Source organism: Peptacetobacter sp., assembly GCF_029264495.1.
Lineage (GTDB): Bacteria > Bacillota > Clostridia > Peptostreptococcales > Peptostreptococcaceae > Peptacetobacter.
Map to the genome: position 1 here is coordinate 1 of NZ_JARIBH010000076.1, position 57671 is coordinate 57671.

The following is a 57671-nucleotide window of genomic DNA, read 5'->3' on the forward strand; positions in this document are numbered from 1 at the left end:
TAAAAATCAGTTCAAAATATAATTATTTTTTATAAAAAAGCACTCTATCTTAAAATAGAGTGCTTTTAATCGTATATTATATAATAATATCGCCATTATCTTCTTTTTCTTCGATATCAAATCCATATCTAATTATTTTTGTAAATTTTCCAAACTGATAAATATTTATCTTATCTTCACTATCATATAACTTTTTAAGTCCTTTTTTTAATTCTTTTGTTCTTTTCTTGTCTAATAACATTTCAAATGCTGATTTTTGAACTCTAATTCCGAATCCATTTAAATATTTTACTAACTCTCTACGTCTTTTATCATCTACAACATCATAGATTACAAGGGTTCTTATTCCTTTATCTTTTTTGCTTATTTTATTTTTATTTAAATTATATGATATGTAATCAAAATTATCTTTTATTTTTAATATAGAGTTATTTTTATTATTTTTTGATTTAAATTTTATTTTCATAATAGTCCTGCCTTTATCTTATATTTGAAATTTTATAAAGTTCTGTATCTTCATTTTTTAAAACATCTATAAAACTATCCACTTGTCTAGAAATTGCTTCCCTATAATTCATCTTTTTATCAAAATATGTTATATCACTATTCATTTTTCGTGATATATGTTCAATCAGTATCTTTCTTCCATTTTGATTGAGATACACACTTCCATCATCATTAAAATTAAAAGAATCTTTTTTTATCCAATTTTTATTTATTATAGATATTACAGTGCTATCACATATAATAGGTCTCCATTCTTCCATAAAGTCACTTATTAAAGCTGCATGACCTTTTTTATCAGAATGCATAAATCCTGCATATATATACAAACCTTTAGATGATGCAATTGATTTTATTTCAGAAAATAATAGCGTGTATGCCATACTAATCATTGCATTAAACATATCTTTAGGCGGTCTTTTACTTCTACCTTCAAAAATAAATTCTTCTTTTATTATTTTTGAAATACCATCAAAATATTCTTTTGCTGCAAAACCTTCATATCCCATAACTTCAGAAATATCGTTACAAATATCTAATTTTTTCTTCATATTTTTCATTTGTGTTAAATTATATCTTATATCTTCATTCAAATTTATTTTTCTATTTAATAATACAATTTGATTATTTATTTTTGAGTTAATAATTTTTTTAGACATTTTCAATCTAAAATTTTCATTATCAGTCAACTTAATTTGCTTCCTAACTATATCTACTCTATCATTATCATTACAAGAAATTCTTCCTAAGTATTTTCCGTTATTTTTAAAAAAATTAATTTCTATATTATTTTCAATTGTATATTGTATTAAATTGGTACTTACTTTTATTCCTCCAAACATATTTATTTTATCTACCTTATGTACAGGAATTTCTTTTATTATTTCACCTTTTTCATCAATATAAATTTTATTTTCTCTTATTCCTATAGAAACTCCTTCTTTTGTTATATATAAATCAGACATAATATTTTTCACCTTTCTATAAAAAAGACGATATATAATATATCGCCTTTTACTTTGTTTTATATTTTTTTAAAATCTATTTCTATTTTTCCCATTTCATAAATACCACTTCTCGAAGTACTTCCATATTCTGCGACCTTTATTTTTCTTGGAGAAACATTATATCTTTCACCATCTTTTAAGTGATTATGTTTTCTAAATGAATTATGTAGTATTTGCTCAATAAAACCAAGTCCATCACTTTGTAAAAGAGGATATACTATTGTTTTTGATGGAAAACCAGAATAACCTCCTAAAAATAGAGTATTTATATTGCATTGTTCAGTATCATTAAAATAACTTATAAAATCACTATCTATTCTTTCAGAGTAAGTTTTTATCGATTTTTTTATTTTTTCTATGTTTATATCGTCAGTTATACTTGTGTCTATTGTTATAGTTGTCTTTATATCTACACCAGGTTTTATACATTCATAATATATTGGTAATTGTGTTATATTTCCATCTACATCCATATCCATTCTTTGGCACAATGTCATATATTCATTTGGAATAATTTGACTATCACTAACTTTGATACATGACATAATATCGTTCACAGCATCTTTTTTATCTGTATTTTTTCTTCCTATTGTTCTTAAAATTCTGTTTTCTATTTCATTTATATTTATTCCAACTTTTTTAGAATTTTTTGATTCAGATAAAATTTTATCTCCTATTTTTATAAAATCTTTATAATTATTGACAATTCCATCAACAATTAATGCCGTTCTAATAGCCCCTTTTAAACTAGAGCCTGGTATATAATTTTTATTTCCAGATTCTTTTATAAAGGTATTTATTCCTTTGAATTTGAATTCTTTTAAATTATATATATTACTTGCATCTATAGAATATTCAGACCAGTTTTTTATATCCATAATACCTATTCCATTTTTTTTAAAAAATTCACCTAAATCCATTTTAGCTTTTGCATTAAACATATATTCTTGGTATTTTTTATCTAGGTTTTTGTTTATTATCCCTTTAAACATTTTTTCAAAATTAAATAAATAGACTTTATTATTATTTTCGTCAAAATAATATTCTTTTTTACCTATATTTTTCCCACTTCCTATATATATAGGTCCTTTAGTTCTTATTGTGACTTCATATTTTTTTAAATAATCCTGCATTAAATCACCTCCATAAATAAAGGTTTTGCATATCTATATACAGGATGAGCTCCATTTATAGATACATCTACTATTTCACCTTCAAAGATTTTTTCAAAGCATCCACCAGCTTGTATTACATATAAATCTTTTTTTCTCATAAGTGTATCTGAGTAAGTTGTTGAATAAACGAATCCACTCCTTTTTTCTATTCTATAATATGCATTTTCTAATGCATCATCTATTTTATCATTTTCTGGTATACAAAGAGATAGAGACATCTTTATTTTTGAATTATCGATATTATCTAATCTTTTTTCTAATTTGTTAGGTATCTTTTCTTCCTCAAATGTAAACTTACCAAGACCTGAACTTACTTTTCCACCAATACCAGTATATGATAATGATTTTAATAATTCTTCAAATTCATTTTTATAATTTTCTTCTTCAAATTCTACAATTATATATAGACCTCCTTTTTCAGAAAATCTATATATTCCTAAATAATATGGTTCTGCATCTTCTTCTCTTCTTACAGCTGCTATATTTCTTTCATCATATTTTCCTAATTCTTTTATTTCTTTATTTGTTTTTAAAACATCTAAATCTCCTTTTAGATATGAATCTATTTTATCTACAGGAATATACTTTAATTTTTTATATGCCTTTTTTTCTTTTGAATCACTTTTTCTATCTTCTTTTATATCAAGAGGCATAAATGGTTTTGGTATAAAAAGAGTTTTATCGATATAAGGAAATGAATCTGAAATTTTAAATTTTCCTTTTTTTGCATATTCTATAAATTTATTTAACTTTTCTTCTCCACCAATATTTAGTGCTTCAATGCATAATGCTGAGAAAAGTGTATCTGCTTGAAAATTATTGTTCGATTCTGATAAAGATCCATTTCCAAAGTGTACACCTGTTTTAAATTTTAATTTATAAATTATTCTTTTCATTATGCTATCCCTCTAATATTTTTTTACAATCTTCTTTTATCTTATTATCGATTTTCCCTACCACTACATCTAAATTTAAATCTTCTATTTTTACTCTTCCATAACCTCTTGAACCATGCCCACCTATATAGTCATATTCAAGGAATTTTAATCCTTCTTTTAGTAACTCTATATCTTCTTTTATTTCTTTTTCTTCTTCAGCGTTATATATTATACTAAAATCAAATATTGATCCTCTAACAGCTCTTTCTATTTGTCTTGGATTTGCTATTGCTGTTATTCTATTTATAGTATTTTCTGTTTTTATTTCTGTAGAAGAAACTCCTATATCCTTTAAATCATCATCATTTGATAATATAGAATCAGAAAATATAAGTCTACTTGATTTTATTTCTCCTTTTTTTGAACTACCAAATAATCTTTTTATTTTCTGGTCATCATTATCTGGTTCGACTAATTTAGTATTGTATTTTTTAGCAAGTAATGTACGTAATTTACCTTTAAAACTACTTCCAGGAATCATTGGTAAATCAGTAAAAGAATCTCTTATTACAGGAGAATCTATTGCACCTATAGCCGCAAACTGTGTAGATCCACCTATATGCATTCCTGTTTCTAGTTTTATTTTTCCTTTTATTTCTATTTTAGCAAACATAATTTTTCTCCTTTTTATATAATTTATATATCTATATAACAAATTTAATATCTTATTTTTCTTTCCCACCATAGTATTTATGATAAGCAACTAATGCTTCCATATAGTTACAGAATAATATTAAAGATTCTCTTTTATTTCCAATTGAATCTATTATTTCTAATAGATGTCCATTTTTTGCAAATTTTTCAACTCCAGACTTTCCATTATCTGCGATATCTCTACCAATTTCATATACCAATCTCATTTTCATATATTTAACTCTGCTGACAATATTTTCATCTAATATATCATCTCTATTTCTCAGAGCTGAATTATATAATTCTGTTACCATCATTAATATATTTCTTATTTTTGATGTAGTTAATTTTATTTCTTTATCCCCTCTTTTATTTGTCTCTACTAAACTTTTTATTACTTTTTCAGCTTCATCAACATAATTTAATTTAGTTATATATTTCATTTTTACCCTCCATATCCTTTCTATTATTATATACATATAAAAGAATAGCTGTCTTCATTTGTTTACTATCTTCTTCATTTTTTATCCATTTATATACTTTCTTAGAAAATTCCATATAATTTTCTTTTTCTTTTTCAAAAATTTTTAAAGATTCATCATCCTTTTTATTTGGTTTTTGAGGTTCTAATCTAGCAAGAACATATGCTAATCTTGCTATATTAATTTTATCTTCTTTATTATTAAATAATTCTAATATTCTATATACAAAGGTATTTCCTCTTTCTCTCTGATTTTTAAAGAAATTCTCAATAGTAAAGTACTTTTCTCCTATTACTTTTTCATTAAACTCATTCCATTTATAAGTATTTTCTGATCTAGCTATTGTTATGGCATTTTTCCCATCTACAGATTTTGATATTTCTTCAAGTTCTCCAGTTTTTCTCGCCATTACTGCTATTGGATATTTTTTTGGATAAATATCTATTCCAGCTGATAGTGTTAATGTATTTTGAGTAAATTTTTTAAATTTTTCAGTTAAATCTATTGAAAATTCTATTACATCATCCCAACTACCTATTATAAATAGATCATCTCCACCAGAATAAACTATAATAGCATTTCTTTTACCACGCTCTTTTTCTGAAGACATAGTAAAATCACCATCTTCTAAGATATTATTTATATGTAATTTGAAGAACATTGATAATTTTCTTGAGAATGTGGCTGTTCTAGAAAGAGTTATATATTGTTCTGGATTTTTTAATTTGCTATTTTCAAATCCTGATACAAAACTTTGTCCTAAATTATCTACATCTGCTCTCATAATGGCTAATCTTTTTATACCTGTTGAATTATTTGCAAGTGTAGAAAAATCATCTCCATTATTGTAATCTCCTACCCATATTTTAGAATATGTATTATCTATTTCTAAATTATTTTTAGAATAAACTCTTTTTATTTTTCCTTCTTTTTCTAATTTAATAATATTTTCTTTGTTTAATGCTATTAAATTATATCCAAATGGCAACGGTAAACTAGGTTGATAAGAATTATCTTTAATCACTACAAATGAATCCTTGTTTAATATATCCTTTGATATATCTTCTATATTGCTGCATATTTCACATTTATCATCTTTTCTTAATTTATCTACTCTATGGCATACACTACATTCTCTTTTTCCATCAGAAAGATTTTCTGAATTTAATTTTTTTATAATATTAGAAGAATATCTTTTCATTTTCTTTTCAGATATTTTTTTACTAACTTCTGCAAATAATTTTTTATAACTTCCAACAGGTTCATTACAAAAGCTATTGGCAGAACATTCAGAGTATCCAGATGCTATATATAAATCTGTTTTATAATACTCCATAAACCAATTATTTATATCTATTTCATAATTTTTTAATATTTCTTTTATTTCATCAGTATTAGGCAACACAATATAAGCATGCCCTCCTCCAGAATATATAAGGTTCGCTCTAGTAAATCCTGTTTTTTCTAATAAAATATCTATACAATGTTCTATAAGCATTTCAAGATAAAAAGATCTTGTTCTCAATCCTTTTAAAGCCTTTTGTGATGATATAGTATATATAAAATCTTGTATTCCAGATACATCCATACTATACAATAAGAACATTTTTTCATTCATAAATTCTAGTTCATTATCATTCAAAGATTTAAAATCACTTATATTATTTTCATCAAAATATCTTCTTACAGAAGATGCTATTGTTGCAGTTATCTTTGAATGATCATACAATGAAATATCTTTAATTTTTTCTTCTGTTAAGGTTGCTGGTACAAAACTTAAATATTTTTCTTCTACAGTAAGTAATTTTGCAGCCAATGCTTCTATAGAATTACTATTTTTTAATATATTTTTTATACTTTTATTAGCCTCTTCTAGTATTTTATTATTTTCTTTTGCTGATTTTACAGGATAGTTTGGAATTCCTTTTCTATCTATTTTTTCAACTCTATATACTAATTTTTCGTTATTTCCATTTAAAATATTAAAAATACTATCCAATTCTTTTATTTTATTTTGAATTAATTTCCCATCATCTTTTTTTCTGCCTTCCATTTTTGACGATATATTATCTGCAAAATTTACAATATACGCATAATCCGATATATTTTTATTTTCAGATATTTGTTTTTTATGATGATATTTTATTGAATCTAAAATATCTTTATCTAAAAATTGCATATTATCTTCAACAAATTTTGCACCACTTTCACTATGATGGATTTTTTTATCATTTAAAATTTTTCCAACATCATGTAGTAATGCCCCTGTTGTTGCTTTTAATTGAGCATTATTCATTTTTAATTACCTCCATTTTCAAATTTTATAGCTCCCATACCTATAGATGTCTTGATACCTATTCCAGAATATTCAGCATATCCAAACATAAAGTTGACTAGATTTACTAACATTTGCGGACCTTTTATTTTTATTGTTATTCTACCTTTAAACGACGGAATTTTTACACCTTCTAATTGGAATGCTGTACTTTTTAAATTATATGAAACTATTTCAGAATAATTTACTAAATCTTCTAAGACACTTTCATTAAAAACTACTATCTCATCTGACAATTTATCATGTTTTTTTATTATACTTTGATATATCCATCTTAAATTTGGATACATCTGATATTTTCCATCACTTTTAAAAGATGTCGGTGTTATAAAATTAATTTTTATAAATCGTTTTGAATATTCAAAGTAATATTTATCCATCAATTCATTTTCAGTTATAGTTATTATTTTTTTATCTAAAATTTTTAATCTTAAATCTTTATATTTTATTTCTATTTCTTTGAAATCATTACTATATAATTTATCTATTATTTTTTCTTTTGCTTCGTCTGTCAATGCCGTAATATTCCATTGTATAAAATTATTTTCCACAGAGATATATTGAGTATACGGATTTATAGGCATAGTATGTAAAATATCACCATATTCTCTATCAATTTTCTCCATTAAAACTCCTTGAAATAAAGACATTGTATTAAGATTAATTTCATCATTTTTTTCTATTTTTATTTCTAATTTTGTTAACATATCTTTACCTTTTTATACTTTTATATTAAAGATTTTATGTATTTATTCATTTTTTCATATGAATTCCATTCATCTTCATTTGATATTTCTGCTTCTTGAGCAATAAATTTAATCATATCTATTATATCTTTAGAGCTTTTACCCTTTTTTATTAATTTACCATTTTGTATAGTTATTGAATCAGAAGTACCTTCTTTTATTTTTTCATCATTTATAGATACTACTTGATGTGCCGCTATATTCCTTACATTTTCTTCCACTTGTCTTAATGTTATTATTGTATTTTTTACTTTTTCATTTGTTTCAACACCTTTTATAATAGCTGATAGATTTGATGCTGCTAATAGAGAATCTCTAAACTTACCAAATTCTTCATTTAAAGAATTTAATATTATTTGTGCTTCTTTATTATTCTTACTTATTTCATTTTTTAATTTTGAGTCTTTTATTTTTAGTTTAGAGTCTGAACCACTGCAATATTTTAAGATATTTATTTCTAGTTTTCGTTCTAGATACAATTTAAAAATATCAGATAGTATAGGACTTATTCCTCTTATAAAATCTGCATACTCTTCTCTCTTAACTTTTATTTCTAAAGATAATATATATTCATATAATTTTATATCCTCATTATTATTTTTATATTTTTTTAATTTGAAATATTCTATATCTGCTCCAGATTTTTTCAATAATTTTGCATAACTCATATAATTTAATGAGAGTCTTTCTTTTGCTGCCTCTATTGCATATAAAGCTTCTTTTGATAAACTTCTTTTAATATCTTTTGCTAATTCAAGTGCAGCATGATAATCATATTGATCTATATGTTTTTTTATAATTTCCTTTTTGAACTTTGTGATAAGTTGGAGATGTGTAGAAACTTCTGTTCTGTCTTTATATCCATCAAAATTATCTTTATTTTCTCTCCATAATTTTTCAAATGGTATTTCGGGTGGTTCATGATTTATTTTATTTGGAGCTGGTACTTGTATTGCTTTGTAATTTCCATCCCCTAATGCAGCAATCACTTGCAATGCTGATTTCATAGCTGGAGTTCCTGAAGATGTATTTAGAAAAATTTCTGAATCAGGATATTTTTCTCTTATTTTTTTTAAATTTGATTCAAATTCTTCATAATATGAATCAAATTTATATACAGCCTCAATCTTACTTCCATCTATTATTTCTATTTTTGTATTTTTCCCTATTTTTTTATCTAAAAGTTCTATGACTTTTGTATATCTCTGATCTTTATTTTGTTTTTCTCTCATTTCTTCAGAAAAATATAAATATACAACTTCTGGACTGTATACCCTTGTTATATGTAACATAGCACCATCGTGCATTTTAGATATAGGATCCGTTAAACCTATTGGCGAAAATAATATTCTCATAAAATATCTCTCCTTATTTATTTGCTATAAATTAATCTTATCACAAAGAAATTCTATAAACAATATTTACTAATTTATAAATAGATTAAATTTTATTTTTATATGTTTATTTTTTTATTTAATCTATGAATTTTAAATTTATATTTTAATATTTTAATTAAATATATAAATAATATAGATTAATAAGAAAAAAACAGGATACTTTTACAGTATCCTGTTCATTTTATACATTTAAAATATCTAAAATATCTTTCTTAACCTTAAACGAATATTCAATATCATCTACTCTGTCTCTATCAACTTTTATTTCTACACTGACACTAGATGGTTTATTAGAAATAACATAAATTCTATCAGAAAGTAAAATCGCTTCTTCTATATCATGAGTTATAAGCAATATAGTCGATTTAACCTGTTTTCTAACATTTAATAACCATTTTTGCATAGAAGACTTTGTTATAGAATCTAAAGCTCCAAAAGGTTCATCTAGTAGCATAATATCATTTGAATTTATATAGGTTCTCATGAAATTTGCTCTTTGTTTCATTCCACCTGATAATTCTTTAGGATATTTTTCTTCATATCCTTCTAAACCAAAAACTTTAAAATATTCTTTGACTTTTTTTCTGGCTTCTATTTTCTTTTCTTTTCTAAGTATAAGTGGCAATGAAACATTATCTATTATTGTTTTGTAAGGTAGTAGTAAATCTTTTTGATACATATAGCTTAAATTTCCATTTATTTCAACACTACCAGTATCTTGAGTTAAAAGTCCTGCTATTATATTAAAAATAGTACTTTTCCCACAACCACTTGGTCCTAAAATAGATACTAATTCTCCTTCTCCTACATTAATAGATATATTTTCTATTATTTTTTCACTTCCAAATGATTTACTTATATTTTCTATTTTTATCTTATTGTGGTAAGAATTCATTTGTATATGCATCCTTTGCTTTCATATCTTTTTTGATAAGTCCATATTCTTTTAAGAATGCTGTATAATTATTCCAAACCTTATCTTGCATTTCACCCCATCTAGCTGCATCATCTTTATATTTTGTAGCTAAGAATTTTTGGCTTTCTATTGCTAATTTTTCATCTATCTCAGGTGCATTTTTTACAAGAATTTTAGCAGCATCTTCTGGTTTATCTATAGCGAACTGATAACCTTCTGTTGTCGCTTTCATGAATTTTTTTATTAATTCAGGATTATCTTTTATTAATGCTTCATTAGTTATTATTACAGGTGTATAATAGTCTAATCTTTCATCAAAGTCTTTTATAGGTATAAAGTTTAAATCAAATCCTTTTAATTTAGCTTGAACTACATCCCAACCTTCATAAATCCAAGCAAAATCTACATTATTAGTTGTAGCTGTAAAGAAATCATCTTGACCTATATCAGCTATTTTTACTTTATCAAAATCTGCTTTAGATTTTTTCATAACAGATTCTATTACAGCTGGTTCAGATTGAGAACCCCATCCACCATAAATTTTATTTTCAAAATCTTTTGGTGTTTTTATATTTTTTTCAGCAGGAGATGCAAATCCTGATGTATTGTGCTGTATTACAGTTGCTATTGCTTTTATTGGAAGAGGATCATCAGAAGTTTTTGCATATGTTACTTCTTCTTGATATGATATCCCAAAATCTGCTTTTCCTGATGCAACTAAACTAGCTGCTCCACCTTCAGGTGGCTGAACTATTTCTACATCAAGTCCTTGTTCTTTATAGTATCCGTTCTCTAATGCAGTATAAAGACCAGTGTGATTTGTATTTGGAGTCCAGTCTAGCACAACTGTAACTTTTTCTAAATCCTTATTTGCTGATTTTTCTTCTTTTTTAGAGCATCCCGAAAGTACTCCAGCTACTAAAACCCCAACTAATCCTACTGAGATAAGTTTTTTAAATTTCATATTGTATCTCCTTATTTTTTATAATTTATATATTTCTATTTTTTAATGCTTTTTTTCTAATCAATTGTATAACACCTACAAATATTAAACTAAATATTACTATAAGTATTGTAGATGCAAACACTTTATCCAGTGCATATGCCTTTTTAGACCTTACCATATACACTCCAAGACCTTCTGTCCCACCTAACCATTCAGCAACAGTTGCAGCCATTACTGCATAAGTTGCCGATATTTTTAATCCAGAGAAAAGTTTTTCTGTAGACATTGGAAATTTTAAATGAATGAATGTATTTAGTTTACTTGCATTCATTGTTTTGAATAGATTTATATAATCTTTATCTATATTTTCAAGACCATCTACAAAACTTACTAATATTGGGAAGAAACAAGTAAGTATTACCATTAATGTTTTTGGTAATATTCCAAATCCAAACCATATTACAAGTAGTGGTGCTATTGTTATAGTAGGTATCATTTGTGTTATAAGCATAAGAGGATATAAACACTTTCTCACAATATCTACAAAATCCATTAAAATCCCCATAATTAAAGCTATAAGTACAGCTAACATAAAACCTGACACAGACTCAAATATAGTTACTATACTATGTTTCATTAAATTTTGATAATCTGTAAAAAATACATCTATTATATCAGTTGGTGCTGGTAAAAGATATTGTGGTATATCAAATTTAATTACTATAAATTCCCATGCTGCTATTATAATTAAAAATGTTATTATAGGATAAGAAGCTTTTTTTAGATTATCTGTGATTTCTAAGTTTGTCCTCAATAGTTAATCCCCCAGCTTTTTCATCTACTCTAGCTACAGTTATTACTCTTTCACAATCTAATTCAAAAGGTAATTTGTGCATTCTTTTTATAAGTTCAAATACTTCATCAAATTCCCCTTCAAAAGTAGTACTCATAGCTCCTATTTCATATTTTAATCCACTTTTTTCTACTAATTCTATACATGCATCTACTACTTTATACATCTGATCTTCGTTTGCATAAGGGCGTAAAGGCATTACTGCTACATCTGCTATTACCATATTAAATCATTCCTTTCAAATCAAAAATTTTTACTATATCTATTATACTATTACTTATTTTTTTAATCAAATTATTATTTTTTTAATTATTGTTTTTCTTTAAGTATTATTCTATAAAAACCAACATTCCTTTTCTTTTAAACTTCTATTCTGATTTTTATTTTATAATTATTAAACAGTTTATTTTCTATTTATTATTAATTTATTTTTTAATAAACAATAGATTTCAAAATTTCACTTTCTCTTTATTCTACTTTTTAATATAATTGAATTATAAATTTAAAATTAGGAGATGTATTATGTTCGATAAGCAAAAAATTTTAGATAAATTAAAAAATCATAAACCTTATATAAATGGCTATGAATCAATGAGAAGGGCTTCTGTTTATATTCCCCTTGTTAGAAAAGATGGTGAAGTTTATATTTTATTTGAAGTTAGAGCAAAAACGCTCAAACATGGACCTTCAGAAATATCTTTTCCTGGTGGAGGAATAGAAAAAGGAGAAACTCCTTTAGAAGCTGCCATAAGAGAAACAGGTGAAGAAATTGGTTCTTATGTCAGTGATTTAAATGTTATAGGAGAACTTGATTTATTAATAACTCCTGTTAGATATATAATTCATCCTTTTGTTGGATATCTTGATAATATAGAGCATTTAAAATTAAATAAAGATGAAGTAGATCATGTTTTTATGGTTCCCATAAAATATTTTTTAGAAAATCCTCCACAGATATACTTCAATACTGTAAAAACTACTCCTGATAAAAAACTGCCTTTTGATATTATCCCAGGAAAAGAAAATTATAAATTTGAAGAAGGAAAATCTTCTGTATTCTTTTATAGATATAAAGATTATGTAATATGGGGTATAACAGCAAAAATTTTATATAATTTCTTAGAATTTTTTAAAGACTAAATTTTATATAATATCTACTAAATATAATATCCACTAAAATAAAAGTTTTATAGATAGAATATCAATTTATATAAATTATAAAAAGCAACTAATCTTATTTATTAGTTGCTTTTTATTGACTTATATATTTTTATTTATAGTATTTTTATTAATTATATTTTATTTAGTAGAATTTTGTATATTAAATTTTAAATATTTCATTACTATTTTTATAGTATAGAATGTTTTTTCACAGTATTTTCATAATTTATACCTGCTAAGAAAAATGATATAGCAGATAATGAAAGTGATAACCCTATAGCTGTGTATATTATCACAAGTGCTATTCCACTTATTAAATTAAATACTCTAAGTGATATTCCAAAAGTCATCATAAATGCCATTATAAGATATCCTTTTTTATCAAAGAAAGAAAATAAACAAGGAGATTCATTTTCCATATTTACAATTCTTTTAGAATGTTTTTTAAACATTTTATAAAATACTTTTGAAAAGAATAGTGCAAATCCCATAAGACCTAGAATAAGAGAAATAAATCTAAAATTATCCATTGATCCAAATTCGTCTACACCTATTTTTAACACATTATATCCTGCTATTGCCCAAACTAATCCTGCTAAAAAGAATAAGTTTCTTTTATTTGTTTTTGGTTTAAATTTTTCTATATTTTTCATAATCTTAAATCCTTTCACAACTATATAACTTTATATTCTTTATTTACCCCTATTTTTATCTTTTAATCATTAAATCATAAAATAATTTATTCTATTTAAATATTTTTATTATGATTTATTTGTTGCAAATAATTATTTGAATAAAGCTTAAAGTTTGTGAATAAAATTTAAAAAATGAAAATATTATAATATATCGTTTAAAATCTTTTGTATGTCTAGAGAATTTAAATCTTCTTTTTTAGTAAATATTACTACATTATTTCTTTCTGCAAGTAAAACTGTTTCTTCATCAATAGATAAAGCTTCTAGTTTTGTATAGTCTATTGTAGCAACTCTATCATCTTGAAGTATAGCATTTATTTTCATATCTCCATCTGAGGCTATGTATTCCAATATAGACATTGATATACCTGTTAATTGATTAAATGTCAATACATTTACCATATCATTAGAATTTATAGTTCGTATTATTTCCAATATTTGTTCTTTTTTGTCCATATTCTGAAATTCTAAATTATCCATTTTAATTCCTCCAATTAAATAAATATTATCTATTAAAAATACCCATTACATCAGATTATTTATCTAATACAATAGGTATTTATTCATCAATATATTAATTTTTAATTACATACTAAGAAGTTTTTCTTCTATATATTCATTGAAAGGTTTATCTCCTATTTTAACCGGTCCATCACCAAAGAAATCTACTACTATATTAAAGAAGTTTATAACTAATTTATTATCATCTATATAGCATTCATCTACATGTCCTGGTATAAATACTACTTCATATTCATCTTTAGTTAGTTTATCTTCTAAGTAATCAAGATTTAATTGTTTTACTGGTGCAACCATCATATTTGTGAATCCTAAATCTTCAAGCATCCACATATTTTTACTCCAAAATCTACTTTCTTTTTTAGTAGGTTTGTTTAATAACTCTCTGTTTGATATTGCAGAAAGCACTTTTCTTACAGATTCTTTTGTAAATTCATCATCATATAGATATTTCATGTCTGGATTTTCTGCTATTTCTAAGAAGAATGAATCCGCTATTTTTTCTTTTTGATGTACTGAGTCCCAAATATAAAGCATCATTTCTAAAATTTCATTTTTGATTATAATTTTAGCCATTTTAATTCCCTCTTTCTTTTTTGTGTTTTTAATACCTCACTGAGTAAAAATCATTAAGATTACCTTTTCCTATGATTCACATTAATATTATATCATAATTTTGCAATAAGTTTAAAAGATAATTAATTTAAATTTTATTTTAATTTTAAATTTTTAATTATATCTTTATGTATATTTTTAAGATAATAAAAATACCCCCTATATTTGAAAATTTATAACTTGAAAGTTAATATAATCAAATATAAGAGGTATATAATATTTTAGGATTTAATTTTCTAGATTTAAAATCTTGTTAACATATGAAAACTATTTTACTTCTCCATACATTTCTTTTAATTTAGATTGTATTTCTTTGTTTTCTATATATTCATCAAATTCCATTTTTCTATCCATAATTCCATTTGGAGTTATTTCTATTATTCTATTTGCTAATGTTTCTATCATCTGGTGGTCATGAGATGTAAATAATATAACTCCTGGGAATTTTTCAAGTCCCTGGTTGACAGATGTTATAGATTCTAGGTCAAGATGGTTAGTTGGATCATCTAAAACAAGTACATTAGCATTTGAAAGCATCATCTTAGAGAACATACATCTAACTTTTTCTCCCCCTGATAAAACTTTTGCTTCTTTTAAAGCTTCATCTCCAGAGAATAACATTCTTCCTAAGAATCCTCTTACAAAACTTTCACTTTTTTCTTCTGAGAACTGTCTTAACCAGTCAACTAAAGAGTATTCACATCCATCAAAATATTTGTTATGATTTTTTGGAAGATAATCTTGAGTAGTAGTTACTCCCCATTTATATGAACCACTATCTGGTTCCATTTCTCCCATTATTATATTGAATAAAGTTGTAGTTGCTATTTCATCTCCCATAAATACGATTTTTTCATCGTTTTCTAATCTGAAAGATACATCATCAAGTACTTTTACTCCATCAATAGTTTTAGTTAGGTTATGAACTTCTAAAACTTCATTTCCTATTTCTCTAGCTGGTGTAAATCCAACATATGGATATCTTCTGCTAGATGGTTTTATATCTTCAACTTGTAATTTATCAAGCTGTTTCTTTCTAGACGTAGCCTGTTTAGCTTTTGATGCGTTAGAACTAAATCTTGCTATGAATTCTTTTAATTGAGCTATTTTTTCTTCCATTTTTTTATTTTGGTCTTTTTGTAGTTGTAATGCTAGCTGACTTGATTCATACCAGAAGTCGTAGTTACCAACATACATTTGTATTTTACCAAAGTCTACATCTACTATATTAGTACATATCTGATTTAAGAAATGTCTATCATGCGATACAACTATAACTATAGAGTTTTCTAAGTCCATTATAAAATTATTTAACCAATTAATTGATTGGAAATCAAGGTGGTTTGTAGGTTCGTCAAGTAATAGTATTTCTGGCTCTCCAAATAATGCTTGAGCTAAAAGAACTTTGACTTTTTCTCCACCAGTTAATTCCTTCATTAATTTATGGTGCATATCTTTTTCTATACTAAGTCCCATAAGTATTTTTTCAGCATTTGTTTCAGCATCCCATCCATTTAATTCTGCAAATTCTGCTTCAAGATCTGCTGCTTTTATACCATCTTCTTCTGAAAAATCTTCTTTCATATATAAAGCATCTTTTTCCTGCATTATATTCCAAAGTCTTTCATGACCTCTTATTACAACATTTAATACTTCTTCTTCTTCATACTTGAAGTGGTCCTGTTTTAGTACAGACATTCTTTCTTTTTCTGTTATTGATACACTTCCAGTATTAGGCTCTATTTCACCTGATAATATTTTTAAAAATGTAGATTTACCAGCTCCATTAGCTCCTATTATTCCGTAGCAATTACCTTTTGTAAATTTAAGATTTACATCTTTGTATAATTCTTTATCGCCAAATCTAAGTCCAACATTCGTTACTTGTAGCATATTATTTTCCTTTCTTTCAATTAATTATTTATATTTTACGAATTTCCGATTAACACAATCCTCTCTATCATATATTAAATTTCTATTATAGTCAATATCATAGAGTTTTCTTATGAAATTTTTAGTTGAATAATACACATACTTTTACTTGTTCTGACTTTTCTTTAACTAAATTTGCAAATATTACTGAACTTTTATCTCCATTACATCTTTCTTCAAATTCCATCATTAATTCTGAAATGTATTCAAAAGTAACTCTTTCATCACCCTCTAATATTATGATACATTTTCTAGAAATAAACTCATCTCCTGTACTTTCTATATCTTCCATTATTTTTTCTACAGCTATTTTAGATTCAGTACCATAATTTATATTCGTGCATATATATTTTATATCTTTGTCAGTAATCATTATATCTCTTAAATCTGTTATGTCTAAATTAAGTATAGGTTCTTCTGTTATAGATTCTGCCATCATATCCATTAAATCAGCTATTTTTTCAATATTTTTTTCTTCTGTTTTTATATATCTATCTATTTCTTCTATTTTTTTAGATTTATCTGTTGAAAAATCAAACCCTATACATAGAGTTTTTCTTTCTGATGCCATAAACCCTATAGCTTTTACTATTTCTATTGCTCTTTTATCTGATGAGTCAAATATAAGATATAATATTTCTATATCATCTAATAAATTTCTTACAAAATCTTTATCTACATCTTTATCTTTATCTATTCTTTCTATATTAACATGACTTAATTCAAATTTAGATATCTCATTTACTATTTCAATTCCTTTTTCAGAAATTCCTATTGCTTTTGATATTTTACCCATCATATTTCATTCTCCTCCAAAATTGATTATTTAAATAAATTTTATTTTTCTATTGTAATCTTGATGATTTTATTGTTTATTGAATTTATTATACTATATTCTTTTATTTATTCTAGAGATTCTTTTATTTTTTGAGATTCTTTTTTTATATTTCTTAATTCATCTTCATCCATTTTATTCATGTAATAGTGTGAAATCCATGTACATATACCTGATAGTAATAGTATAAAATAATATACTAAAAAACTATACATAATAACAGCATATCCTATATATCTTTTTGGAAAAACTCTATTGAATATTCCAAAGAAAGTTATTTCGTTTGCTCCTACATTTCCTGGTGTTGGAATAGGAGATATAGTCATATACAATAAAACTTGTAATGAAAATAGCATATAAAAGCTAGTTCCAGATAATTTTGATGCTTTATATATACAAAAAACTATGCTGAAATATATGAATAACTGTAAAAAAGTTAAAAATATTGTAATTATTAAAGATTTAACATCTTTTATATACATTAATATTGATTTATTGAAATCATCAATATAATTATAACATCTTTCATTTTTATCTCTTAAAAACTTAAATATTCTAAATCTTCCTAAAGCACTAATTACAATATCTACAAATTTTTTCATTAACTTTGGATTTAATACTATCATCATACCACCTAATATTGTAACCATATTCATAGCCATACCGAATGTTAAAAGCATTATAATATGTCTATAATCTGATACAATCATAGATTTATTTAGTAGTATAACAGCTCCACATATAAAAGTTACTACAGTTTGAAATAATACTGTTTTATTTGTCACTATAGCAACAGCTTTACTAAGACTTATTCCATATCTATTCATTACATAAATTTGCATTGGTTGGCTACCTGATGCAAATGGTGTTACAAGATTATAATAAAGCCCCATTGTACCCATTTGTAATCCAATTGTTCGTTTTTTCTTATCTTTCTCTACAGAATTTATAATTAATTGAAAAACAAGTGTTTCTAAAATAATATATATTAAAACCAATAACATTCCAAAGAATAAAAATTTCTTATCTACAAAAGCTATTACATCAGGAATTCTCCTATAGTCTATTGTTGTAGAAACTATATATACAGTAAGTCCTATTAAAAATAATAGAAAAACATACTGCAATATATTCTTCTCTGTTTTTGTCAATTTTCTCATAACCTTTATTCCCCTTTGTTTTTATTCCACAATATATTAGTATACATTTTAAAAATGTTTTTGAAAATACATTATTAGTTTTTATCACTCTATTATTATAATAACTCATTTTTCTTAAGATTATATAAAAAAATTTATAAAGTTTTTAATATAATTTTCAAATTTGTACATTATTTTTATTTTTTTTCACAAAAAAGGACGAGATAAATCTCGTCCTTGATTTTTTATACTGATTTTTTATTACATGTATATTAATTTAAGTGCAAATAATATAGCTAGTATTATTATTACTACAGATATTTTCTTTCTATCTTCTTTTTTAGCTATTAAGTTATAAACTACATTTACTAAAACATAAGATAAAACACCTAAAGTTAATCCATCACCTATACTATATGTTAAAGGCATTCCTGCTATTGTTATGAATGCTGGTAAACCTTCTGTTATGTTGCTGAAATCTATTTCAACTATTGAAGATAACATTAAGTATCCAACATATATTAATGCAGGAGCTGTTGCACAACTTGGTATAGCTATGAATATTGGAGAGAAGAACATTGCTATAAAGAATAATATACCTACTGTTATAGCTGTCCATCCAGTTCTTCCGCCTTCCATAACACCAGTTGAACTTTCAACGAATGTAGTAACTGTTGATACACCCATTAAAGAACCTGCTGTTGTAGCTATTGAGTCTGCTAATAAAGCTCTTCCTGCGTTAGGAACATTTCCATCTTCATCTAACATTCCTGCTTTTGAAGATACACCTACTAATGTACCAACTGTATCAAAGAAGTCAACAAATAAGAATGTACATACTATTCCTATAAATCCTCTTATATTTTTAGGATCAAATATATATCCGAAATCTACTTTTCCTGCTATTGGTGCCATGCTTTCAAATTTGAATACTCCTGAAGGAAGGTATATTCCTAATTCCTGTGCATGAGCTGGATTTATCATAGCATATCCCCATGCTAAAAGTGAACTTACTACTATACCAATAAGTATAGCTCCTTTCATTCCTCTTTTATCAAGCACTGCTATTAAAACTAAACCTATGCAAGCTATTATAGCTGTTGGAGTAAATTCTCCTAAAGCAACTAATGTTGCATCATTAGAAACTACTATTCCACTTCCTACTAATCCTATTAAAGCTATGAATAAACCTATACCTCCTGTAACCGCTAATTTCATATTAACTGGTATAGAATTTACTACTGCTTCTCTAACTTTAAATAAAGTTAGTATTATAAATATGATACCTTCTGCAAATACTGCTGTTAAAGCCACTTCCCAAGGAACTTTCTGTCCGATAACTACAGTAAAAGCGAAAAATGCATTTAATCCCATTCCTGATGCTAAACCAAATGGTAAATCTGCTAAAAGCCCCATCATTAAACATCCAAATGCTGCTGATAAGCAAGTTGCTGTAACTAATGCCCCTGCTGGCATTCCTGTAGCTGATAATATATTAGGGTTAACAGCTATTATATACGCCATTGTTAAGAATGTAGTAATACCAGCTAATATCTCCTTTTTCATATCTACAGGTCTGTTACTGAAAAGTGGAAATAATTTTTGTAAAGAACTATTTCCTTGTCCCGTTGTCTTCATTATAAACAACACCTCCTATTAAATTTTTAAAACGATTCGCCTCTGCTTTTCGTTGTATAATCTGGAGTACTTAATTCAGTATCATAGGCAGCCATATTACGGTGGCTGGTAGAGACTTTTGACCCATATTGTCAAAATTATATGATTACAATGATTAATATATCCAATTTCATCTATTCTTCATTATGTTATTTTATTTTATTTTTTTATTTTTGTCAATATTATTCGTCCCTTTTAAAAATGTTTTTATTGATTTTATTAATTAATATTCACATTACTTAAAAAATAGTTCTTGTAAAGGAATATTTTAAGAGTTTTTTCACATTCATTTTTTACAATAATCTAAATTTTTATAATTATGTGTTTATTTATTTTGGAAAAACTTTGTTTAAAATTTATTTATTTTTGAAAAACAGTTTATCACTTTAAAAAAATATGTGTTATAATTGTCATTAGGGAAACTTTTTCTTAAGGAGGATTTTTATAATGAAAATATCAGAAAGAATAGCAGAACTTCGTGTTCTAATGAAAGAAAAAAATATTGATGCTTATGTTGTTCCTACAGCAGACTTCCATCAGAGTGAATATGTTGGAGAACATTTCAAAGCTAGAAAATTTATAACAGGATTCTCAGGTAGTGCTGGTACTGCTGTAATAACAGCTGATGAAGCTTATTTATGGACAGATGGTAGATACTTTATACAGGCAGCTCAGCAAATAGAAGGAACAGGTGTTGAACTAATGAAAATGGGTGAACCTGGAGTTCCTACAATAAATGAATACTTAGCTAATAAACTTCCTGAAAACGGTATTTTAGGATTTGATGGTAGAGTTATAGCTATGGGTGAAGGTGAAGGATACGAAAATATAGTTAAATCTAAAAATGGTTCTATAGTTTATGAATATGATTTAATAGATCAAATATGGAAAGATAGACCTTCACTTTCTGAAAAACCAGTTTTTGAACTAGGTGTTGAATATGCTGGAGAAACTGTTGAATCTAAATTAACAAGAATAAGAGAAGAAATGAAAAAATGTGGAGCTACTGTTCATATACTTACTACATTAGATGATATATGTTGGACTTTAAATATGCGTGGAGATGATATAGACTTCTTCCCACTTGTATTATCTTATGCTGTTATAACTATGGATAAAGTTATACTATATATAAATGAAATAAAATTATCTGAAGAAACTAAAGCTAATTTTGCTAAAGATGGTATAGAATTAAGACCTTATAACGATATATATGAAGATGTTAAATCTATAGATAAAAATGAAGTTTTATTAATAGACCCAACAAAATTAAATTACTCTTTATTCAATAATCTTCCTTCAGAAGCTAAAAAAGTAGCTGCTAGTAATCCAGAAATAATATTTAAAGCTATGAAAAATGAAACTGAAATAGAAAATATCAAAAAAGCTCAGATAAAAGATTCAGTTGCTCATGTTAGATTCATGAAATGGGTTAAAGAAAATGTAAATAAAGAAGTTATAACAGAAATGAGTGCATCTGATAAACTTGATGAATTCAGAAAAGAAATGGGTAACTTCATAAGACCAAGTTTTGAACCAATAAGTTCTTATGGACCACATGCTGCTATGTGTCACTATACTTCTTCTCCAGAAACTGATGTTCAGTTAAAAGAAGGAGATATATTCTTAACAGATACAGGTGCTGGATTCTGGGAAGGTTCAACTGATATAACTAGAACTTATGCTTTAGGTGAAATACCTGCAAAAACAAAAGAATATTTCACTTTAGTTGCAATAAGTAACCTTCATTTAGGAGAAGCTAGATTCCTTCATGGAACAACAGGAATGGTTCTTGATATATTAGCTAGAAAACCATTCTGGGATAGAGACCTTAACTTTAATCATGGTACTGGACATGGTGTTGGATACCTTCTTAACATACATGAAGGACCTGCTGGATTCAGATGGACTTTCAGACCTCATGAAACTCATACATTAGAAAAAGGTATGATAATAACTAATGAACCTGGTATATACTTTGAAGGTGAATTTGGTATAAGATTAGAAAATGAATTATTATGCTGTGAAGGTACTAAAAATGAATACGGACAGTTTATGCATTTTGAAGCAATAACATTTGTTCCATTTGACCTTGATGCTATAGATACTTCTATAATGACAGAACATGACAAAGAACTTCTTAATAATTATCATAAAGAAGTATTTGAAAAAGTTTCTCCATACCTTAATGATGAAGAAAAATCTTGGTTAGAAAAATATACTAGAGCTATATAATAGATAAATTCATTAATAGATTTGATAAAAATAACTTTAAAAAGCTGAACATTTTTCTGTTCAGCTTTTTTTTATATACTTATATCATATTTTTACTTCATGTTAAATTCACTTTAAATTCATTTTATATTTTTGTTAGGCATACCCTAAACACCTTTAAATCAAGCCATTTATTTTTAATTCGAAATTATCTTTATCCCTTATAATTACTATTTTATTTTTGATAATAATAATCAATAGAATTGTTGTATATATTGAAATTAAAGCATTTTGTCACTTTTTAAGTTTTGCCCAATTCATATTCTATTCACTCTTTCTTCGTTTGACTTTTATAGTCAATAATCATAACATATACTTATGTGTAATAATAACATTCATTTATATATTTTAAACTATAATGAATTAATAACAACTTAATACAAGGAGGATGATTACAGGTGTTTAAAGAAGAATGGAAATCAATCTTCAAAAACAAATTCCTAATAGTTGTACTTATAGCTATTGCTTTTATACCAGCTTTGTACAACATAATATTTTTAAGTTCGATGTGGGATCCATATGGTGCAGTGGATAAACTTCCAGTTGCCATTGTAAACCACGACAAACCGGTAAAATATGAAGGAAGAACTTTAAAAGTTGGTGACGAACTTGTAGATAATCTTAAAGAAGATAAAAGTATGGATTTTCACTTTGTATCTCAAGAAGATGCTGATAAAGGCATAAACGATGGTGAATACTACATGGTTGTCTCAATACCTGAAAATTTCTCTAAAAATGCATCTACTCTTATATCTGATAATCCAAAAAAAGTAACTATAGATTATCAAACAACAGAAGGAAGAAACTTTATAGCTTCTAAAATGTCTAAAACTGCTGTAACAGAGATGAAAGATCAGCTATCATCTCAAATAACAGATATGTACGTTACAGCTGCTCTTGAACAATTTGAAAAGGTTGGAGATGGAATGACTACAGCTTCTGATGGAAGTCAGAAATTAAAAGATGGTTCTATCAAAATTATAGAAGGTAATAAAACTATAAATACTAACCTAAATAAATTAGCTAAAAGTTCACTTACTTTTGCCAATGGTGCGGAAACATTATCAGTTGGACTTGATCAATATGTAGCTGGTGCTCTTGAATTAAATAACGGTGCTCATCAGCTTAACAATGGGATACAATCTTTAGCTGAAAAAGTGCCAGCTTTAGCCAATGGTGTAAAAGCTCTTTCTGAAGGAGCTACAAAATTAGGTAATGGTGTTATGCAGTTTGTATCTGGAATAACTCAAGTTGATAATGGTGCAAAACAGTTAAATTCTGGTTTGAATCAATTAGATGAAAAAACTACTGCTCTTCCTCAGCAAACTGAAGCTTTAAATCAAGGTGCTCAACAACTTGCATCAGGACTTCAAAATGCTGGTTCTTTAACAGAAAATAATAGAGTTGGTATGGTTAGTTATGTAAATAGTGTGCAAACTTATCTTGGAGAAGTTAGTTCCGCTTTAGATAAATTACCTTCAAATAAACCTAATGGTTCATCTAATAATATAGCTGAAATTAAAACTTCTTTAGAATCAATTGGAAAAGATTTAGCTATTATAAAAAATGGCCTTTCTAATTCTTCTGGTTCTTCATCTTCAGGAGCATCTTCTGAAGATATAAAATCTGCATATTATTCTGATACAGAGTCTCATGCAGAAGCTGCCATATCTGCTTTAGAAGGTAGTGGAGTTGAACTTACTGATTCTCAAAGATCTGCTGTTAGATCTGCTGTTAAAAATAGTGGTGGTGAAACAGTTTCTGAAGCAAGTAATATATCTTCTACTTCAGGTGGTGGAAGTGTTGATTCTTCAGTTGTAAGTGCACTTGAAGATGCTCAAAAAAACTTAAGTTCAGTTAGTAATGGTTTAACTGCTTTAAGTGGTGGTGCTACTGCTTTACCAGATTTATCAAAATTAAAAGAAGCTACTAAAAGTTTACAAGCTCGGAGTATTAAAGCCACTCCTGGAATAATTAATTCAGTAAACGGACTTTATGCTATAGGTTCTTCTGCTGCTCCTGGTTCTGCTGCTCTTGCATCTGGAACTAAACAGCTTTCAGATAATATGCCTATGCTTTCTCAGTCTATAAAAGCTTTAGCAGATGGAAGTAACAAATTATCTGCTGGTACTTCTCAATTAGCCGCAAGTGCTCCTATTTTAAATGCGGGTGCACAGCAAGTTGCCGCTGGTGGAGAAAAACTTTCTGAAAATGTTCCTGTTTTAACTGCTGGTATTTCAAGACTTTCTAGTGGTTCTGCTGCTTTAGCGGGAGGTACTTCTCAGTTAGCTGCAAACGGACCTAAACTTACTGGTGGTGCTGGAAAACTTAAAGAAGGTGCTTTATTAATATCTTCTGGTAGTGGTAAATTAGCTGCTGGAAGTAATAAACTTTCTGATGCACTTAATCAAGTTAGAGATGGATTAACAACTCTTACAGATTCATTAAAATCAGGTGCAGAAAAAATAAAAGATACTAATACTAGTGATACTGCTGCAAATGCAATTGCTAGACCTGTAAAAACTAGTCATGTAGATAAAGATAAAGTTCCTAATAATGGTACTGCTATGGCTCCATATATGCTTTCAGTTGCATTATTCATAGCCCCTATAACTCTTAATATGCTTTACGATGCCTTTAATCCAAAGAAAAGACCATCTTCTGGTATAGCTTGGTGGGCAAGTAAAATGTCTGTTATGGGTCTTGTTGCTATAGTAGCAGCTTCAATAGTGTTCTTTGCTCTTACAGGATTACTTGGATTAAAACCTCTTTATCCTGCAAAAACATTAGCATTCTTAATGCTAATTTCATTGACATTTATGTCATTTGTAACGCTATTCAATTTATTATTAGGAAAAATCGGAGCATTCTTAATGTTAATATTCATGATATTACAGCTAGGAGGTTCTGCTGGTACTTATGCAATACAACTTTCTAATAAGTTCTTTATTGCAATAAGTCCTTATTTACCTATGACTTATACTGTAAGTGGTTTAAGACAATTAATCTCTATTAGAGGTGATGTAACAACTCAAGTTGCAGTTTTAACAGGTGTATTAGTCGTTACAAACTTACTTATGATTTTATTCTTCCATATGAAGACTAAAACATATCCAGATAAAATATTTGATAAAAATATTATAGCTGACGAAAAATAAAATAAAATTAAATATAATAAGATAGATGATTTAGAGAAAAAAAGAGGCTAAAAATTTTAGCCTCTTTTTTATTTTATAATTTTTATAAATTTTAAACATTTTCTCTATTATCTCTGTTTATATAAGTTTTATACTATTTATTCTCTATTATATTTGTATTATTTTATAATTTTAAAGACTTTCCTATACCATACATTCTTTAAAATCCTATATACTTTCTTTTCTATTATATACAATATAAGAAATATTGTAAGATACTAAAATTATAATAAATGATATTAGAATCATACTAAAGCTAAAAGATTTTATATATGTTCCAGTAAAATTTACTATATCTTCAATTGCAGTTGAAACACTTATAGGAATCATAAATCCTATTAAAGAAATTATTCTGCTTTTTATACCGTCAAAAGCCAAATTAGCCGGTATTATTATCGCCATCGAAAAAACAGTACTTAAAATTCCTACACTCGCCAATTCTAGCATATATCTAAATTCAAAAAAATTTATTGAAAATCTACTTTTTATAAGATGAACTAAAAAATAAAGAGATACTCCTACAATAACACCTATAATTCCAAGTAAGTATCTTGATTTTACAAAATCTTTTTTATTTATAGGTATATATGAAATTAAAATATCAATGTCACTTAAATTTTCATAAGCCATTATCATATAAGTAAATATGTATCCCATTATATTTATTAACATAACAAAATATATAGATTCACTTTCTCCATCTGATAATAAGGCTGCGACTACTATAAAACCTATAGCCCATATCATCATTTTCTTAATAGAATTTAAATTGTACAAACTCATTTTAGTTAATTTCAATATATTTTTCATAAATTTACCTCCTGATATAGAATTTTAATAAGTCTTCTATTTTTGGTCTTGAATATGTAGCTTCCTCACCCATTAATTCAAATACTGATTCACAATCATTTGTTAAACCCTCAAAACCAAATTTATTTTCATCTATACTTATAAAATATTTTCTTGTTTCATTATCGAGAAGTTCTAGTCTTCCCTTTACGATCTTATGAGAATCTATGATATCATCTCTGTATCCTTTTAAAAATATTTTCCCATCTTCTATAAACGCTATACTATCACATACATTTTCTAAATCTGAAGTAATATGAGTTGAATAAAATACTGTCATTTCATATTTTTCCATAATATTCTGAATTATTTCTATAAATTCATCTCTCACAACAGGATCTAAATTTGATGTAGGTTCATCCATTATTAAAATTTCGGGTTTATGAGATAATGCCATAGTTATATCAAATTTTCTCTGCTGTCCTTTAGAACAATCTTTATATACTTTGGACTCATCTAATTCAAATTTTTTTATTAAGTTATTATAAAGTTCTTCGTCCCAATTTTTATAAAAAAGAGATATGCTATTTTTTATATCTTTCAATCTTGATTCCTTCATAAAACCAGACTTATCACCAATATATCCTATTTTTTCTTTTATATTTAGTTCTTTTCCAGTATACTCTTTTCCAAGTATTTTTATATTACCACTATCTCTTCTTAAAAAATTCATTATCAAATTTATTGTAGTACTCTTACCTGCTCCGTTTTTACCTACAAATCCAGTTATAATTCCTTTTTCTATTTCAAAATTATCTATATCTAATTTAAAATCACCTAACTTTTTTATCAATCCATTTATTTCTATAGCATTCATAAATCTACACCTCCTCATAAATACTCTTAAATATTTCTAAACTTTCATCAAAAGAAATTCCAATTGATTTCATTTGCCTTATCGTATCTTCTAATTTATTTTCTATATCATACATGGCAATTTCTTTCATTCTCTCTTTATTTTTATTAGATACAAAAGTTCCTTTTCCTTGTACTGTTTCTAAAAAGCCTTCTTTTTCTAATTCTTCATAAGCTCTTTTTGTTGTAATTATACTTACTTTTATCTCTTTTGCTAGATTTCTTATAGAAGGTAACATTTCTCCAGGCTTTATATCTCCAGCTAGAATTTGAGATTTTATTTGGCTTTGTATCTGCTCATACAAAGATAATTTTGATTTATCATCTATTATTATATTCAATATAATCCTCCTAACCGATAACAATTGTATATATACTGTATATATTGTTTATATACACATAATAACACCTTTTAATTTTACTGTCAACTGTATATATTGTATATTTACAGTTTGTGTTGAATTTAATTTTTAAATAATAATTTTCATAAAATTCTTAAGTACTAAAATATATTTAAAATTGCAATAATTTGAAATTTTATAAATAAAAAAAGCTATTATACTAATTTTATAGTAATAATAGCTTTATATATTATTGGGGGTAATTTATTTGCTAATTAATGCTTCTTTCCAAGCTTCTTCTTTAAAACCGATAAGTACTATTTTACCTGCATCAAATATAGGTCTTTTTATAAGCATACCATCTGATGAAAGTATATCAAGAAGTTTATCATCTGATTCGACTTTTACAACATCTTTTAAATTTAATTCTCTATATTTTTTTCCGCTACTATTAAAGAATTTTTTTATCTCAAGACCACTTCTTTTGTACATATCTTCTATTTCTTCTTTTGTAGGTGTTTCCTTAACAACATCTACTTCTTCAAATTCTATATTATTTTCTAATAGCCAAGCCTTGGCTTTTTTCACTGTAGATCATCTAGAATATCCATATAATTTCATAATAATTTTCCTCCACACAAATACTTTTTGTATAAAATATAAATGGTATTTATTTTAATATTTATATTTTATATCTACCCAAATGAATTATATATTAAACAGATAATTATTTTAATATATTTTCATTTCATCTATTGTTTCTTTTATATTATTACTTTTCATAATTAAAGACATAACTGCAAAATCATCAGCATATTTTAATACTTCTGAAACATTTTTTGAATCAATTCCTCCGAGAGCTACTCTCTTGACCTTTGTTAAATTTCCGCTATTTTTCAAAATATCAAGACCCTTTGGTTTTAATCCTTTTTTGCATTTTGTTTCATATATATGTGAAAGAGTAATATATGAAATTTTTATTCCTTTATTTTTACAAATTTCTTCCATCTCAACTACTTCTTCCGTACTGTGTAGAGAAAGTCCTATTTGCTTTTTTTCATCAAATTTATAACCTTCTTTTAATTTTTCCTTAAATAGCCAATATGGTAGATGTATTCCATCACAGTCTGTTTTTTCATAGGCCTTCATTTTACTATTTATCAAAATTGAAGTCCTTTTTCTAATATTTTTAGGTAGAGATTTTGATATTTTTTCATATATAATCTCTACTTCTTCATCTGATAAATCTTTTTCTCTTATTATTATATTTTCTACTCCACAAAGACAAGCTTCTTTTATTCTTTCAAAATACTCTTCTTTGTCGCATAGATTTCTATTCGTAATTAAATACAAATTATCACTACCTCAAATTTTTAATATATATCTTTATAAAACAAATATATTTTTTATAAATTGATTATTTTTGACTTCTTGCTGTATAGTCAAATCTTTCCCAATCTTTAAATACATGTTGGTATCCTATTTCTTTAAGCATTTTTGTTACTTCTTCAACTTCACAATCGTGATTTGGTTCAAATTGAGCTGTGTCATGTTCATCTTGAGAGTGTCCACCTACATCTGTTGATACACCTGCACTCAATTTTGTAACTCCAAATGGTATTATATGTCTTCTTGTTTCTAAACTTTCTCTAGTAGATACATTAAGCCCTGCATGAGGATCAAATAATCTCATAACTAACATGGCTTGAACCATATTTGTATCATTTACTTCCATTATACCTTCAAAACAACCTTTAAATGGTCTTATTCTAGGTGCAGAATAAGATAATTCAATATAAGGATAATTATTTTTTAGATACTCTCCATGAAGAATTGTAAAGAACGCATCACTTCTCCATTTATAAAGACCTAATAGTGCTCCTAATGTAAGAGTTCTCATACCAGCTTTTGCTCCTCTTTCAGGTGCATCAAGTCTGAATTTATAATTAGCTTTTGGACCTTTTATATGTACCTTTTTATACATTTCTTCATTATAAGTTTCTTGATATACAGTAAGACCTTCTGCACCATTTTTTACTAAATGCTTATACCCTTCAACATCCATAGGATATACTTCTATTCCTATTGAAGGGAAATATTTAGTAGCACATTTTACAGCTTCTCCTATATATTCAATACTTGATTTTGTCTCACTTTCACCAGTAAGAACTAATATATGTTTGAATCCTTGTTTAGCTATAGCTTGACATTCTTTATCTATTTCTTCTAAATTTAATTTTTTTCTTTTTATTCCACTGTGACAATTATATCCACAATATACGCAATGATTTTCACAATAATTAGCTATATACATAGGTGTATATAAAGTTAATGATCTCCCAAAGTTTTGTATACTTATTCTATGTGCTTTTTGTGCCATTGCTTCTAAATGTTTTTCTGCTGTTGGAGATAAAAGATTTAAAACATCTTTATGATCTAATTTATCTTTTTCTAAACTTCTTAATACATCATAATCAGTTACATTTTCCCAATATTTATCAAAATCAAAATCTCTATATTGTTCTATTACTTCATAGAAACTCATTATTATCGCCTGCTTTCTTTTTTGTTACTATTTATTTAAATTTCCTAAAAATCCTGTTAATGGTGAAGACGCATTTGCAAATTCAGATACTGCTCCTGTTTTAGCTAAGTAAGCAGCTCTACCACCTTCAACCGCTAATTTAAAAGCTCTAGCCATTTCAACTGGATCTCCTGCAGATGCTATAGCAGTATTTACTAAAACTGCTGCTGCTCCCATTTCCATAGCTTCCATAGCTTGAGATGGTTTTCCTATACCAGCGTCAACTATTATTGGTATATCTAATTCTTCTATCATTATTTTTATCATTTCTTTCATCTGTAATCCTCTATTTGAGCCTATTGGTGCTCCTAGTGGCATAACTGCTGCTGCTCCAGCTTCTATTAATCTTCTTCCTGCATAAAGATCTGGTGTCATATATGGTAAAACAACAAATCCTTCATCAGCTAAAACTTTTGTAGCTTTTATAGTTTCTTCATTATCTGGAAGTAAGTATCTCATATCTGATATTATTTCTATTTTAATAAAATCTCCACATCCCATTTTTCTTGAAATTCTAGCAATTCTAATAGCTTCTTCTGCATTTGTAGCACCTGAAGTATTTGGTAATATTGTCATATTTTTAGGTATGTATGTAAGTATATTTTCTTCTTTATTTCTTTCATCTAAATCTACTCTTCTTAGTGCCATTGTTATTATTTCACTTTTACTAGATTCTATAACTTTAGGTAATATATCATTTGAACCATATTTTCCTGTTCCTATTAATAGTCTGCTATCAAATTCATGTCCTTTTAGTACTAATTTATCCATTTTTTTCACCTCAATTGAAATTATTCACCATCTACTAGTATTTGTATCACTTTATTTGCCATATGATTTGCACAAATTGAAACTCTAGGAGCCATAAGACCATCTCCTTCTTTAGCTTCATTTATAAAATCTCCACAAATATAAAATTTATCTCTTAATTTTTTCGTTTGTATTATATTTGAATCATAATATCCTGCCATTCCAGAAGATGCAACTAAATATTTATCTTTCATATGAATAAGTACATAATTACTTATTTCAGCTTTGCATTTTGGATTATCAAATGCTTCCACAATAATATCCGCATCAGAAAATAAATTCATATTTTCTTTACTTATCCTATCATTTATTATTTTTATTTCAACAAAAGGATTTATCATTTTTATATTATCCGCTGTTGCTGACGTTTTCAATTTTCCTATGTCATTTATAAAATAATTCTGTCTATTTAAATTAGATGGTTCAACTACATCAAAATCTGCTAAGATAAGTTTTCCAACTCCAACTCTAGCAAGGGAACTTGCTATATTAGAGCCAAGTCCCCCCAAACCTAGAATTGCAACTGTTCCTTTTTTCAATCGTTCATGTACTTTAGGTGTATGTCTAGCTGTTAAAAGAGTTTCAAACTCATCAATAGTTGGTTTTCTACCTCTTTTTATAAGTACAACTCTATCATTTTCTTGCAAAATTTTATCTTCAATTTGAAATCCATTTACAATTATTACATCACTTTCACTGTCAAATTTATCTCTTAATTCTTTGGCAGTAATTTCTTTTATGACGGATATTTTCTTTTCGTTTAAAAAAATATCCATTCTTTTATCCGCCTCCAACAAAAGCTATAAGTTCAACCATTGCTTCTTTATCCGGTATATATGTGTCATACTCAGATTCATCTATTATATTCATATCTATCTCAACAACTACTTTATTTCTGTCTATTTTGTAATTTTCAAGTATTTGTGCAACAGTAGTACCTTCTTTAAATTCTACTTCTTTACCATTTACTTTCATAATGCACCTCCTAACTACTTTAAATTGATAAAACTTTAAATTATTTTCTTCAAATAATTGTTTTTACATTAATCATGTTCAATTTTATTTATAGTAATTAGTTTATTTTGACTTAAGATATAATTATTAATCAAATACTAAATCTACTTCTTCACCTGCAAATATTTTATTAACTGTTCTAAGTGCACACATTTTTCCACACATAGTACAACTATCTTCATGTTCTGGCTTAGATGAGTCTCTATATTTTCTTGGTTTTTCAGGGTCTAGTGCAAGTTCAAACATTGTAGGCCAATCTAAATCTGCTCTAGCTTTAGACATTGCATTATCCCATTCTCTAGCACCTTTTATACCTTTTGCAATATCACCTGCATGTGCTGCTATTTTTGTAGCAACAATTCCTTCTTTCATATCATTTAAATCTGGTAATCTTAAATGTTCTGCTGGTGTTACATAACATAAGAAATCTACTCCTTTTGATGCAGCTAAAGCTCCACCTATAGCACTAGTTATATGGTCATATCCTGGTGCAACATCTGTAACTAATGGCCCAAGTACATAAAATGGTGCTTCATGACATAGTTTTTTCTCTAACATAACATTAGCTTCTATTTCATTTATAGCCATATGTCCAGGACCTTCTATCATTACTTGTACGTTTCTTTCCCATGCTCTTTTTGTAAGTTCGCCAAGATTTATAAGTTCTTGTATTTGTGCATAATCTGTTGCATCAGCTATTGAACCTGGTCTACAAGCATCTCCTAGACTTAATGTAACATCGTATTTTTCACATATATCAAGTATTTTATCAAAATTAGTAAGCATTGGATTTTCCTTATTATTCATATACATCCAACCAAATAATAAAGAACCTCCTCTTGATACTATATGAGTTAATCTTTTATCTTTTGCTATTCTATCTCCTATTTCTTTAGTAAGACCAGCGTGTATTGTCATAAAGTCTACACCATCTTTTGCATGCTGTTCTATTACTTGTAAAAATTGTTCTTCTGTTATTTTTACTAAAGCTGTTTCAGTAAATCCAACAGCATCATACATAGGAACTGAACCTATCATTGCTGGAGACATTTCAACAACTTTTTCTCTAAATTCTCTAGTTTTTCCATAATTACTAAGATCCATTATCGCTTCTGCTTTCATTTCTATAGCAGTTTTGACTTTTTCTAATTCTTTATCTATATCTTTACAGTCTCTTGATATACCAAGATTTACATTTATTTTTGTTCTTAATCCTTTTCCTATACCTTCTGCACTAAGAGATTTATGATTTTTATTAGCTGGAATAACAACTTTTCCTTCTGCTATTAACTCTCTTAATTCTTCTACATCCATCATTTCTTTTGCAGCAACAGTTTCCATTTCTTTCGTTATTATGCCTTTTTTAGCTGCATCAAGCTGTGTAGTATAATTCATATAGATACCTCCATTTTCTAGAAAGACTTTTCTTTCATTTAATAAACTTAAATTTAAAAATTCCAATAAAAAAAGTGCAACCCCTGAAGGAAAGCACTTTCATATTCTCTCTATTAACTTAGTATCCTAATTAATTATTATAATATAGATTACTTTTGTTTTTAAAAATTATATATCAGCTTCCCTTCGCAAGCATTATCTTGATCAGGTGTTTAGGGTTTGTAAGTTTTTGGCTTTCTCTCTCAGCTGACCATATTTCAGCGCCCCTAGCATTTTATTTATTATTAAATCTTTTTTAGTTAATTTCAGTATAGCACATTAATTTAGTTTATACAAACTTTTTATATTTATACCTTTTATCTTTTATAGATTTTAAGATATTTTAAATATAATATGTAATCACTATTTTTCTTTATGCCAGTATTCTACATTTTCAAGTCCATCTATTCCATCTACAAAAAACTTAGGATCTTTAATTCCAGATTTTTTCTGTTTTGTATAATCCTCTAAAGCTATATATGCAAATTTACCTAATTTTGCTATAACAATCATATTTATAATCGCCATTAATGCCATAAATAAATCTGCTAAATCCCATACAACTTGAAGTTTTGCAATTGAACCAAAAAATACCATTGCACAAACTAATATTCTATATACATTTAAAGCTGATTTTTTTTCTGTTATAAATTGTATATTTGATTCGCCATAGTAGTAATTTCCTACAATTGAACTAAAAGCAAATAAGAATATACAAATAGCAAGGAAAATTCCACCGATTGGGCCTATATGAGCAGTAAGTGCTTCTTGTGCTAAAGCTATACCTTCATTAGCACTTGAACCATATCCATTGTAAAGTAATACCATAAATGCTGTGCAAGAACAAATAATTATAGTATCAGTAAATACACCTAATGTCTGTATTAGACCTTGTTTTACTGGATGAGAAACTTCTGCTGTGGCAGCTGCATTAGGAGCAGAACCCATACCCGCTTCATTTGAAAATAATCCTCTTTTTACTCCTGTTAAAAGAACAGTCATAAATCCTGCACTTGTACCCATTATCATTTGTCTAGGTTTAAATGCACTTGATACTATATCAGTTATAAGCGCTGGAAATTTATCTATATTTATTAAAGTTATACCAATTGCTACTAGTATATACATACCTGCAAAAACTGGCACTATAACTTCTGAAACTTTTGCAATTCTATGTACTCCTCCAAATATTACTAATCCTGTAAGTATAGCTAATATAATACCAATAACCATGTGTTTCGTATTAAATACATTACTTAAAGCTAATGATAAAGTATTAGATTGTACTGAATTAAATACAAATCCGTAAGTTATGCTTATTAATATTGTAAATATTACTCCTAGCCATCTAAGATTTAATCCTTGTTCAATATAGTAAGCTGGGCCTCCTTTATATGCAGTTCCATTTTTCACTTTGTATATCTGTGCTAGCGTACTTTCAACAAAGCTAGATGCTGAACCGATCAAAGCCATCACCCACATCCAAAATATTGCACCAGGACCTCCTCCTGCTATAGCAAGTGCTATCCCAGCTATATTTCCTGTACCAACTCTTGAAGATGTACTTATACAGAAAGCTTGGAAAGATGAAACTTTCCCTTCTTTTTTAGCATTTTTATTTGCATCTCCATCTGTTAATAACCTAAACATCTCTTTAAAATATCTAAACTGTACAAAATTTGTTTTAATTGTGAAGTAAATTCCTAAAACAACTAACATAACAATTAAGATATAAGACCATAAATAATTATTTAATAATGTAACTGTAGAATAAAATAAATTAAATATAGATTTCATCATTTTCCTCCTTATTATATATTTTCTTTTTTTTATTATTATTAAAATTATAAACTTTTTCCAAATTTTAAAATAATTGAAAGAATAATATTTTTCTAAATCATTTATACTGATTATAAATGATTTTTTTATTATTTTCAATATTTTTTTGAATATTAAGTGTCTATTTAATTCATTTGTGTTATTTTTAAATAAATTGCACAATAACTTGTAAAGTATTCAAATATCAAAACATTGTTTCCTTATTTATTAAAGTTTTAACAGGAAATTACTTTCTTTGTTTAAAAAATATTTATTAATAAAATCTATTGAATTATCCTTTAAAAAGTACTATTATAGACACTGTTCTGTGATGTGCACAGAATACAAAATAGTTACTCAAAATAACTAGAAATTTTAACTTAATCATTTATTAATAAAATTTTATACACAGGAGGATTTATAATATGAATTTTCAACAAATACTTGCAATCCTTATCTTTGTATGTGTAATGGCTGCTATAATATCAGAAAAGATAAATAGAACGGTAGTTGCTCTATCTGGTGCTATTTTAATGATATTAACAGGTATACTTACATTTGATGCAGGACTTAAACATGTTGACTTTAATACAATTGGTGTTCTTATTGGTATGATGCTTTTCGTATCAGTAATAAAAAACTCTGGACTATTTGAGTACATAGCAATATGGACAGCAAAAAAAACTAAGGGTGATCCTTGGAAAATAATGGTTTATTTCATGATTGTAACAGCAGTTCTTTCAGCTGTTTTAGACAATGTTACAACAGTATTACTTATTGGTCCGATGACTATAGTTGTAACTCAACTTCTTGGAGTAAATCCAATACCATTCTTAATGACACAGATATTAGCTTCTAATATAGGTGGTACTGCTACACTTGTTGGGGATCCACCAAACATAATGATTGGTAGTGCCGCTGGACTTAGTTTCTTAGATTTCGTTGTACATTTAGGACCTGTAGTTGTTGTTATATTATTTGTAACTATAGTATGTTTTAAATTTATATACGGTAAAAAACTTATTGTATCTGATGAAGCAAAACAGAGTATAATGGAACTTGATGAAAAAAAATCAATACAAGATAAAGCTCTTCTTAAAAAAAGTATAGTAATGATATTATTTACATTAGTAGGATTTGTTTTCCATTCTAATTTAGGAATAGAATCTTGTGTTGTTGCAATAACAAGTGCTGTTATAATGCTTTTAATCGGTAAACAAGATGTAGATGATATATTTGCAAGTGTAGAATGGTCTACTATATTCTTCTTCGTTGGATTATTTATAGTTGTTGGAGGATTAGTGGAATCAGGAGTTATAGGCTCACTTGCTGAATTAATAATAAATGCTACTGAAGGTCATCTTGTAGCAACTACAATGATAATATTATGGTTATCAGCTATAATTTCATCATTCCTTGATAATATACCTTTTGTTGCAACTCTTATACCTTTAATACTTACTATGCAAGCTAATGGTATAGATGTAACTCCTCTTTGGTGGGCAACTTCTTTAGGTGCTTGTCTTGGTGGTAATGGTTCACTTATAGGAGCTTCAGCAAATGTTGTTCTTGCTGGTGTTAGTGAAAAACATGGACATCCTATATCTTTTGGATATTTCTTAAAAATAGGATTCCCTTTAATGATATTATCAGTTTTAATATCTACAGTATATCTTCTAATAGTATTCTAATAAATTAAAATATATAAATTAAAATTTATTATTGTTAAAAGAATAATTATTGTTGTATAATATTATTAAAGGAGTAGTGATTTATATGGATTTAAATACTTTTGAAGCCGATTCAATCGAGCTTTTACTTAGACAACTTGGAGCAACAGAAATTAAAAAGGTTAGAGGTATATTATACTTTATAGAATTTGATATCGATGAAAATCTTCAAGTTTCTTATTGCTACAATATAAACAAAAAAGGTAAATATTTTCTTCAGAGAATAAACCCTTATCCAATTTCAGAAGGAGTTTTTGAAACTGAGATAGAAGTTGTTACATTTATTACTAAAGACTTAAAAAAATTCAAAAATGCAAGAAATAGTAGTAACTTCAATAAATTCTTAGAAATAACAAATAAAGTCAATAAAATGACAGATTGTATTGAATATCTATTCTTAAACTACAATGTTGAAGGAAGCGATATGGATACTTTAAATAGAGAGTTAGATGATATTAGCTCAACTGTTGATACAATAGAAAAAAATGCAAAAGAACTTTAAATTAATATAAAAAAAGTCCTCATTAATTATGAGGACTTTTTTATTTAGATATTATTAATGATGATGTAAACAAGTGTTATTTATATCAAATAATATTAATTTTTTATCTTTAATAAGTTTTAAGTTTTCTCCTACATTAAGAGTTGCATTTCCTTGATATACACTTATACCTGCATCTCCTAATTTACTCATAGCTCCTTTTCCTATTCCAGCAACTACAACAACATCAACTACTGCTCCATTAAGTGCTTTTATTGGATTACACCCACCTTCTGGATGTTTTCCTGTTAATGGATCTAGATGCCCATTTTCAACTACTTCTACACTATCATTTTCTGTATCACAAACTATAAATATTGGTGCTGTTCCAAAATGACCATATAGCATACTTTCTAAACCATTATTTTCTTTTACTGGGAAACATATTTTCATATTAAACTCTCCTCTTCCTTTAATTACTATTTTTAATATTATTATATTATATATTTCATTAAAATATTATATACAATATTATAATTTTTTATTTTTAATATAAATTTATTGTTTTAATCATTTATTTTACTAATTATAACTTTTAGTTACAGTATAAAATTATATTTTTAGTTATTCTTTTTTATCTTATCTAAATATGAAACTGCACTAAGACCTGCTACTTGACCTTCTCCCGCTGCCTTCATAAACTGATATGGCTTTCCAGTACAATCTCCAGCAGCAAAGCAGCCCAATATATTAGTGCTCATATCTCGATTTACTTTTATATGAGCTCCTTCTGTATCTAATCCGGGAACTAATTCTTTGGGTGATACACTGTCTTTTAGTATAAATACTCCATCAATATCTATAGATTCTTCTTTAAATACTAATTTATTTACATGTTGTTCATTACCTTCTATTTTTGTAGGTCTAGATGATATAATTTCTATATTTTTATCTAATCCATCTATTTCAGAAGAATTTTTTAGATTATATAAAGGTATATAGTAAGTTTTCTCAGCTATTTCATTTATATAATTTGCTTCTTCTTCAGCATCAGGAGTATGTCCTATTATAGCCACTTTTTTCCCTTTATAAAGAGGTGCATCACAAGTAGCACAATACCCAACTCCTTTGCCTAGAAATTCTTCTTCTCCTACCATAGCTCTTGTAAATTCAACTCCTGTTCCAAGAATTACAGTAGTCGCTTCAAACATCTCCTGTCCTGACATCAAAGCAAAATAATCGCCCATAGAATATATGTTATTAATTTTTTTATTAACTATTTCAAGACCCATTTTTTCTATATGCTCTTTAAAACTTTGCATCAAATCTTTTCCTGTTATATGTGCTAATCCTAAGTAGTTATCTACTACTGGAGCTTTTATAAGTTTATTACTTAAATTTTTTGAACCAAATATTATTATATTTTTATTTCTTATTTTTGCATTTATCGCTGCTGATAGTGCAGCAGGACCACTTCCTATTATTGCTATATCATATCTCATATTATTTATCCTCAACCTATTTATTTTATTTATATAAATTTAAAGATAAGTCTCTTCCAAATAATATATAAATATTGAAAAATGGAATCAACTTATCTTTCACCTAAGTCTATAAATTATAAGTATTTTTTATATAATCTTATAAATTATTTTTTACTCTTTCTATTAATCTATCTTTTGGCATAAATCCAACTATTTGATCTACTGCCTTTCCATCTTTAAATACTATAATAGTTGGAACTGAAGATACATTAAACTGTTGTGCTATTTCTAAACTTTGATCTATATCTAATTTATAGAAATTTGCATCTTCCTTCATTTCTTCTCCTGCTTCTGCAAATATTGGTGCTAACATCTTACAAGGTCCACACCAAGTAGCAAAGAAATCTACTACTGCTACTCCATTTCCATTTTCTACTATATTTTTAAATTCTGATGTATTTATAACTTTTGCCATTTTTTCTTCCTCCGGATATTTAATTATTTAGTATTTTACTATTATCTTTTCGATACTCATTTTATACCCAGTATTTTTGTCTTCTAACATTTTTATTTTTTTATTTTATTTTTATTTTTTAAATCTTCCTTTTTCACTTTTATAAAGAAACTACTTCCTTTTTTATACTCAGACTCTACCCCTATATCAACTCCTATATTTTTAGACATTATATCTGCTATAGAAAGGCCTATTCCTGAACCGTCTATATCTTTACTTCTTACATTATCACTTCTAAAAAATCTATCAAATATATTAGGTATGTCTTCGCTTAAAATTCCTATTCCTGTATCATTTACAGAAATTTTTAAAGTATTTTCTAAATTTTTGTCATCTTCTATTTTGATATTTATACTATCTCCTGAATTAGTATATTTAAATGCATTATCTATAAATATTCTTAGAATTTGTTTAAATTTACTTTTATCATTATATATATATGTATTTTTAGATAATATTTTACAAGAAAATTCTTTTTCTTGATATTCTGCAATATCAAAATAATCTTCTTGTATCTCATCTAAAATATCTTTTAAATTAAAGATTTCTTTGTTTAATTGGACTATTCCATCTTCTTTTGTAAGAGATAATAAGTCATTTACCATTTTCTTTAATCTTCTAGTTTCTTTCATAGCAATTGCTATTGTTTCTGCTTCATCTTCAATAGTATTTTCAGGACTTTTAAGTAATAATTCTAACTTAGAAGATACTATTGTAATTGGTGTTCTAAGTTCATGTGATGCATCTTGAATGAATTTTGCTTGATTTTTCCAAGCAGTTTCAATAGGTATAAGTGCTTTTTTTGTTAAATATAAAGAAATTATATATATAAAAATTAAAGATACTATCCCTATAAATAATAAAATAGATATTAATTTTGAAACAGAGAATATTTCTGAATCTATATTTCTGATTATTTGTATATGATAATCTGAAACGTTTATATTTAATTCTCTAAAAACATGTCCTTTTTCTATAAACTTTGTAAATACTTGCTTATCTTCAAAATTTTTTTCTGGAAGTAATTTATCAAAATAATCATTTTCTGTATAATACTTTATTCTATCATTTTCATAAATATATACCATATCTTTAGGATCTAACAATTTTATTGGTTCGTATCTTTCATTTCCCAACTGGGATAGAATGTATTTAAATTCTCTACCTAATTCTCTATCTATATTATTGTATGTTATATAACTAAAATAAAACATAGTAAAAGTTAAAAGTATCCCTAAAAAGCACATAACAACAATCATATTCATTTTTAGCAACTTTTTCTTTGTCTTTACAAAAACATCCTTATTTATCTTCATCGAAAATATAACCTACTTTTCTTTTTGTTTTTATATATTTATCGTACCCAAATTTGCTAAGTTTTTTTCTTAAATTACTTACATATACCTCTACTATTTCTATTGTAGCATCAGAATCTATACCCCATATTCTGTCATATATTTGTTCTTTAAGTAAAATTGCACCTCTATTTATCACAAAATATTCTAAAAGATTATATTGTTTATTTTGTAAAGTTATTTCTTCATCTTTAATATATACTCTTTTTTCAGATGTATCTATATACATATCTTTAAATTGAAGACCTGTTTTTTCAGTAAGTTTTCCATTTGTTCTAAGAATAGCATAAACTCTTGCAACAAGTTCCTCCATATAAAAAGGCTTTGTAAGATAATCATTTGCACCAATGCCAAAAGCTTCCACTTTATCATCAAGAGATTCTTTGGCCGTAAGTATAAGTACAGGAATATCCATTCCATCCTTTCTAATACTTTTTAATATTTCCATTCCATTCATTCCAGGAAGCATAATATCAAGTATTACTAAATCGTATATACCCTGTTCTATCATATATAATGCTTCATCTCCATCTTCACATTTTTCTACATCAAAATGTTTAGATAATTCTTCTACTATACTATCTAAAAGAGTTTTGTTATCCTCTACTGCTAAAATTTTCATATTTTCTCATCCTTTTGTTCATTATTATAATTAATTTATTTTTATTTTAGAATAAATTTCTATGCTCTCTTAAAAAATCTTTTATAATCTGAGTTAATACTTCATTTTTTTTAAAGCCTAAATTACTACAGATAACATCAAAATCTTCCCAAACTTGTCTATCTACATTTATAGAAGCTCTCTTTGTATCCTTAATATTTTTTTCTTCTATTATAAATTCCTTATTTTCAGATTTCTCTGTAGCTGCATTATAACTTATTGTATCTTTTACACTTAAATACCAATCATAAACCTCACACAATTTATCCATATCTTCCTGAGAAATATTTATTTTTCTATCTTTTTTAGGAGCTGCTTTTTTCTTAGTGGTACTAGTTTTAGAACTTGTTTTATTTGTAGCTTTATTGTTTGTACTGATTTTATTTTCATTCACGTCCTCTTTTGAAGCTGATTTCTTTTTTCTTGTTTTTTTGACTGTACCATTATCTTCTTTTTTTAGCTCTTTAGCGTTATTTTCTTCTTTATTTTCTAATTTTTTAGAAGACGTACTTCTTTTTCTTGTTTTAGTTTTAACTTCTTTTTCATTGTTTTTTGTTTCTAATTTCTCTATAGATGAAAAAGACACTTGCTCTTCGCTTTCGTTTACTTTTTTCTTTTTACTTACCATCTTTTTCCTCGCTTCTATCTCATATTTTTATATTCTTTTCATATTTTTTAACATATATTTATCTTCTTTGCTTACTCTAAGGGATTCTCTTGTTTTTTGAATAGCTTTATTATATGTAAAATCATCTAGATTACAATCTCTAAAATATGCTAAAGTTTCTTCTCTAAACTTAACAAAACATATAGATAATAGCCAAGCAACCGCCATCTTATAATAGTATTCATCATCTTTTACAGTATCACAAATATTGAAAATATCATTTAAATATTCGCTTGAAATATAATAATCTAAAAGCATGACTATAGAAAATCTCTTTCTCCACGGATTTTTAGATTTTAAATTATCTAATATGAATCTATACATCCTATCTTTATATTTTTTAGTAATTTTAAGAGAAGAACATAGAGAATCATTTACAGACCAACAATCTATACCTCCTATAAAATCATCTATATAATCTATAATTTCTTCTATATCACAATCGTTGATATTTGATATTACAAATCCTCTTAAAAACTCTTCTTCTATATATCCTTGATCATTTTTATATGATACTTCTAAAAAAGTTTTCCAATCTCCATTTGATATATTCTTAGCTTCCTTTTTTAAATTCGGCAACCTTATACCTATAATTTTCTCTTTATTTGGATTTAAATTTAGTGTAAATTCTCTATATTTCTCATCAGAATTTTCTTTAAGACTATCAATAAATTCTATGTATTTAATGCTATTCCAAAAATCACTCATATTTTTCTCCTTTAATATTTATCTATTTTTTTATTAATTTTCCTTAAATAGAAAATATTTTTATACTAGCATTATAACATCTTGATACTTTATCTACAATATAACCTATATTTAAGTATAATATAAAAAAACTGCCACATAAATTTTAACGTGACAGTCTAGTTACATCTTTATTTTTAATGGATTTTTTCTTTTTTCATTCCTTTAAATACACCTCTTTTGACTTCAAAATAAAATCCTAATTGTTTATATATTTCATTTAATTCATATAAAGTTACTTCACCATGTTCTAAATTTAAAAAAGTTATTTCTCTTATAGTTCTTTCTCTTTTCATAAAAATTCACTCCTATTAAATTTGTCTATATTAATATTTATACTATACATCATAAATCATATAGAACATCTGTTCCTTTTGTTGATTATATTATACCATACATACGTTCGATATGTAATCTTTTTTGTTCTATTTTTATAACTTTTTTTATTAATTTCTCATGAATAGATTATATTTTATTTTTTTAATATAAATTATTGATATATTTTAAAAAAAGTTTTAAAGTATGATATATACTTTAATTTAAGTTTTGGAGGTCTATATGAAAAAGAATTTTGAATCAAAAATAGTAGATTTTCATTCAAAAGATAAAAAATTAAATCATGATAAAATTAATTTAAAGGAATCTATGACAGTTAATCAGTTCACAGGCAAAAAAATAGCTGAAAAGGAAGATAAAGTTGTAGATTTTAAGAAAGCTAAAAATAGGCATCTTGTTAATAATTATAAGAAAAAATTTTATAATAAAGAATTTGATTCTAAAAAGAGTATTATAAAAAAAATATATATATTTCTTTTAGTGCTTATATTTATCTTGTTTATCTTAAAATTTATATAAAAAAAGAGCTTATAAGCTCTTTTTTATATTCTGTTAAATTTTTAACTGACTATAAATAATCCAATTGTAGATAATATTATTGCTATTGACATTAAAATTCTTGCTTTTGGAAAATCTTTTTCTCTAAATACAAATGATGCTACACCTGGAATAAATACTAATGTTGCTATTATTTTTAATACCATATTAGAGTTTGGAACTACTGAAAATAATAGTACACATAAAACAAACATATAAAGCCCTATTGCATTAAATACTATTTTATTTGAACTGAACTTCTTCATCAAAAACATTATTAGTAATGCAAAAACATCTATACCTAAAAATACATACATTATTGTTGTTATATCTTTCATTTTTCTATCCTCCATATAAATTTATTCAAAATAATTTAATATACTTTTATAAGATTTTTCAATAAATTCATCTAGTCTATTGTTATTTTTTCCTGCACCTTGAGTTAAATATTTATTTCCTCCACCTTTTCCATCTAATATATTTATATTTTTTTGTAAAATTTTATTCAAATCTGGTCCTTCCATTCCTTTATTGTATGCAAATACAACATTTACTTTATCAGTAGTTGTATTAAATAGCATAATGATTATGTTTTTCTTTTCTGTTAATTTTTTTACTATTTTATTGAGATATTTAGCATCTTTATCTTTGAATATATGTTTTATTATTTCAATATTTCCTATTTTATTTGAATTTTTTAATAACTTGTCTATTTTATAATTCAAAAGCTCCTCTTCCAATATATTTCTTTGATGAATAATATCATCGAGATTGTTTTCAATATTTAATATACATTTTTCTATATTTTCTTCGTTACAGCTTAAGTGTTTACAAATTTTAGACATTACATTATCTCTTTTTAAAACATATTCAATTGCTCTAGTTCCTGCTAAAAACTCTACTCTAGTAGCATTTCTACTTTTTTCAGTTCTCTTTATTTTTAATAATTTTAACTCACCTGTATATTCTGGATGACATCCACAACAAGCATTTGTATCTAAGTCACCTATTTTTACAATTCTTATTTCTTCTGCTGTATCTGGTAATTTTCTTCTAGTCCATGTTTCTTTTAGTTCATCTTTTGATGGGACAAATATTTCTACATGAATATTTTGTTTAATTATATCATTTGCCATTTTTTCTATATATATTATTTGTTCTTCTGTTAGATCTCCTTCTATATCTACTGTACTTATCTCTTCTCCTAAATGAAAGCCACATGTATTTTTATGATATTTAGTATAAAAACATCCTGAAAGTACATGTTGTCCAAAATGCTGATGCATACCATCTTCTCTTCTATCCCAATCTATAACACCTTTTACTTCTTTTTTTGTCAATTTTTCTTTCATTACATGATATATTCTTCCATCTTCTTCTATCATATCTATAACTTCTTTTCCATCAATCATCCCTCTATCAGAAAATTGACCTCCCCCTCCAGGGAAAAATGCTGTTTTATCCAATTCTACTAAATAAACATCTTCTCTTTTTTGTATTTTTTCCACTTTTGCAAAAAATTCTTTTTTATATCTATCTGTATAATATAATTTTTCCATAACACATCTCTTTCTTTTAGTATAATTTTTTTATTATTCTGTCTTTTTATTTTATTATATCATTTATTTTAAATTCAAAACATATATTATTGAAGAAAGTTATTATATTTATGAAGTTTTATGTTTAAAAATCATTTTCATTGGGAATATAGGTTATCAAGAAGATAAGTTAGAATAAAATACTTAATACAAATTTAAAAATAAAGGATGTGTTATATATGATAAAAAAAGCTACATTTGCTGGTGGTTGTTTTTGGTGTATGGTAAAACCATTTTCTAAATATGATGGTATTTTAGAGATTGTATCTGGATATACTGGTGGAGAAAAAGAAAATCCTACTTATAGGGAAGTTTGTAGTGGTACAACAGGACACTATGAAGCTATTGAGATAACATATGATGATGATTTAATAAATTATAAGGATATTTTAGAAGTTTTTTGGAAACAAATAAATCCAACTGATGCAAATGGCCAATTTGTAGATAGGGGAACACAGTATCGACCTGCAATATTTGTTCACGATGATGAACAAAAAAATATAGCTGAGGAATCAAAAAAAGACTTAAATGAAAGTAAAAGATTTTCAGATCCAATTGTTGTTGAAATATTAGATGCTACTGTATTCTACCCTGCTGAAATAGAGCATCAAGACTATTATAAAAAACAACCTCTTCATTATAATTCATATTATAAAAATTCTGGAAGATATAATTTTGTTAAAGCTTTTTGGGATGGAAGTAGACCTGATAGAGAAGAATTGAAAAATAAACTTTCAGATATAGAATTTGAAGTAACTCAGAATGATATGACTGAATGTCCTTTTGAAAATGAATATTTTAATCATTTTGAAGATGGTATTTATGTAGATGTTGTTGGTGGAGAAGCTTTATTTTCGTCAAAAGATAAATTTGAATGTGATTGCGGTTGGCCAAGTTTTTCAAAGCCTATAGAAAAGAACGCTTTGCTAGAAAGAACTGATTTTTCAATGGGTATGATTAGAACTGAGGTTAGAAGTAGATTATCAAATTCTCATTTAGGTCATGTATTTAATGATGGTCCTAAAAATCTTGGTGGTCTTAGATATTGTATAAATTCTGCTGCACTTAAATTTATTCCTAAGGAAAATTTAGAAGAAGAAGGTTATTCTGATTATTTAAAAATATTTATATAAGATATATATTAAAGTTTCTATATTAAATAAAAAGGGCTATCATATTATAATTATATACATATATAATTATTAAATAATATGTTAAGCCCTTTTATTTTTAAAATTTTACTAGATTTTACATTTTTAATACATTATTTTTTAGAAGTATTTATTTTTCTTGTTGATATTAAATCATTTTTATAAATTACTCTAAATATAAGTACACCTACTATATAAAGTAATACTGTTACAAAGTACGGTGTATTATAAGACATTTGTTCCATTAAAAAACCACCTATAGTTATACCTATTGCACGACTTAAATTCTGTACAACAGCTGCTAAACTACTTAAATTAGTTCTTTCATCTTCTTCTATTAATTCCATCTCTAGATTTTGTATTACTGGTGTAGCCATATTCATAAGACCATTTCTCATAAAAAATGCTATTGTTATCATTATTATTCCTTGTGGAAACATAATTGATAATAAAAATGGTATTGATACTAATTGACATAATATTACTGTTCTTGCTCTACCAACTTTTGATACTATAAATGGTATTATCATTCCACCGATTATACATCCGAATTGAGATATTGATAGTATTGTTCCAACTATGGCATCGCTTATATTCATACTATACTTTAGATAAATACTAAAAAATGGAACGACTAATCCTGCTCCTATACCTATTATTGCATAATATATCATAAAAGCTATAACATTTTTTTTCATAATATTTTTATATGCCTTCATACACCCTTTCATATCTCTCGGAATATGATTTTTAGGATCTTTCATTAAAGCTATTGGTACTATTGCTAATAATGACATTCCAGTAGAAATTAGAAATATTATCTGAACTGCTGTTTTTGAATCAATATAATGTGCCATAAAAGAAGATATTAATCCCCCTAAAAATGTAGCTAGTACGTATCCCATATTATATATTACATAACTAAGGCTAAATACAGCAACTCTATCCTCTTCTTCAGTATTTTCTGTTATAAACATACCTTCAGCTGTTGCTCTTACACTAAGTCCAAATCCTACTAATGTAGACATTATAAGTATTAATATTTTACTTTTTACAAATATTATTCCTATACTGCCTAGTGCAGTAAATAAAAATCCCATCATGAAACTATATCTTCTACCTATTTTTTCTAAAAAATAAGCACTAAATACAGAACCAAATGCAATAACTAAAGTATTTATCGATAACACATATCCTACAAAATGTTCTCCATATCCTATTTCTTTTAAATAGATGCCTACAAATGTATTAAATACTCCCATTACAAAACATTCTATTAAATTTACTATTAGAAACATTCTCATATTTCTATTTAATTTTTTTATTACTTTTATTGTTTCCATTTTCTCGCCTTGTCCTAATTATTAAATATTTTCATATACTATAAAATCATATACTATAAAAAATTACATATTTTTAAATACTTTATATATCCTATTCATACATTCTTCTATTACTTTTCTAGAACAAGCGATATTTATTCTTTCAAAACCGCTTCCTTCTTCTCCAAACATTGTTCCTTCATCAAAAATAAGTCCTGCTTCTTCAAGCATTTTTGTTTCAAGTTCTTCAGCAGAAATTCCATATTCATTAAAATCTAACCACATTAAATATGTTCCTTCTGTAGGTATTACTTTTATTTTAGGAAGTTTTCTTTTTACAAAATCTTTTACAAACTCTACATTAGAATCTAAATATTCATTTAATTCATTCAACCAATCTTCACTTTCATCATATGCTGCTATTATTGCTTCTATTGAAAATGGATTTGGATTACTTTGAGCTGCACATCTTGAAACTTCTTCTAACCATTTTTCTCTAAGTTCGTTAGTATTTATTATTATATTAGACATTTGCATTCCAGCAAGATTAAATGTTTTACTTGGAGCTAAACAAGTAACTATATTTTCTTTATACTCTGGACACAATTTTTGTAAATTTATATGTTTATTACCTTTTCTTATTAAGTCATTATGTATTTCATCTGCTATTATAAAAACATTATTTTTTTTGCATATTTCAACAACCTTTTTTAATTCTTCTTCTTTCCAAACTCTACCAACTGGATTATGAGGAGAACAAAGTATCATAAGCTTATTATTTGGATTAGATGCTTTTTCTTCTAAATCTTCAAAGTCCATTGAATATTTTCCTTCTTTATATATAAGAGGATTATTTATAACTTTTCTATTATTTTCTTTTATTTTATTTGTAAAAGGATAATAAACAGGTCTTTGTATTATTACTCCATCATTTTCATTTGTTAATAATCTTATAAGTATAGATATTGCTGGAACTACACCTCCACTAAACATAATAGATTCTTTTTCTAGTTCCCAATCAAATCTTCTTTTGTACCAATTCAAAATAGCATTATAAAATCTATCTATCTCTCTTGTACTATATCCAAATATTTTCCTATCTGCTACATTGTGTATAGATTTAATTATAGGTTCTGCTACTTCAAAATCCATATCTGCAACCCACATAGGTATTGAGTCTTCCTTTGCTCTTGGAAATGACTTATCTAAATTATCCCATTTTATACAGTTTGTATTTCTTCTTTCTACATATTTGTCGAAATCATATTTTCCCATTTTCCCATCTCCCAACTTAAATATTAAATTTATAAATCTTTTTTCTTTTACCCTATTATATTATAATCCATTTTTACTACTTATGTTAATATTTTTCAAAATTTTTTATATATTAAAAATTTATATAAAATAATAAATCTATCTTCCATATATAAAAATAATCTATCTAAATTTTATAATTTTCTATACAAAAAAGTCGTCAATAATTTTTGACGACTTAATGTTTTATTTATATATTTTTATCTATACTATCAATATTAATTATCACTAATTTTTTCCGATGAATCTAATTTTTTATTATATATAAACATATATAACGCTGCTGTGAATATTATAAAATATCCTACTATACTCCATTTATCTGGATAAACTCCAAAAATAAATATACTCAATATAGCTGAGAATATAATATTAGTATAATCAAATATCGATATTTCTTTTGCTGGTGCATATCTATATGCTAAAGTTACTCCAAACTGTCCTATACTAGCAAAAATACCTGCTAAAATCATATATATAAATTGAGTTATTGTTATTGGTTCATATACCATTATTACTATAGGCAATATAGAAATCATAGAAAATACTGAGAAGAAAAATACTATTGTATAGTAATCTTCTTTTCCTCCAATAGCTCTAAGACAAGTATATGCTGATGCTGCAAACATTGCACCTAATATGCCTGCTATATAAGGTATTATTTGTATACTAAATGTTGGTTTAATAATAAATAACGCTCCAATAAATGCTATTATTATCATAGAAACTTGCTTTGAATTGATTTTTTCTTTTAAGAAAATTGCACTCAAAATTACTACTAAGAAAGGACTTATTTTATTTAACATATTTGCATCAGATAGTATAAGTTTATCTATAGCATAAAAATTAAATATAACTCCCAATGTTCCAAATATTGATCTCCATAATAATAGCTTTCTATTTTCTTTTTTACCTACAAAACTTCCTTTATGTTTTATGATAAGATATAATGCTATTATTGTTGAAATGAGATTTCTAAAAAATACCTTCTGAAAACTCGGTAAATCTCCAGCTAGTTTAACAAAGGCAGACATTCCTGCAAATCCTGCTGCAGATAAAATTATAAAAAATATCCCTTTTAATCTATTTGATTTCATAATTACCTCCTTTTTAAAATTAAATTTTAATATATTTAGTTATTATTAAATATTTCTTTCTTTATTAGTTTATATTTATTATAATTAGCTGTCAAGTTAGTATAAATGTTGAAATATAAGCAATCCATTATATATATCGTTTTCATTTAAAATTTATTTTTTTAAATTTTTATTTTTTTATTTATTAAATTCCTCTAAAAATACTCATTCTCTAAGTTTATATTATTTTAAAACTAGCTTAAATAGATTTTTATATTTACTAAATTTTATTAAAATTTATATTCATACTAGATTATTTTTTAAATATATATTATAATTTTATAGCGTATTAAATTTAAGGAGGACGATTTATGACAATTGAAAGATTCGAAGGAACAGGTAGAATGAGTAGAGTTGTTAAACATGCCAATACTATTTATTTATGTGGTCAGACTTGTGCAGAAGGAGATATAATAGAACAAACTAAAGGTGTTCTTGCTAAAGTTGAAGATTTATTAGAAAATTATGGTTCTGATAAGAAAAATATACTTTCTGTTACTATATACTTAAGAGATATGAAAGACTTTGAAAAAATGAACTCTGTATGGGATGCTTGGGTTGAAGAAGGTCATGAACCAGCAAGAGCATGTGTTGAAGCTAGATTAGCTAGAGAACATCTTCTTGTTGAAATGAGCGTTGTTGCAGCAGAAAAATAATCTTGTTAATAAAAGCGATTTATTTGAATATTTTAAGTTCATTTAAATTGCTTTTTATTTTTTATATTTAAAGGAAATTTTATTTTAATAAATTTCTATTTTTTTAAAATTTTACATAGCTCGACAAGTATGTTAAAATATTATAAAATAGAAGTATTATAATTAATTAAAGTAGGTGATTTAATGGATACCAATTATACAATGCCTATATATCAAAAAATAGCACTTGATATAGCTAATAAGATATATACTGGTGAAATAGAAGAAAATTCGATTTTATACGGACGTTCTGTTTTAGCTGGTAAATATAATGTCTCTCCAGAAACGGTTAGACGTTCAGTTAAAATACTTGAAGACATTGGAGTTGTTAAAAGTATTAAAGGAAAAGGTGTTATAGTACTTTCATCTACTAAAGCATCTTCTTTTATAAAAAAATATCAAGATCTTACTAATATATCATCATATAAATCAGATTTATATGATCTTTTAGATGCAAAATCAAAAATTGAAGATAATATATTAGATACTATAAATAAGATTTTGGATTATTCTAATAGACTAGAAATTATAAATCCTCTTGTACCTGCACAGTTTGTTCTTACAAAAGAATGTAAGTATATTGGCCAAGATGCTGGTAAAACTAAATTTTGGCAAAATACTGGAGGTACAATTGTTGCTATAAAAAGAGATGATGAGCTTATAATATCACCTGGACCTTATATAGAATTTATGGAGGGTGATACTCTTCTTGTCGTTGGTGATAAGCATATATTTAATTCTGTACCTATGTTTTTATATGGACAAGACGAAAAAAAATAATTTTATAATAATATCCGTTTGATTAAAATTAATAAAAGGACTTAAATTAAAATCTAATTTAGTCCTTTTTATATTTTTTATATTATTTTATTTTCTATAAAATCTATGGCCTCATCTGAACTTTCAAACTTAGCTAATAATATTTCTTCTACTTCACTAGGTGCATTTTTTATTAAATCAGGAATCATTATAGGATTCATTCCAGCTAAATCAGCTGCAATTATTCCTTTTGGAGAATCTTCAAATGCTATACAATTATTATAGTTTACCTTTAACTCATCACATGCTTTTATATATATTTGTGGATCTGGTTTAGATTTTGTAACCATATCTCCACATATTATAATATCAAAATATTTTTCTATACCAACTTTTTTTATTTTATCCATTGCAAATGCTCTACTTGATGATGTAGCTACAGCCATTTTTATTTTATTATTTTTTAGGTATTCTAATATATTTTTTAATCCCTTTTTTATAGGTATCCCATTTTTTTCCATATATAATGAAGAAACTTCTCTATATCTTTCCGTAAATTTATCAAATTCAAATTCTTCTCCATATTTTTCTCTAAAGTATTCTTTTCTTTGATTATGGTTCATTCCTAATGTATTAAATATATTATCACCAAAGTTTTCAAATCCCATCTCTTTTCCAACAATATCCCAAGAATATTTAATTATCCATTCTGTATTAAATATCAATCCATCCATATCAAATACTACTGCTTCTAGATTTTTTCTTAAAGTTTTTGCTTTTATTTCATTAAATTCATTTATTTCCATCTTATTCTCCCCTTTATTTTTCTTATCTCAATTTTATTATATATTTAAATCATCATAAAATACATCATTTTATATAATTTTTACAAATTAAAAACCAGTAGAGTTCCCAAGTTCTACTGGTTTTATGGTTAGTGAATCATTTTTATTTTTAAATTTACCAAACTTTTAAATTGATAAATTTTTAAACGTTTTAAATATATTTATTATATTCTTATTTTACAAATTTATTCTATATATGTTCCATTTGCTTTTTCTCTATTTTTTATAAATGCTAATACTCCTATTACTGATAGAAGACCTAGTCCTAAAGATATATATACATTTTTTGTAAATCCAGCTATTATATATGTTATAAAAGATATAATAGCTACTATTGAGGCATATGGTATCTGTGTTGAAACGTGATTTACATGGTCGCTTTGTGATCCTGCTGATGCCATTATTGTTGTATCAGAAATTGGTGAACAGTGATCTCCACATACAGCACCTGCCATACAAGCTGATATAGATATTATCATCATTTCATGATTATTTGCAAAAACTCCAACAACTATTGGTATAAGTATTCCGAAAGTACCCCAAGATGTTCCAGTTGCAAATGCTAAAAAACAACCTACTATAAATATAACTGCTGGTAGGAAATTCATTAATGATTTTGCATTTCCTTTCATTATAGCTTCTACAAATGGTGCTGCCCCTAAGCTATCAGTCATAGCTTTTAAAGTCCACGCAAATGTTAATATCATTATTGCTGGTACCATAGATTTAAATCCTTCAGGTATACAATCCATACATTCTTTAAATGTTAAAACTTTTCTAGAAACATAAAGTATTATTGTAACAACTAATGCAAAGAAACTTCCTAATGCTAAGCCAACAGAGGCATCTGCTTTTGAAAATGCTGTTACTATGTTAACACCACTAAAATATCCACCTGTATATACCATACCTATGACACAAAATACTATAAGAGATGCTATTGGAACTATTAAATCTATAACATGTCCATTATTATTTTCTTTTATTTCTTCATTATAAGCGTATGGTCTAGCTCCTGTAGTAAATAAATCACCTTTTTTTGCATTATCTTCATGAACTTTCATAGGTCCAAAATCTACTTTTAAAAGAACTATTCCTAACATCATTATAATAGTAAATAATGCATAGAAATTGTATGGTATAGCTTGAACAAATATTGATAAACCATCTTCTCCTGGTACAAATCCTGTTACTGCCGCAGCCCATGATGATATAGGTGCTATTATACAAATTGGTGCAGCTGTTGAATCTATTAAATATGCTAATTTCGCTCTAGATACATTGTGTTTATCAGTTATCGGTCTCATAACACTTCCTACTGTTAGACAGTTGAAATAATCATCTATAAATATCAAACATCCTAATATTATTGTTGTTATCTGAGCTCCTACTCTTGTTTTTATATGTTTACTTGCCCATCTTCCAAATGCAGCAGATCCACCTGCTCTATTCATTAAACTTACCATAGCTCCTAATATGACTAAGAATATTAATATCCCTACATTATAAGGATTAGATAAAACTTTTATTATTCCGTCATTTAATACATGAGTTAATGTTTTCTCTACATTACCTCCACCATAGAATATACCACCTACTAAAATACCTACAAACAATGAACTATATACTTCTTTTGTTATAAGTGCTAATGATATAGCTACTACTGGTGGAACTAGTGCCCATGCTGTTGCATATAAACTTGGTACATATTCACTTGTTGTATTCCCTTCTGCAAATACTACCACTGTCATTGTCATTATAATCATTATGCATATCGATAAAATGCTAAATAATCTTTTAAAATTCCTCATTTTCTACTTTCCTCCCTTTTTAAATAATAAAAAAACCATAAATGATATATCACAAAGAATATAGCATTTATGGCTGTATTTTACTAAATAAAAAAAGAATCTATTTTTATAACCAAGATAGCGCTCCACTCATTGTGACAGTGCATCGCATATTTTACGATGCCCCAGAACAGACTTTGGTGCAAAATCTGAACTTCGGCGACATTTCCTTTCAATACTAACAGCTGCCCTGCTATAGTTAGTACATACTAATAAATATCGCGCCTCTATCATTTTACGATAATATTAAGTTTATGCAATTACTTTATCATTTTAATTTTATACTGTCAATAGAAAAATATAAATTTTCTATCATTTCTTTTGACGATGGTTTTGTTCCTATTGTCATTACAGCACCTACAGACATTGCAGTTGCTAGTTTAGCTGTCTTTTCAAAATTTAATTTATTACCTATACCATAAATTAATCCTGCCATAAGTGCATCTCCTGCACCAACAGTAGAATGTGTCTTAACTTTTGGAGATATACATAAATATGTATCTTCTTTTGTAGTGAACATCGCTCCTTTTTCTGCCATAGAAACTACAACATATTTAATTCCCTTTTTTATAAATTCATTCGAAATTTCTAAAATTTCTTTTTCTGAAATATCGTCTTTTTTATATACTTTTTTTAATTCTTTTAATTTTATTTTTAATATTTCTGGTTTTTCCATTAATACATCATCTAAAATTTCTCCTGAAGAATCTATCGCAACCTTAGCCCCTCTTTCATGAGCTAGATTTATTATTTTTTTGAATAAATCAGATTCTATTCCTTGAGATATTTTACCAGATAACACAAATAATGTATCTTCTGTTGCATAACTATCTATTTTTATCATCATTTCATTTATCCGATCTAATGATATTTCAGGACCTATACCATTTAATTCTGTAATATTTCCATTTTTTTCAATTATTTTTGTATTTATTCTTGTTTCTCCATATATATAGGTAAAATCATTTTTAATTTGTAAATTATTTATCATATCTTTAAAAATATTTCCTATTCTTCCACCTATAAATCCAAGAATTACAGGATTTTCTGATAATACTTTTAAATTTTTAGCTACATTTATTCCTTTTCCACCTGCATCTATTTCCATATGTTCCACTCTATTAATTCCAGTATATTTATAATTATTTATATCTATAGTTTGGTCAATTGCAGGATTAAAAGATATTGTTATAATCATATTTTTCTCCTTCATAACTTATTTCTATTAAGTATAAGTATAACATATTTTTACAAAATAAAAAATTTTAAAATAATTATAATAGCATAAATTCTTTGTAGTATAAATTCTTTTAAAAAAATAATAGAGAAAATAATTTTCCTCTATTATTTTAAATTTATTTTATAGATAACGGTTTAGCCTTTATAATATATCCTATCATTAATATTGCTCCAATTAACCATGATATTGGATAAAGTATATAAACGTTGTCTATTCTTGTCATAGGTATAACATATAAAATACAAATTACTCTAAATAAACATAATGATACTAAAAGAACTATCATTGGTGGAATTGACTTTCCTACACCTCTTACTGTTCCTGCAAGAGAATGTAGTATAGCTAACAGTACATAGAATGGGCAGAAATATTTCATAGCTACAACACCTGCTTTTATAACTTCTGTGTCTTGACTAAACATGTGTATAACATCACTTGGATTTTTTAGTAAAACAGCTCCTATTACTACTGTATATACTATACTCATAATTAAAGTTATCCACATACCTTTTTTTACTCTATCCATCTTGCCTGCTCCATAGTTTTGCCCTGTAAATGTAGTACTTGCCATACTAAAACTTAATACAGGTAAAATATTAAATCCATCTACCTTTAAATATGCTCCAAATCCTGCCATTGCTACTGGTCCAAATATATTTACACTAGATTGTATTAATACATTAGAAAGTGATACCACCATATTTTGTATTCCCCGTGGTAACCCTATTTTAATTAATTTTATTGCCATATCTTTATGAATTTTAATTTTAGAAATAATTACTTTGTAATCCTCTGAAACTCTTATCAAATATAATAGTGTTATTAGACATGCTATTGCTTGACTTATATTTGTTGCAATTGCTGCTCCTGAAACTCCAAGTTTTAATGTTTTTATAAATAATAAATCAAATAAAATATTTATTCCAGAAGCTATTCCTAAATATAATAATGATCTCTTTGAGTTTCCTACCGAATTTAAAATACCTGCCTCCATATTATAAATAACATTAAAAATTAATCCTATTGAGTATAGTCTTAGATATTTTACTGATTCAACCATAACTTCATTAGGAGTATGCATTAATTTTAATAATTGTGGTGTGAAAATAAATCCTAATATAGATAATATTGCACCTAGTACAATAGAAATTGATATCGATGTATGAACTGATAATTGAATATCTCTCTTATTTTTTGATCCTATTGCTTGTGAAACTATTACTCCTGATCCAACAGATATACCTTGACTAAATGCAATTAATAAATATATTATTGATGAACTTGATCCGACTGCTGCCAAAGCATTACTTCCTACATAATTCCCAACTATTATAGAATCTACTGTATTGTACATCTGCTGTAATAAATTACCCAATATAAGCGGTATAGAAAATATTAAAATTGTCTTAAAAATACTACCTTCTGTCATTGTATTTTTAGATAATTTACAGGTCTCTTCATCGCATAAATTTTCTTTTTTGTTTAACTCCATTTTAACCTCCTTAATATATTTTTACTAATCTTTATTTGTTATTGAAATATAAATTTTTCAATATATTTAACCAAAA

General features: G+C 26.2%; 57 protein-coding genes and 3 riboswitches. Of the genes, 9 read left to right on the top strand and 48 right to left on the bottom strand.

The annotated features are described in order from the left end of the window. Positions 1-76: 76 nt before the first annotated feature. The 13 genes from cas2 to Q1J78_RS07175 all read right to left on the bottom strand — a co-directional run bounded on the left by cas2 (position 77) and on the right by Q1J78_RS07175 (position 12155). A complete protein-coding gene (gene cas2 / locus Q1J78_RS07115) occupies positions 77-466 on the bottom strand; it encodes a CRISPR-associated endonuclease Cas2 (RefSeq protein ID WP_300276468.1) in 390 nt (129 codons plus the stop codon). A 13-nt stretch (positions 467-479) separates the two neighbouring features. Continuing rightward, positions 480-1469 carry a CRISPR-associated endonuclease Cas1 gene (gene cas1 / locus Q1J78_RS07120; RefSeq protein WP_300276470.1) on the bottom strand — a complete coding sequence of 330 codons (990 nt, stop codon included), beginning with the start codon at positions 1467-1469 and terminating at the stop codon, positions 480-482. Positions 1470-1528: 59 nt separating this feature from the next. Next, positions 1529-2644, bottom strand: a complete 1116-nt coding sequence (csm5, locus tag Q1J78_RS07125) for a type III-A CRISPR-associated RAMP protein Csm5 (protein WP_300276472.1) — start codon at positions 2642-2644, stop codon at positions 1529-1531. Further along, a complete protein-coding gene (gene csm4, locus Q1J78_RS07130) occupies positions 2644-3582 on the bottom strand; it encodes a type III-A CRISPR-associated RAMP protein Csm4 (RefSeq protein ID WP_300276474.1) in 939 nt (312 codons plus the stop codon). The genes csm5 and csm4 overlap by 1 nt, the downstream gene beginning before the upstream one ends. A gap of 4 nt (positions 3583-3586) precedes the next feature. Beyond that, on the bottom strand, positions 3587-4237 hold the full coding sequence (csm3, locus tag Q1J78_RS07135) for a type III-A CRISPR-associated RAMP protein Csm3 (protein ID WP_300276476.1): 651 nt from the start codon (positions 4235-4237) through the stop codon (positions 3587-3589). Between the two features lie 52 nt (positions 4238-4289). Next, complete coding sequence (gene csm2 / locus Q1J78_RS07140) at positions 4290-4700, bottom strand: type III-A CRISPR-associated protein Csm2 (RefSeq protein ID WP_300276478.1); 411 nt, start codon at positions 4698-4700, stop codon at positions 4290-4292. Beyond that, positions 4684-7035, bottom strand: coding sequence for a type III-A CRISPR-associated protein Cas10/Csm1 (gene cas10, locus Q1J78_RS07145; protein ID WP_300276480.1), 2352 nt, complete (start codon positions 7033-7035; stop codon positions 4684-4686). The genes csm2 and cas10 overlap by 17 nt, the downstream gene beginning before the upstream one ends. A gap of 2 nt (positions 7036-7037) precedes the next feature. After that, the gene (gene cas6 / locus Q1J78_RS07150; RefSeq protein ID WP_300276482.1) at positions 7038-7781 is read right to left on the bottom strand and encodes a CRISPR system precrRNA processing endoribonuclease RAMP protein Cas6; all 744 of its coding nucleotides are present in this window, start codon (positions 7779-7781) and stop codon (positions 7038-7040) included. 20 nt (positions 7782-7801) lie between these two features. Then, positions 7802-9175 (bottom strand): type III-A CRISPR-associated CARF protein Csm6, encoded by a 1374-nt coding sequence (gene csm6, locus Q1J78_RS07155; protein ID WP_300276484.1) that lies wholly within the window; start codon positions 9173-9175, stop codon positions 7802-7804. Positions 9176-9398: 223 nt separating this feature from the next. Continuing rightward, positions 9399-10112: an ABC transporter ATP-binding protein gene (locus tag Q1J78_RS07160; RefSeq protein ID WP_300276486.1), complete on the bottom strand. Its 714-nt coding sequence runs from the start codon at positions 10110-10112 to the stop codon at positions 9399-9401. Then, a complete protein-coding gene (locus Q1J78_RS07165; RefSeq protein WP_300276488.1) occupies positions 10093-11097 on the bottom strand; it encodes an ABC transporter substrate-binding protein in 1005 nt (334 codons plus the stop codon). Before Q1J78_RS07165 ends, Q1J78_RS07160 begins: the two co-directional genes overlap by 20 nt. Positions 11098-11122: 25 nt before the next feature. Next, positions 11123-11893 carry an ABC transporter permease gene (locus tag Q1J78_RS07170; RefSeq protein ID WP_300276490.1) on the bottom strand — a complete coding sequence of 257 codons (771 nt, stop codon included), beginning with the start codon at positions 11891-11893 and terminating at the stop codon, positions 11123-11125. Then, positions 11865-12155 (bottom strand): MTH1187 family thiamine-binding protein, encoded by a 291-nt coding sequence (locus tag Q1J78_RS07175; protein WP_300276492.1) that lies wholly within the window; start codon positions 12153-12155, stop codon positions 11865-11867. The genes Q1J78_RS07170 and Q1J78_RS07175 overlap by 29 nt, the downstream gene beginning before the upstream one ends. 299 nt (positions 12156-12454) lie before the next feature. Between Q1J78_RS07175 and Q1J78_RS07180 the strand changes: the two genes are divergently transcribed. Continuing rightward, positions 12455-13072, top strand: coding sequence for an NUDIX hydrolase (locus Q1J78_RS07180; protein WP_300276494.1), 618 nt, complete (start codon positions 12455-12457; stop codon positions 13070-13072). A gap of 209 nt (positions 13073-13281) precedes the next feature. Here Q1J78_RS07180 and Q1J78_RS07185 read toward each other — a convergent pair whose 3' ends face one another. The 7 genes from Q1J78_RS07185 to Q1J78_RS07215 form a co-directional block, all read right to left on the bottom strand. Further along, positions 13282-13746, bottom strand: a complete 465-nt coding sequence (locus Q1J78_RS07185) for a hypothetical protein (RefSeq protein WP_300276496.1) — start codon at positions 13744-13746, stop codon at positions 13282-13284. A 183-nt stretch (positions 13747-13929) separates the two neighbouring features. After that, a complete protein-coding gene (locus Q1J78_RS07190) occupies positions 13930-14268 on the bottom strand; it encodes a hypothetical protein (protein ID WP_300276498.1) in 339 nt (112 codons plus the stop codon). A gap of 105 nt (positions 14269-14373) precedes the next feature. Next, positions 14374-14883, bottom strand: a complete 510-nt coding sequence (locus Q1J78_RS07195) for a TDE2712 family protein (protein ID WP_300276500.1) — start codon at positions 14881-14883, stop codon at positions 14374-14376. 306 nt (positions 14884-15189) lie between these two features. Further along, positions 15190-16815, bottom strand: coding sequence for an ABC-F family ATP-binding cassette domain-containing protein (locus Q1J78_RS07200; protein ID WP_300276502.1), 1626 nt, complete (start codon positions 16813-16815; stop codon positions 15190-15192). A gap of 121 nt (positions 16816-16936) precedes the next feature. Beyond that, entirely contained in the window at positions 16937-17653 is a 717-nt protein-coding gene (locus Q1J78_RS07205) for a hypothetical protein (protein WP_300276504.1), read from the bottom strand. 104 nt (positions 17654-17757) lie between these two features. Continuing rightward, complete coding sequence (locus Q1J78_RS07210; protein WP_300276506.1) at positions 17758-18849, bottom strand: lysylphosphatidylglycerol synthase transmembrane domain-containing protein; 1092 nt, start codon at positions 18847-18849, stop codon at positions 17758-17760. A 240-nt stretch (positions 18850-19089) separates the two neighbouring features. After that, positions 19090-20466, bottom strand: coding sequence for an NCS2 family permease (locus Q1J78_RS07215; RefSeq protein WP_300276508.1), 1377 nt, complete (start codon positions 20464-20466; stop codon positions 19090-19092). 64 nt (positions 20467-20530) lie between these two features. Then, a riboswitch (purine riboswitch) is annotated at positions 20531-20631 on the bottom strand. Between the two features lie 321 nt (positions 20632-20952). Between Q1J78_RS07215 and Q1J78_RS07220 the strand changes: the two genes are divergently transcribed. Beyond that, on the top strand, positions 20953-22740 hold the full coding sequence (locus Q1J78_RS07220; protein WP_300276510.1) for an aminopeptidase P family N-terminal domain-containing protein: 1788 nt from the start codon (positions 20953-20955) through the stop codon (positions 22738-22740). Between the two features lie 437 nt (positions 22741-23177). Beyond that, complete coding sequence (locus tag Q1J78_RS07225; protein WP_300276512.1) at positions 23178-25937, top strand: YhgE/Pip family protein; 2760 nt, start codon at positions 23178-23180, stop codon at positions 25935-25937. 207 nt (positions 25938-26144) lie between these two features. Here Q1J78_RS07225 and Q1J78_RS07230 read toward each other — a convergent pair whose 3' ends face one another. The 11 genes from Q1J78_RS07230 to Q1J78_RS07280 all read right to left on the bottom strand — a co-directional run bounded on the left by Q1J78_RS07230 (position 26145) and on the right by Q1J78_RS07280 (position 35660). Continuing rightward, entirely contained in the window at positions 26145-26786 is a 642-nt protein-coding gene (locus tag Q1J78_RS07230; RefSeq protein WP_300276514.1) for an ABC-2 transporter permease, read from the bottom strand. A 4-nt stretch (positions 26787-26790) separates the two neighbouring features. After that, positions 26791-27642, bottom strand: coding sequence for an ABC transporter ATP-binding protein (locus tag Q1J78_RS07235; protein WP_300276516.1), 852 nt, complete (start codon positions 27640-27642; stop codon positions 26791-26793). 4 nt (positions 27643-27646) lie between these two features. Further along, the gene (locus tag Q1J78_RS07240) at positions 27647-28021 is read right to left on the bottom strand and encodes a GntR family transcriptional regulator (protein ID WP_300276518.1); all 375 of its coding nucleotides are present in this window, start codon (positions 28019-28021) and stop codon (positions 27647-27649) included. A gap of 264 nt (positions 28022-28285) precedes the next feature. Beyond that, positions 28286-28609: a Spx/MgsR family RNA polymerase-binding regulatory protein gene (locus Q1J78_RS07245; RefSeq protein WP_330683223.1), complete on the bottom strand. Its 324-nt coding sequence runs from the start codon at positions 28607-28609 to the stop codon at positions 28286-28288. 144 nt (positions 28610-28753) lie between these two features. Further along, positions 28754-29374, bottom strand: coding sequence for a thiamine phosphate synthase (locus Q1J78_RS07250; protein WP_300276522.1), 621 nt, complete (start codon positions 29372-29374; stop codon positions 28754-28756). A 64-nt stretch (positions 29375-29438) separates the two neighbouring features. Then, the gene (thiH, locus tag Q1J78_RS07255) at positions 29439-30566 is read right to left on the bottom strand and encodes a 2-iminoacetate synthase ThiH (protein WP_300276524.1); all 1128 of its coding nucleotides are present in this window, start codon (positions 30564-30566) and stop codon (positions 29439-29441) included. A gap of 27 nt (positions 30567-30593) precedes the next feature. After that, positions 30594-31376: a thiazole synthase gene (locus Q1J78_RS07260; protein WP_300276526.1), complete on the bottom strand. Its 783-nt coding sequence runs from the start codon at positions 31374-31376 to the stop codon at positions 30594-30596. A 20-nt stretch (positions 31377-31396) separates the two neighbouring features. Further along, positions 31397-32191: a sulfur carrier protein ThiS adenylyltransferase ThiF gene (gene thiF, locus Q1J78_RS07265; RefSeq protein ID WP_300276528.1), complete on the bottom strand. Its 795-nt coding sequence runs from the start codon at positions 32189-32191 to the stop codon at positions 31397-31399. 4 nt (positions 32192-32195) lie between these two features. Next, complete coding sequence (gene thiS / locus Q1J78_RS07270; protein WP_300276530.1) at positions 32196-32390, bottom strand: sulfur carrier protein ThiS; 195 nt, start codon at positions 32388-32390, stop codon at positions 32196-32198. Between the two features lie 126 nt (positions 32391-32516). Beyond that, entirely contained in the window at positions 32517-33824 is a 1308-nt protein-coding gene (gene thiC / locus Q1J78_RS07275; protein WP_300276532.1) for a phosphomethylpyrimidine synthase ThiC, read from the bottom strand. Between the two features lie 164 nt (positions 33825-33988). Then, positions 33989-34102, bottom strand: a riboswitch (TPP riboswitch). 124 nt (positions 34103-34226) lie between these two features. Continuing rightward, positions 34227-35660 carry an alanine/glycine:cation symporter family protein gene (locus Q1J78_RS07280; protein WP_300276534.1) on the bottom strand — a complete coding sequence of 478 codons (1434 nt, stop codon included), beginning with the start codon at positions 35658-35660 and terminating at the stop codon, positions 34227-34229. 446 nt (positions 35661-36106) lie between these two features. Between Q1J78_RS07280 and Q1J78_RS07285 the strand changes: the two genes are divergently transcribed. Together Q1J78_RS07285 and Q1J78_RS07290 are read left to right on the top strand one after the other, a co-directional pair. Beyond that, the gene (locus tag Q1J78_RS07285; protein WP_300276536.1) at positions 36107-37372 is read left to right on the top strand and encodes an ArsB/NhaD family transporter; all 1266 of its coding nucleotides are present in this window, start codon (positions 36107-36109) and stop codon (positions 37370-37372) included. An 85-nt stretch (positions 37373-37457) separates the two neighbouring features. Beyond that, positions 37458-37913, top strand: a complete 456-nt coding sequence (locus tag Q1J78_RS07290) for a hypothetical protein (protein ID WP_300276538.1) — start codon at positions 37458-37460, stop codon at positions 37911-37913. Between the two features lie 54 nt (positions 37914-37967). Here Q1J78_RS07290 and Q1J78_RS07295 read toward each other — a convergent pair whose 3' ends face one another. The 8 genes from Q1J78_RS07295 to Q1J78_RS07330 all read right to left on the bottom strand — a co-directional run bounded on the left by Q1J78_RS07295 (position 37968) and on the right by Q1J78_RS07330 (position 43616). Continuing rightward, positions 37968-38345: a NifB/NifX family molybdenum-iron cluster-binding protein gene (locus Q1J78_RS07295; RefSeq protein WP_300276540.1), complete on the bottom strand. Its 378-nt coding sequence runs from the start codon at positions 38343-38345 to the stop codon at positions 37968-37970. Positions 38346-38512: 167 nt separating this feature from the next. Further along, positions 38513-39394: an NAD(P)/FAD-dependent oxidoreductase gene (locus tag Q1J78_RS07300; RefSeq protein ID WP_300276542.1), complete on the bottom strand. Its 882-nt coding sequence runs from the start codon at positions 39392-39394 to the stop codon at positions 38513-38515. Positions 39395-39533: 139 nt separating this feature from the next. Next, the gene (gene trxA / locus Q1J78_RS07305) at positions 39534-39851 is read right to left on the bottom strand and encodes a thioredoxin (protein ID WP_300276544.1); all 318 of its coding nucleotides are present in this window, start codon (positions 39849-39851) and stop codon (positions 39534-39536) included. Positions 39852-39943: 92 nt separating this feature from the next. Further along, the gene (locus tag Q1J78_RS07310; RefSeq protein ID WP_300276545.1) at positions 39944-41206 is read right to left on the bottom strand and encodes a sensor histidine kinase; all 1263 of its coding nucleotides are present in this window, start codon (positions 41204-41206) and stop codon (positions 39944-39946) included. After that, positions 41193-41867, bottom strand: coding sequence for a response regulator transcription factor (locus Q1J78_RS07315; protein ID WP_300276547.1), 675 nt, complete (start codon positions 41865-41867; stop codon positions 41193-41195). The genes Q1J78_RS07310 and Q1J78_RS07315 overlap by 14 nt, the downstream gene beginning before the upstream one ends. A 46-nt stretch (positions 41868-41913) precedes the next feature. Further along, positions 41914-42534 carry a DNA-binding protein gene (locus Q1J78_RS07320; RefSeq protein ID WP_300276549.1) on the bottom strand — a complete coding sequence of 207 codons (621 nt, stop codon included), beginning with the start codon at positions 42532-42534 and terminating at the stop codon, positions 41914-41916. Between the two features lie 27 nt (positions 42535-42561). Beyond that, positions 42562-43281 carry a DNA alkylation repair protein gene (locus tag Q1J78_RS07325; RefSeq protein ID WP_300276551.1) on the bottom strand — a complete coding sequence of 240 codons (720 nt, stop codon included), beginning with the start codon at positions 43279-43281 and terminating at the stop codon, positions 42562-42564. A 176-nt stretch (positions 43282-43457) separates the two neighbouring features. After that, positions 43458-43616 (bottom strand): hypothetical protein, encoded by a 159-nt coding sequence (locus Q1J78_RS07330; protein ID WP_300276553.1) that lies wholly within the window; start codon positions 43614-43616, stop codon positions 43458-43460. 262 nt (positions 43617-43878) lie between these two features. Here Q1J78_RS07330 and Q1J78_RS07335 point away from each other — a divergent pair, with 262 nt between their 5' ends. Then, positions 43879-44175 carry a hypothetical protein gene (locus tag Q1J78_RS07335; RefSeq protein ID WP_300276555.1) on the top strand — a complete coding sequence of 99 codons (297 nt, stop codon included), beginning with the start codon at positions 43879-43881 and terminating at the stop codon, positions 44173-44175. A 41-nt stretch (positions 44176-44216) separates the two neighbouring features. Here Q1J78_RS07335 and Q1J78_RS07340 read toward each other — a convergent pair whose 3' ends face one another. Next, complete coding sequence (locus Q1J78_RS07340) at positions 44217-44531, bottom strand: hypothetical protein (protein ID WP_300276557.1); 315 nt, start codon at positions 44529-44531, stop codon at positions 44217-44219. Positions 44532-44552: 21 nt separating this feature from the next. Then, entirely contained in the window at positions 44553-45752 is a 1200-nt protein-coding gene (locus Q1J78_RS07345) for an alanyl-tRNA editing protein (protein WP_300276559.1), read from the bottom strand. 218 nt (positions 45753-45970) lie between these two features. Here Q1J78_RS07345 and msrA point away from each other — a divergent pair, with 218 nt between their 5' ends. Further along, the gene (gene msrA, locus Q1J78_RS07350; RefSeq protein ID WP_300276561.1) at positions 45971-46924 is read left to right on the top strand and encodes a peptide-methionine (S)-S-oxide reductase MsrA; all 954 of its coding nucleotides are present in this window, start codon (positions 45971-45973) and stop codon (positions 46922-46924) included. A gap of 131 nt (positions 46925-47055) precedes the next feature. Here msrA and Q1J78_RS07355 read toward each other — a convergent pair whose 3' ends face one another. The 3 genes from Q1J78_RS07355 to Q1J78_RS07365 all read right to left on the bottom strand — a co-directional run bounded on the left by Q1J78_RS07355 (position 47056) and on the right by Q1J78_RS07365 (position 50675). Further along, positions 47056-48285, bottom strand: coding sequence for an MFS transporter (locus Q1J78_RS07355; protein WP_300276563.1), 1230 nt, complete (start codon positions 48283-48285; stop codon positions 47056-47058). Between the two features lie 63 nt (positions 48286-48348). Continuing rightward, a complete protein-coding gene (locus Q1J78_RS07360; RefSeq protein ID WP_300276564.1) occupies positions 48349-49539 on the bottom strand; it encodes a MalY/PatB family protein in 1191 nt (396 codons plus the stop codon). 257 nt (positions 49540-49796) lie between these two features. Further along, on the bottom strand, positions 49797-50675 hold the full coding sequence (locus Q1J78_RS07365) for a DMT family transporter (RefSeq protein ID WP_300276567.1): 879 nt from the start codon (positions 50673-50675) through the stop codon (positions 49797-49799). Between the two features lie 350 nt (positions 50676-51025). Between Q1J78_RS07365 and Q1J78_RS07370 the strand changes: the two genes are divergently transcribed. Beyond that, entirely contained in the window at positions 51026-51370 is a 345-nt protein-coding gene (locus tag Q1J78_RS07370) for a RidA family protein (protein ID WP_300276569.1), read from the top strand. Positions 51371-51553: 183 nt separating this feature from the next. Then, positions 51554-52189: a GntR family transcriptional regulator gene (locus Q1J78_RS07375; RefSeq protein ID WP_300276571.1), complete on the top strand. Its 636-nt coding sequence runs from the start codon at positions 51554-51556 to the stop codon at positions 52187-52189. Positions 52190-52266: 77 nt separating this feature from the next. Here the strand turns inward: Q1J78_RS07375 and Q1J78_RS07380 are convergent, their stop codons facing one another. The 4 genes from Q1J78_RS07380 to Q1J78_RS07395 all read right to left on the bottom strand — a co-directional run bounded on the left by Q1J78_RS07380 (position 52267) and on the right by Q1J78_RS07395 (position 57595). Continuing rightward, a complete protein-coding gene (locus tag Q1J78_RS07380; RefSeq protein WP_300276573.1) occupies positions 52267-52974 on the bottom strand; it encodes an HAD family hydrolase in 708 nt (235 codons plus the stop codon). A gap of 224 nt (positions 52975-53198) precedes the next feature. Beyond that, a complete protein-coding gene (locus Q1J78_RS07385) occupies positions 53199-54824 on the bottom strand; it encodes a Na+/H+ antiporter NhaC family protein (protein ID WP_300276575.1) in 1626 nt (541 codons plus the stop codon). Positions 54825-54934: 110 nt separating this feature from the next. After that, positions 54935-55101: riboswitch (Lysine riboswitch) on the bottom strand. Between the two features lie 30 nt (positions 55102-55131). After that, positions 55132-56061: a 1-phosphofructokinase family hexose kinase gene (locus Q1J78_RS07390; RefSeq protein ID WP_300276577.1), complete on the bottom strand. Its 930-nt coding sequence runs from the start codon at positions 56059-56061 to the stop codon at positions 55132-55134. Between the two features lie 157 nt (positions 56062-56218). Then, complete coding sequence (locus Q1J78_RS07395; RefSeq protein ID WP_300276579.1) at positions 56219-57595, bottom strand: MATE family efflux transporter; 1377 nt, start codon at positions 57593-57595, stop codon at positions 56219-56221. Positions 57596-57671 lie beyond the last annotated feature (76 nt).

What these genes read in the sequence shown, in the direction of transcription:
- Q1J78_RS07340 (WP_300276557.1), bottom strand. Translation starts at nt 44,531, where the DNA reads ATGAAAGATATAACAACAATAATGTATGTATTTTTAGGTATAGATGTT.
- Q1J78_RS07360 (WP_300276564.1), bottom strand. Translation starts at nt 49,539, where the DNA reads ATGGGAAAATATGATTTCGACAAATATGTAGAAAGAAGAAATACAAAC.
- csm4 (WP_300276474.1), bottom strand. Translation starts at nt 3,582, where the DNA reads ATGAAAAGAATAATTTATAAATTAAAATTTAAAACAGGTGTACACTTT.
- Q1J78_RS07390 (WP_300276577.1), bottom strand. Translation starts at nt 56,061, where the DNA reads ATGATTATAACAATATCTTTTAATCCTGCAATTGACCAAACTATAGAT.
- Q1J78_RS07310 (WP_300276545.1), bottom strand. Translation starts at nt 41,206, where the DNA reads ATGAAGATAAATAAGGATGTTTTTGTAAAGACAAAGAAAAAGTTGCTA.
- Q1J78_RS07205 (WP_300276504.1), bottom strand. Translation starts at nt 17,653, where the DNA reads ATGATGGGTAAAATATCAAAAGCAATAGGAATTTCTGAAAAAGGAATT.
- Q1J78_RS07180 (WP_300276494.1), top strand. Translation starts at nt 12,455, where the DNA reads ATGTTCGATAAGCAAAAAATTTTAGATAAATTAAAAAATCATAAACCT.
- Q1J78_RS07260 (WP_300276526.1), bottom strand. Translation starts at nt 31,376, where the DNA reads ATGGATAAATTAGTACTAAAAGGACATGAATTTGATAGCAGACTATTA.
- Q1J78_RS07280 (WP_300276534.1), bottom strand. Translation starts at nt 35,660, where the DNA reads ATGAAATCTATATTTAATTTATTTTATTCTACAGTTACATTATTAAAT.
- Q1J78_RS07220 (WP_300276510.1), top strand. Translation starts at nt 20,953, where the DNA reads ATGAAAATATCAGAAAGAATAGCAGAACTTCGTGTTCTAATGAAAGAA.
- Q1J78_RS07330 (WP_300276553.1), bottom strand. Translation starts at nt 43,616, where the DNA reads ATGAAAAGAGAAAGAACTATAAGAGAAATAACTTTTTTAAATTTAGAA.
- Q1J78_RS07215 (WP_300276508.1), bottom strand. Translation starts at nt 20,466, where the DNA reads ATGAAGACAACGGGACAAGGAAATAGTTCTTTACAAAAATTATTTCCA.
- Q1J78_RS07365 (WP_300276567.1), bottom strand. Translation starts at nt 50,675, where the DNA reads ATGAAATCAAATAGATTAAAAGGGATATTTTTTATAATTTTATCTGCA.
- cas6 (WP_300276482.1), bottom strand. Translation starts at nt 7,781, where the DNA reads ATGTTAACAAAATTAGAAATAAAAATAGAAAAAAATGATGAAATTAAT.
- Q1J78_RS07355 (WP_300276563.1), bottom strand. Translation starts at nt 48,285, where the DNA reads ATGGAAACAATAAAAGTAATAAAAAAATTAAATAGAAATATGAGAATG.
- Q1J78_RS07380 (WP_300276573.1), bottom strand. Translation starts at nt 52,974, where the DNA reads ATGGAAATAAATGAATTTAATGAAATAAAAGCAAAAACTTTAAGAAAA.
- Q1J78_RS07335 (WP_300276555.1), top strand. Translation starts at nt 43,879, where the DNA reads ATGAAAAAGAATTTTGAATCAAAAATAGTAGATTTTCATTCAAAAGAT.
- Q1J78_RS07300 (WP_300276542.1), bottom strand. Translation starts at nt 39,394, where the DNA reads ATGAGATATGATATAGCAATAATAGGAAGTGGTCCTGCTGCACTATCA.
- Q1J78_RS07235 (WP_300276516.1), bottom strand. Translation starts at nt 27,642, where the DNA reads ATGAATGCTATAGAAATAAATGGATTGATAAAAAAGTTAGGTGATTTT.
- Q1J78_RS07345 (WP_300276559.1), bottom strand. Translation starts at nt 45,752, where the DNA reads ATGGAAAAATTATATTATACAGATAGATATAAAAAAGAATTTTTTGCA.
- Q1J78_RS07290 (WP_300276538.1), top strand. Translation starts at nt 37,458, where the DNA reads ATGGATTTAAATACTTTTGAAGCCGATTCAATCGAGCTTTTACTTAGA.
- Q1J78_RS07375 (WP_300276571.1), top strand. Translation starts at nt 51,554, where the DNA reads ATGGATACCAATTATACAATGCCTATATATCAAAAAATAGCACTTGAT.
- Q1J78_RS07165 (WP_300276488.1), bottom strand. Translation starts at nt 11,097, where the DNA reads ATGAAATTTAAAAAACTTATCTCAGTAGGATTAGTTGGGGTTTTAGTA.
- csm5 (WP_300276472.1), bottom strand. Translation starts at nt 2,644, where the DNA reads ATGCAGGATTATTTAAAAAAATATGAAGTCACAATAAGAACTAAAGGA.
- Q1J78_RS07185 (WP_300276496.1), bottom strand. Translation starts at nt 13,746, where the DNA reads ATGAAAAATATAGAAAAATTTAAACCAAAAACAAATAAAAGAAACTTA.
- thiF (WP_300276528.1), bottom strand. Translation starts at nt 32,191, where the DNA reads ATGGATATTTTTTTAAACGAAAAGAAAATATCCGTCATAAAAGAAATT.
- csm6 (WP_300276484.1), bottom strand. Translation starts at nt 9,175, where the DNA reads ATGAGAATATTATTTTCGCCAATAGGTTTAACGGATCCTATATCTAAA.
- csm2 (WP_300276478.1), bottom strand. Translation starts at nt 4,700, where the DNA reads ATGAAATATATAACTAAATTAAATTATGTTGATGAAGCTGAAAAAGTA.
- Q1J78_RS07385 (WP_300276575.1), bottom strand. Translation starts at nt 54,824, where the DNA reads ATGAGGAATTTTAAAAGATTATTTAGCATTTTATCGATATGCATAATG.
- Q1J78_RS07320 (WP_300276549.1), bottom strand. Translation starts at nt 42,534, where the DNA reads ATGGTAAGTAAAAAGAAAAAAGTAAACGAAAGCGAAGAGCAAGTGTCT.
- Q1J78_RS07210 (WP_300276506.1), bottom strand. Translation starts at nt 18,849, where the DNA reads ATGAGAAAATTGACAAAAACAGAGAAGAATATATTGCAGTATGTTTTT.
- Q1J78_RS07285 (WP_300276536.1), top strand. Translation starts at nt 36,107, where the DNA reads ATGAATTTTCAACAAATACTTGCAATCCTTATCTTTGTATGTGTAATG.
- msrA (WP_300276561.1), top strand. Translation starts at nt 45,971, where the DNA reads ATGATAAAAAAAGCTACATTTGCTGGTGGTTGTTTTTGGTGTATGGTA.
- thiS (WP_300276530.1), bottom strand. Translation starts at nt 32,390, where the DNA reads ATGAAAGTAAATGGTAAAGAAGTAGAATTTAAAGAAGGTACTACTGTT.
- Q1J78_RS07325 (WP_300276551.1), bottom strand. Translation starts at nt 43,281, where the DNA reads ATGAGTGATTTTTGGAATAGCATTAAATACATAGAATTTATTGATAGT.
- trxA (WP_300276544.1), bottom strand. Translation starts at nt 39,851, where the DNA reads ATGGCAAAAGTTATAAATACATCAGAATTTAAAAATATAGTAGAAAAT.
- Q1J78_RS07190 (WP_300276498.1), bottom strand. Translation starts at nt 14,268, where the DNA reads ATGGATAATTTAGAATTTCAGAATATGGACAAAAAAGAACAAATATTG.
- Q1J78_RS07395 (WP_300276579.1), bottom strand. Translation starts at nt 57,595, where the DNA reads ATGGAGTTAAACAAAAAAGAAAATTTATGCGATGAAGAGACCTGTAAA.
- Q1J78_RS07200 (WP_300276502.1), bottom strand. Translation starts at nt 16,815, where the DNA reads ATGCTACAAGTAACGAATGTTGGACTTAGATTTGGCGATAAAGAATTA.
- thiH (WP_300276524.1), bottom strand. Translation starts at nt 30,566, where the DNA reads ATGAGTTTCTATGAAGTAATAGAACAATATAGAGATTTTGATTTTGAT.
- Q1J78_RS07230 (WP_300276514.1), bottom strand. Translation starts at nt 26,786, where the DNA reads ATGAAAAATATATTGAAATTAACTAAAATGAGTTTGTACAATTTAAAT.
- Q1J78_RS07195 (WP_300276500.1), bottom strand. Translation starts at nt 14,883, where the DNA reads ATGGCTAAAATTATAATCAAAAATGAAATTTTAGAAATGATGCTTTAT.
- thiC (WP_300276532.1), bottom strand. Translation starts at nt 33,824, where the DNA reads ATGAATTATACTACACAGCTTGATGCAGCTAAAAAAGGCATAATAACG.
- Q1J78_RS07370 (WP_300276569.1), top strand. Translation starts at nt 51,026, where the DNA reads ATGACAATTGAAAGATTCGAAGGAACAGGTAGAATGAGTAGAGTTGTT.
- Q1J78_RS07315 (WP_300276547.1), bottom strand. Translation starts at nt 41,867, where the DNA reads ATGAAAATTTTAGCAGTAGAGGATAACAAAACTCTTTTAGATAGTATA.
- Q1J78_RS07175 (WP_300276492.1), bottom strand. Translation starts at nt 12,155, where the DNA reads ATGGTAATAGCAGATGTAGCAGTAATGCCTTTACGCCCTTATGCAAAC.
- Q1J78_RS07160 (WP_300276486.1), bottom strand. Translation starts at nt 10,112, where the DNA reads ATGAATTCTTACCACAATAAGATAAAAATAGAAAATATAAGTAAATCA.
- cas2 (WP_300276468.1), bottom strand. Translation starts at nt 466, where the DNA reads ATGAAAATAAAATTTAAATCAAAAAATAATAAAAATAACTCTATATTA.
- csm3 (WP_300276476.1), bottom strand. Translation starts at nt 4,237, where the DNA reads ATGTTTGCTAAAATAGAAATAAAAGGAAAAATAAAACTAGAAACAGGA.
- cas1 (WP_300276470.1), bottom strand. Translation starts at nt 1,469, where the DNA reads ATGTCTGATTTATATATAACAAAAGAAGGAGTTTCTATAGGAATAAGA.
- cas10 (WP_300276480.1), bottom strand. Translation starts at nt 7,035, where the DNA reads ATGAATAATGCTCAATTAAAAGCAACAACAGGGGCATTACTACATGAT.
- Q1J78_RS07295 (WP_300276540.1), bottom strand. Translation starts at nt 38,345, where the DNA reads ATGAAAATATGTTTCCCAGTAAAAGAAAATAATGGTTTAGAAAGTATG.